The organism is Enterobacter sp. SECR19-1250, from assembly GCF_013391025.1.
Lineage (GTDB): Bacteria > Pseudomonadota > Gammaproteobacteria > Enterobacterales > Enterobacteriaceae > Enterobacter > Enterobacter cloacae.
In genome coordinates this window covers 1-57671 of sequence record NZ_JACASJ010000011.1, presented here as the reverse complement: position 1 = coordinate 57671, position 57671 = coordinate 1, and the positions used below count along the sequence as shown (strand labels likewise).

At 54.6% G+C, this 57671-nt stretch carries 49 protein-coding genes, 1 tRNA gene and 2 pseudogenes (1 of these 52 running past the window's edge); 35 read left to right on the top strand and 17 right to left on the bottom strand.

Annotation, left to right across the window (positions count from 1 at the left end; translation table 11 throughout):
• Together nagA and nagB are read right to left on the bottom strand one after the other, a co-directional pair.
• Nucleotides 1-175, bottom strand: partial view of an N-acetylglucosamine-6-phosphate deacetylase gene (gene nagA / locus HX884_RS04915; RefSeq protein ID WP_013097569.1) — the start only. Its footprint begins 974 nt before the window's first position; the window shows 175 of its 1149 coding nt (coding positions 1-175); it begins with the start codon at nucleotides 173-175; its stop codon lies beyond the left edge, outside the window.
• 55 nt (nucleotides 176-230) lie between these two features.
• Nucleotides 231-1031, bottom strand: a complete 801-nt coding sequence (gene nagB / locus HX884_RS04910) for a glucosamine-6-phosphate deaminase (protein ID WP_013097568.1) — start codon at nucleotides 1029-1031, stop codon at nucleotides 231-233.
• A gap of 329 nt (nucleotides 1032-1360) precedes the next feature.
• Between nagB and nagE the strand changes: the two genes are divergently transcribed.
• The 4 genes and pseudogenes from nagE (at nucleotide 1361) to chiQ (ending at nucleotide 7364) form a co-directional block, all read left to right on the top strand.
• Nucleotides 1361-3310 carry a PTS N-acetyl glucosamine transporter subunit IIABC gene (nagE, locus tag HX884_RS04905; RefSeq protein ID WP_178327785.1) on the top strand — a complete coding sequence of 650 codons (1950 nt, stop codon included), beginning with the start codon at nucleotides 1361-1363 and terminating at the stop codon, nucleotides 3308-3310.
• Nucleotides 3311-3479: 169 nt separating this feature from the next.
• Complete coding sequence (gene glnS, locus HX884_RS04900) at nucleotides 3480-5147, top strand: glutamine--tRNA ligase (protein WP_013097566.1); 1668 nt, start codon at nucleotides 3480-3482, stop codon at nucleotides 5145-5147.
• 445 nt (nucleotides 5148-5592) lie between these two features.
• Nucleotides 5593-6990 (top strand): annotated as a pseudogene (chiP, locus tag HX884_RS04895) (chitoporin).
• A 44-nt stretch (nucleotides 6991-7034) separates the two neighbouring features.
• Nucleotides 7035-7364 (top strand): annotated as a pseudogene (gene chiQ, locus HX884_RS04890) (ChiQ/YbfN family lipoprotein).
• Between the two features lie 106 nt (nucleotides 7365-7470).
• On the opposite strand, the gene fur reads toward chiQ, so the two are convergent.
• From fur to ybfF, 4 genes are all read right to left on the bottom strand, one after another.
• On the bottom strand, nucleotides 7471-7917 hold the full coding sequence (gene fur / locus HX884_RS04885) for a ferric iron uptake transcriptional regulator (RefSeq protein ID WP_010428651.1): 447 nt from the start codon (nucleotides 7915-7917) through the stop codon (nucleotides 7471-7473).
• A 290-nt stretch (nucleotides 7918-8207) separates the two neighbouring features.
• On the bottom strand, nucleotides 8208-8738 hold the full coding sequence (gene fldA, locus HX884_RS04875) for a flavodoxin FldA (RefSeq protein WP_008501067.1): 531 nt from the start codon (nucleotides 8736-8738) through the stop codon (nucleotides 8208-8210).
• 155 nt (nucleotides 8739-8893) lie between these two features.
• Nucleotides 8894-9181, bottom strand: a complete 288-nt coding sequence (gene ybfE / locus HX884_RS04870) for a LexA regulated protein (protein WP_013097563.1) — start codon at nucleotides 9179-9181, stop codon at nucleotides 8894-8896.
• A gap of 128 nt (nucleotides 9182-9309) precedes the next feature.
• Nucleotides 9310-10083, bottom strand: a complete 774-nt coding sequence (ybfF, locus tag HX884_RS04865; protein WP_102751679.1) for an esterase — start codon at nucleotides 10081-10083, stop codon at nucleotides 9310-9312.
• A 183-nt stretch (nucleotides 10084-10266) separates the two neighbouring features.
• Here ybfF and seqA point away from each other — a divergent pair, with 183 nt between their 5' ends.
• Together seqA and pgm are read left to right on the top strand one after the other, a co-directional pair.
• Nucleotides 10267-10815 (top strand): replication initiation negative regulator SeqA, encoded by a 549-nt coding sequence (gene seqA, locus HX884_RS04860; protein WP_023621116.1) that lies wholly within the window; start codon nucleotides 10267-10269, stop codon nucleotides 10813-10815.
• A 24-nt stretch (nucleotides 10816-10839) separates the two neighbouring features.
• Nucleotides 10840-12480 carry a phosphoglucomutase (alpha-D-glucose-1,6-bisphosphate-dependent) gene (gene pgm, locus HX884_RS04855; protein ID WP_178327784.1) on the top strand — a complete coding sequence of 547 codons (1641 nt, stop codon included), beginning with the start codon at nucleotides 10840-10842 and terminating at the stop codon, nucleotides 12478-12480.
• Between the two features lie 103 nt (nucleotides 12481-12583).
• Here pgm and potE read toward each other — a convergent pair whose 3' ends face one another.
• The 9 genes from potE to kdpF all read right to left on the bottom strand — a co-directional run bounded on the left by potE (nucleotide 12584) and on the right by kdpF (nucleotide 24517).
• Entirely contained in the window at nucleotides 12584-13897 is a 1314-nt protein-coding gene (gene potE / locus HX884_RS04850; protein ID WP_013097559.1) for a putrescine-ornithine antiporter, read from the bottom strand.
• The gene (gene speF / locus HX884_RS04845; protein WP_178327783.1) at nucleotides 13894-16092 is read right to left on the bottom strand and encodes an ornithine decarboxylase SpeF; all 2199 of its coding nucleotides are present in this window, start codon (nucleotides 16090-16092) and stop codon (nucleotides 13894-13896) included. The genes potE and speF overlap by 4 nt, the downstream gene beginning before the upstream one ends.
• 256 nt (nucleotides 16093-16348) lie before the next feature.
• The gene (gene speFL, locus HX884_RS04840; RefSeq protein ID WP_003858645.1) at nucleotides 16349-16453 is read right to left on the bottom strand and encodes a leader peptide SpeFL; all 105 of its coding nucleotides are present in this window, start codon (nucleotides 16451-16453) and stop codon (nucleotides 16349-16351) included.
• Between the two features lie 279 nt (nucleotides 16454-16732).
• A complete protein-coding gene (gene kdpE, locus HX884_RS04835; RefSeq protein ID WP_013097557.1) occupies nucleotides 16733-17410 on the bottom strand; it encodes a two-component system response regulator KdpE in 678 nt (225 codons plus the stop codon).
• Complete coding sequence (kdpD, locus tag HX884_RS04830; RefSeq protein WP_013097556.1) at nucleotides 17407-20094, bottom strand: two-component system sensor histidine kinase KdpD; 2688 nt, start codon at nucleotides 20092-20094, stop codon at nucleotides 17407-17409. Before kdpD ends, kdpE begins: the two co-directional genes overlap by 4 nt.
• Nucleotides 20095-20670: a potassium-transporting ATPase subunit KdpC gene (kdpC, locus tag HX884_RS04825; RefSeq protein ID WP_013097555.1), complete on the bottom strand. Its 576-nt coding sequence runs from the start codon at nucleotides 20668-20670 to the stop codon at nucleotides 20095-20097.
• 12 nt (nucleotides 20671-20682) lie between these two features.
• The gene (kdpB, locus tag HX884_RS04820) at nucleotides 20683-22731 is read right to left on the bottom strand and encodes a potassium-transporting ATPase subunit KdpB (protein ID WP_029883015.1); all 2049 of its coding nucleotides are present in this window, start codon (nucleotides 22729-22731) and stop codon (nucleotides 20683-20685) included.
• Between the two features lie 17 nt (nucleotides 22732-22748).
• Nucleotides 22749-24428, bottom strand: coding sequence for a potassium-transporting ATPase subunit KdpA (gene kdpA, locus HX884_RS04815; RefSeq protein WP_178327782.1), 1680 nt, complete (start codon nucleotides 24426-24428; stop codon nucleotides 22749-22751).
• Nucleotides 24428-24517 (bottom strand): K(+)-transporting ATPase subunit F, encoded by a 90-nt coding sequence (kdpF, locus tag HX884_RS27145; protein WP_014069365.1) that lies wholly within the window; start codon nucleotides 24515-24517, stop codon nucleotides 24428-24430. The genes kdpA and kdpF overlap by 1 nt, the downstream gene beginning before the upstream one ends.
• A gap of 310 nt (nucleotides 24518-24827) precedes the next feature.
• On the opposite strand from kdpF, the gene HX884_RS04805 reads away from it, so the two are divergent.
• From HX884_RS04805 to nei, 7 genes are all read left to right on the top strand, one after another.
• Nucleotides 24828-25034 (top strand): YbfA family protein, encoded by a 207-nt coding sequence (locus HX884_RS04805; RefSeq protein WP_013097552.1) that lies wholly within the window; start codon nucleotides 24828-24830, stop codon nucleotides 25032-25034.
• Nucleotides 25035-25269: 235 nt separating this feature from the next.
• Nucleotides 25270-26682, top strand: coding sequence for a deoxyribodipyrimidine photo-lyase (gene phrB, locus HX884_RS04800; RefSeq protein WP_178327781.1), 1413 nt, complete (start codon nucleotides 25270-25272; stop codon nucleotides 26680-26682).
• A 10-nt stretch (nucleotides 26683-26692) separates the two neighbouring features.
• Nucleotides 26693-27436, top strand: a complete 744-nt coding sequence (locus HX884_RS04795) for a type 2 GTP cyclohydrolase I (RefSeq protein ID WP_023621132.1) — start codon at nucleotides 26693-26695, stop codon at nucleotides 27434-27436.
• A 14-nt stretch (nucleotides 27437-27450) separates the two neighbouring features.
• Nucleotides 27451-28107: a 5-oxoprolinase subunit PxpB gene (pxpB, locus tag HX884_RS04790; RefSeq protein WP_023621133.1), complete on the top strand. Its 657-nt coding sequence runs from the start codon at nucleotides 27451-27453 to the stop codon at nucleotides 28105-28107.
• Nucleotides 28101-29033, top strand: a complete 933-nt coding sequence (gene pxpC / locus HX884_RS04785) for a 5-oxoprolinase subunit PxpC (protein ID WP_013097548.1) — start codon at nucleotides 28101-28103, stop codon at nucleotides 29031-29033. The genes pxpB and pxpC overlap by 7 nt, the downstream gene beginning before the upstream one ends.
• Nucleotides 29020-29757 (top strand): 5-oxoprolinase subunit PxpA, encoded by a 738-nt coding sequence (gene pxpA, locus HX884_RS04780; RefSeq protein WP_178327780.1) that lies wholly within the window; start codon nucleotides 29020-29022, stop codon nucleotides 29755-29757. The genes pxpC and pxpA overlap by 14 nt, the downstream gene beginning before the upstream one ends.
• A gap of 19 nt (nucleotides 29758-29776) precedes the next feature.
• On the top strand, nucleotides 29777-30568 hold the full coding sequence (gene nei / locus HX884_RS04775; protein WP_178327779.1) for an endonuclease VIII: 792 nt from the start codon (nucleotides 29777-29779) through the stop codon (nucleotides 30566-30568).
• 99 nt (nucleotides 30569-30667) lie between these two features.
• Here nei and HX884_RS04770 read toward each other — a convergent pair whose 3' ends face one another.
• Nucleotides 30668-31951: a citrate synthase gene (locus HX884_RS04770; protein ID WP_020684964.1), complete on the bottom strand. Its 1284-nt coding sequence runs from the start codon at nucleotides 31949-31951 to the stop codon at nucleotides 30668-30670.
• A gap of 654 nt (nucleotides 31952-32605) precedes the next feature.
• On the opposite strand from HX884_RS04770, the gene sdhC reads away from it, so the two are divergent.
• The 8 genes from sdhC (at nucleotide 32606) to sucD (ending at nucleotide 42235) form a co-directional block, all read left to right on the top strand.
• Entirely contained in the window at nucleotides 32606-32995 is a 390-nt protein-coding gene (sdhC, locus tag HX884_RS04765; RefSeq protein ID WP_010428700.1) for a succinate dehydrogenase cytochrome b556 subunit, read from the top strand.
• Nucleotides 32989-33336: a succinate dehydrogenase membrane anchor subunit gene (gene sdhD, locus HX884_RS04760; RefSeq protein WP_008501088.1), complete on the top strand. Its 348-nt coding sequence runs from the start codon at nucleotides 32989-32991 to the stop codon at nucleotides 33334-33336. Before sdhC ends, sdhD begins: the two co-directional genes overlap by 7 nt.
• Nucleotides 33336-35102 carry a succinate dehydrogenase flavoprotein subunit gene (sdhA, locus tag HX884_RS04755; RefSeq protein ID WP_014831113.1) on the top strand — a complete coding sequence of 589 codons (1767 nt, stop codon included), beginning with the start codon at nucleotides 33336-33338 and terminating at the stop codon, nucleotides 35100-35102. Before sdhD ends, sdhA begins: the two co-directional genes overlap by 1 nt.
• Before the next feature lie 15 nt (nucleotides 35103-35117).
• The gene (gene sdhB / locus HX884_RS04750) at nucleotides 35118-35834 is read left to right on the top strand and encodes a succinate dehydrogenase iron-sulfur subunit SdhB (protein WP_008501090.1); all 717 of its coding nucleotides are present in this window, start codon (nucleotides 35118-35120) and stop codon (nucleotides 35832-35834) included.
• A gap of 227 nt (nucleotides 35835-36061) precedes the next feature.
• A complete protein-coding gene (sucA, locus tag HX884_RS04745; protein ID WP_023622290.1) occupies nucleotides 36062-38869 on the top strand; it encodes a 2-oxoglutarate dehydrogenase E1 component in 2808 nt (935 codons plus the stop codon).
• Between the two features lie 14 nt (nucleotides 38870-38883).
• Nucleotides 38884-40104, top strand: coding sequence for a 2-oxoglutarate dehydrogenase complex dihydrolipoyllysine-residue succinyltransferase (gene odhB, locus HX884_RS04740; protein ID WP_013097540.1), 1221 nt, complete (start codon nucleotides 38884-38886; stop codon nucleotides 40102-40104).
• Nucleotides 40105-40199: 95 nt separating this feature from the next.
• Nucleotides 40200-41366, top strand: coding sequence for an ADP-forming succinate--CoA ligase subunit beta (gene sucC / locus HX884_RS04735; protein WP_006809579.1), 1167 nt, complete (start codon nucleotides 40200-40202; stop codon nucleotides 41364-41366).
• The gene (gene sucD, locus HX884_RS04730; protein ID WP_008501094.1) at nucleotides 41366-42235 is read left to right on the top strand and encodes a succinate--CoA ligase subunit alpha; all 870 of its coding nucleotides are present in this window, start codon (nucleotides 41366-41368) and stop codon (nucleotides 42233-42235) included. The genes sucC and sucD overlap by 1 nt, the downstream gene beginning before the upstream one ends.
• Before the next feature lie 82 nt (nucleotides 42236-42317).
• Here the strand turns inward: sucD and HX884_RS04725 are convergent, their stop codons facing one another.
• A complete protein-coding gene (locus tag HX884_RS04725) occupies nucleotides 42318-43034 on the bottom strand; it encodes a GntR family transcriptional regulator (RefSeq protein ID WP_013097539.1) in 717 nt (238 codons plus the stop codon).
• 171 nt (nucleotides 43035-43205) lie between these two features.
• On the opposite strand from HX884_RS04725, the gene mngA reads away from it, so the two are divergent.
• The 14 genes from mngA (at nucleotide 43206) to HX884_RS04655 (ending at nucleotide 57594) form a co-directional block, all read left to right on the top strand.
• The gene (gene mngA / locus HX884_RS04720) at nucleotides 43206-45122 is read left to right on the top strand and encodes a PTS 2-O-a-mannosyl-D-glycerate transporter subunit IIABC (protein WP_178327778.1); all 1917 of its coding nucleotides are present in this window, start codon (nucleotides 43206-43208) and stop codon (nucleotides 45120-45122) included.
• Between the two features lie 23 nt (nucleotides 45123-45145).
• Nucleotides 45146-47776: a mannosylglycerate hydrolase gene (gene mngB / locus HX884_RS04715; RefSeq protein ID WP_178327777.1), complete on the top strand. Its 2631-nt coding sequence runs from the start codon at nucleotides 45146-45148 to the stop codon at nucleotides 47774-47776.
• A gap of 670 nt (nucleotides 47777-48446) precedes the next feature.
• Nucleotides 48447-50015, top strand: a complete 1569-nt coding sequence (gene cydA / locus HX884_RS04710; protein WP_178327776.1) for a cytochrome ubiquinol oxidase subunit I — start codon at nucleotides 48447-48449, stop codon at nucleotides 50013-50015.
• Between the two features lie 15 nt (nucleotides 50016-50030).
• Nucleotides 50031-51170 carry a cytochrome d ubiquinol oxidase subunit II gene (cydB, locus tag HX884_RS04705; RefSeq protein ID WP_013097535.1) on the top strand — a complete coding sequence of 380 codons (1140 nt, stop codon included), beginning with the start codon at nucleotides 50031-50033 and terminating at the stop codon, nucleotides 51168-51170.
• Between the two features lie 14 nt (nucleotides 51171-51184).
• Complete coding sequence (gene cydX / locus HX884_RS04700; RefSeq protein ID WP_003858598.1) at nucleotides 51185-51298, top strand: cytochrome bd-I oxidase subunit CydX; 114 nt, start codon at nucleotides 51185-51187, stop codon at nucleotides 51296-51298.
• Nucleotides 51298-51588, top strand: coding sequence for a cyd operon protein YbgE (ybgE, locus tag HX884_RS04695; RefSeq protein ID WP_013097534.1), 291 nt, complete (start codon nucleotides 51298-51300; stop codon nucleotides 51586-51588). Before cydX ends, ybgE begins: the two co-directional genes overlap by 1 nt.
• 147 nt (nucleotides 51589-51735) lie before the next feature.
• The gene (ybgC, locus tag HX884_RS04690) at nucleotides 51736-52140 is read left to right on the top strand and encodes a tol-pal system-associated acyl-CoA thioesterase (RefSeq protein WP_003858593.1); all 405 of its coding nucleotides are present in this window, start codon (nucleotides 51736-51738) and stop codon (nucleotides 52138-52140) included.
• Nucleotides 52137-52829, top strand: coding sequence for a Tol-Pal system protein TolQ (gene tolQ, locus HX884_RS04685; RefSeq protein WP_013097532.1), 693 nt, complete (start codon nucleotides 52137-52139; stop codon nucleotides 52827-52829). Before ybgC ends, tolQ begins: the two co-directional genes overlap by 4 nt.
• Before the next feature lie 3 nt (nucleotides 52830-52832).
• Entirely contained in the window at nucleotides 52833-53261 is a 429-nt protein-coding gene (gene tolR / locus HX884_RS04680) for a colicin uptake protein TolR (RefSeq protein ID WP_003858589.1), read from the top strand.
• Nucleotides 53262-53289: 28 nt separating this feature from the next.
• The gene (tolA, locus tag HX884_RS04675) at nucleotides 53290-54570 is read left to right on the top strand and encodes a cell envelope integrity protein TolA (RefSeq protein WP_178327775.1); all 1281 of its coding nucleotides are present in this window, start codon (nucleotides 53290-53292) and stop codon (nucleotides 54568-54570) included.
• Between the two features lie 133 nt (nucleotides 54571-54703).
• The gene (tolB, locus tag HX884_RS04670) at nucleotides 54704-55996 is read left to right on the top strand and encodes a Tol-Pal system beta propeller repeat protein TolB (protein WP_013097529.1); all 1293 of its coding nucleotides are present in this window, start codon (nucleotides 54704-54706) and stop codon (nucleotides 55994-55996) included.
• Nucleotides 55997-56031: 35 nt separating this feature from the next.
• Nucleotides 56032-56553 (top strand): peptidoglycan-associated lipoprotein Pal, encoded by a 522-nt coding sequence (gene pal, locus HX884_RS04665; RefSeq protein WP_006177214.1) that lies wholly within the window; start codon nucleotides 56032-56034, stop codon nucleotides 56551-56553.
• A gap of 9 nt (nucleotides 56554-56562) precedes the next feature.
• Nucleotides 56563-57357 carry a cell division protein CpoB gene (gene cpoB, locus HX884_RS04660; RefSeq protein ID WP_013097528.1) on the top strand — a complete coding sequence of 265 codons (795 nt, stop codon included), beginning with the start codon at nucleotides 56563-56565 and terminating at the stop codon, nucleotides 57355-57357.
• 161 nt (nucleotides 57358-57518) lie between these two features.
• A tRNA-Lys gene (locus HX884_RS04655) sits at nucleotides 57519-57594 on the top strand.
• Nucleotides 57595-57671 lie beyond the last annotated feature (77 nt).

Below are 57671 nucleotides of genomic sequence, written 5' to 3'. Positions count from 1 at the left end.
GTACGTCGATAAAACCGGGGGAGATTACTGCTCCATTGAGTGAGCGCTGTTCAATCTCTGGCGGCAGCTCTGCCAGCGGACAAACACGTTCAATCAGGCCATTGGCGATAACAATCGCATGGTCATCCAGAATTTCATGGCCGGTATAAATCCGACCGTGGGTTAAAGCGTACATAACGACCCCCGGTTAAAAAAAGCGGCCGCCTCTTCATGAAGAGGCGGTTATTCAATTACAGACCTTTGATGTTCTCAGCTTCTAACTCGTTGAAGTATTTCAGCGTCTTCACCTTCAGTTCCATCGTGGACGGTTCGTCACAAACGATGACGGATTTTGGATGCAGCTGCAGGCAGCTGATGGTCCACATGTGGTTTACGTTGCCTTCAACGGCAGCCTGGAGCGCCTGCGCCTTCACGCTGCCCAGGACCAGAATCATCACTTCTTCGGCATCCAGCAGCGTGCCGACACCGACGGTCAGGGCATATTTTGGAACCTGGTTCACATCGCCATCAAAGAAGCGGGAGTTTGCCACGCGCGTGTCATGGGTCAGCGTTTTAATACGGGTACGGGACGCCAGTGACGACGCGGGTTCGTTAAACGCGATATGACCATCGTTACCCACACCGCCCATAAACAGGTGGATTTTACCGTAAGAACGGATTTTTTCTTCATACTGACGGCATTCTGCGTCAATATCAGGCGCGTTTCCATTCAGCAGGTTAATGTTTTCAGCTGGAATATCAACGTGATCAAAGAAATTACGGTGCATGAAGCTATGGTAGCTTTCCGGGTGATCCTTCGGTAAGCCGACATATTCATCCATGTTGAAGGTGACAACGTGTTTGAAGCTAACCTGGCCTGCTTTGTGCATCTCTACCAGTGCTTTATATGCGGTCAGCGGTGTGCCGCCGGTAGGGAGGCCAAGTACGAAAGGACGATCGGCGGTTGGTTTGAAGGCGTTGATACGGTTAACGATATGGCGAGCGGCCCATTTACCGACTTGTTCAGCAGTTGCCAGGGGAATCAGTCTCATTGTTCACCTCAAGAGTTTAAGTAGAAGAGTGGGCGGATGGGTATCGGGACCTGATACTTAAGCGTAACCTGGAACCTTTCAGGCCGGATCAATCCGTCTTGATTTTTCGAATGATAAAATAAGTTTTCGATGTTAGCCAGTGAAAGGGAGGGTGATAAACGATATTTGGTGACAAAAATCACAAAAAGTACGCTTTTAATTTGCGATACGAATTAATTTTTCACACACTCACAATGCCAGTGAATCATCAACTGTATTTCTAGTTCGTGACACAATAAAAAACATAGTTAATGCACGAGCCTTAACAAGGGTCTCGTAGGGGGAATAGGATGAATATTTTAGGTTTTTTCCAGCGCCTCGGTAGGGCTTTGCAGCTCCCTATCGCCGTGCTACCGGTTGCAGCACTGCTGTTGCGATTCGGGCAACCCGATCTTCTTAACGTGCCGTTTATCGCGCAAGCGGGTGGTGCGATATTTGACAACCTGGCGCTGATTTTCGCCATCGGCGTGGCGTCCAGCTGGTCTAAAGACAGCGCGGGTGCCGCGGCGCTGGCAGGGGCAGTCGGTTATTTCATCCTGACCAAAGCGATGGTAACCATCAACCCTGAAATCAACATGGGTGTTCTGGCGGGTATTATTACCGGTCTGGTCGGCGGTGCAGTGTACAACCGTTGGGCGGGTATCAAACTGCCAGATTTCCTGAGCTTCTTTGGCGGAAAACGCTTTGTTCCGATTGCGACAGGCTTTTTCTGTCTGATTCTGGCCGCTATCTTTGGTTATGTCTGGCCACCGGTACAGCATGCCATTCATGCAGGCGGTGAGTGGATCGTGTCTGCGGGCGCAATGGGTGCAGGTATCTTCGGTTTCATCAACCGTCTGCTGATCCCAACCGGCCTGCATCAGGTTCTGAACACCATCGCATGGTTCCAGATTGGTGAGTTCACCAACGCGGCAGGTACCGTATTCCACGGTGATATCAACCGCTTCTACGCGGGTGACGGCACCGCGGGCATGTTCATGTCCGGTTTCTTCCCAATCATGATGTTTGGTCTGCCGGGCGCTGCGCTGGCAATGTATCTGGCCGCGCCAAAAGCGCGTCGCCCAATGGTTGGCGGCATGCTGCTCTCCGTTGCGGTAACGGCGTTCCTGACCGGTGTTACTGAGCCACTGGAATTCCTGTTCATGTTCCTGGCTCCGCTGCTGTACCTCATGCACGCGGTGCTTACCGGTATCAGCCTGTTTGTGGCCACTCTGCTGGGCATTCACGCGGGCTTCTCCTTCTCAGCCGGTGCGATCGACTACGTGTTGATGTACAACCTGCCGGCAGCCAGCAAAAACGTCTGGATGCTGGTTGTGATGGGCCTGGTGTTCTTCGTTGTCTACTTCCTCTTGTTCAGCGCGGTTATTCGTATGTTTAACCTCAAAACGCCGGGTCGCGAAGATACTAAAGATGACGTCGTAACCAGTGAAGCAAACAGCAATACCGAAGAAGGGTTGACCCAGCTGGCAACCAGCTATATCGCCGCGGTAGGCGGTACCGACAACCTGAAAGCCATTGATGCCTGTATCACCCGTCTGCGTCTGACCGTTGGCGACTCTGCGCGCGTAAGCGATGCCATGTGCAAACGCCTGGGCGCGTCTGGTGTGGTGAAACTGAACAAACAAACCATCCAGGTTATTGTGGGTGCGAAAGCCGAATCTATCGGCGATGAAATGAAAAAAGTGGTTGCCCGTGGACCGGTCGCTGCTGCCTCAACGGATAGCGCGCCTGTAGCTGACGCTCCGGTTGCTAAACCGCAGGCTGTACCAAACGCCGCTACTATCGCCGCGCTGGTTTCACCGGTTACGGGTGAGGTGGTCGCGCTTGAGCAGGTACCTGACGAAGCGTTTGCCAGCAAAGCGGTCGGTGACGGTGTTGCGGTGAAACCAACGGAGAAAACCGTTGTGTCTCCTGCGGCGGGCACCATCGTGAAAATCTTCAACACCAACCACGCGTTCTGCCTCGAAACCGAAAAAGGCGCGGAGATCGTGGTTCATATGGGTATTGATACCGTTGCGCTGAACGGCCAGGGCTTTACTCGCCTGGTGGAAGAGGGCGCAGAAGTGGTTGCAGGTCAGCCGATTCTGGAAATGGATCTGGACTTCCTGAACGCCAATGTCCGTTCGATGATAAGCCCGGTGGTATGCAGCAACATCGACGACTTCAGCGGCCTGGTGCTTCAGGCAAAAGGTCAGGTGGTTGCGGGGCAAACGCCACTGTATGAGATTAAAGGCAAGTAATCGCTCCTGAGTAGAGTCATGCCTTAAGCGGCGGGGGAGATCCTCCGCCGCTTTTTTTTGCAGCAAATGCCCCCATTATTTTCTTCCGGGACGTTTTAAGGGTTGTCACTACGTCCGGCTTATAAGATCATATGCCGTTATACGTTGTTTACGCTTTGAGGAATCCACGATGAGTGAGGCAGAAGCCCGCCCGAGTAACTTTATTCGTCAGATCATCGATGAAGATCTGGCCAGTGGTAAGCACACCACGGTGCATACGCGTTTCCCGCCGGAGCCTAATGGCTACCTGCACATTGGTCACGCCAAATCGATCTGCCTGAACTTTGGTATCGCACAGGATTACCAGGGGCAGTGCAACCTGCGTTTCGATGACACCAACCCAGTAAAAGAAGACATCGAATACGTTGAGTCCATTAAGAACGACGTGCAATGGCTGGGCTTCAACTGGTCTGGCGATATCTGCTACTCCTCTGACTATTTCGATCAGCTGTATGCCTATGCCGTTGAGCTGATCAATAAAGGTCTGGCCTATGTTGACGAGCTCTCTGCGGATGAAATCCGTGAATACCGCGGCACGCTGACGGCACCGGGTAAAAACAGCCCGTTCCGCGATCGCAGCGTGGAAGAGAACCTGGCGCTGTTTGAAAAAATGCGTGCTGGTGGCTTCGAGGAAGGTAAAGCGTGCCTGCGTGCCAAAATCGATATGGCATCACCGTTTATCGTGATGCGCGACCCGGTGCTTTACCGCATTAAATTCGCTGAACATCACCAGACCGGTAACAAGTGGTGCATCTACCCGATGTACGACTTCACCCACTGCATCAGCGATGCGCTGGAAGGCATCACCCACTCGCTGTGTACGCTGGAATTCCAGGACAACCGTCGTCTGTACGACTGGGTGCTGGATAACATCACAATTCCGGTGCATCCGCGTCAGTACGAGTTCTCTCGTCTGAATCTGGAATACACCGTGATGTCCAAGCGTAAGCTGAACCTGCTGGTGACCGATAAGCACGTTGAAGGCTGGGACGACCCACGTATGCCGACCATCTCTGGTCTGCGCCGTCGCGGATATACCGCGGCGTCAATCCGTGAGTTCTGCAAACGCATTGGCGTGACCAAGCAGGATAACACCATTGAGATGGCGTCTCTGGAATCCTGCATTCGTGAAGATCTGAACGAAAACGCGCCGCGCGCGATGGCCGTTATCGACCCGGTAAAACTGGTTATCGAAAACTATCCGCAGGGTGCGAGCGAAATGGTCTCGATGCCTAACCATCCGAACAAACCGGAGATGGGCAGCCGTGACGTACCGTTCAGTGGTGAAATCTGGATCGATCGTGCTGACTTCCGCGAAGAAGCGAACAAGCAGTACAAGCGACTGGTGCTCGGTAAAGAGGTGCGTCTGCGTAACGCCTATGTGATCAAGGCTGAGCGCGTAGAAAAAGATGCGGAAGGCAACATCACCACGATCTTCTGCACATACGATGCCGAGACCCTGAGCAAAGATCCAGCGGACGGCCGTAAGGTGAAAGGCGTGATCCACTGGGTCAGTGCATCACACGCGCTGCCGGTAGAGATTCGTCTGTACGATCGTCTGTTCAGCGTGCCTAACCCAGGCGCAGCAGAAGACTTCCTGGCGACCATCAACCCGGAATCGCTGGTCATCAAACAGGGTTACGCTGAGCCATCCCTGAAAGCGGCTGAGGCGGGTAAAGCCTTCCAGTTTGAACGTGAAGGTTACTTCTGCCTGGACAGCCGTCACAGCACCGCTGAAAAACCGGTATTTAACCGTACGGTTGGTCTGCGTGATACCTGGACGAAGATCGGCGAATAATAACGCCGCGCTGGTCAATGAGAAACAAACGCCGCGTAATGCGGCGTTTTTTTATAGAGTGATCATGCCTTTAAAGCAGTAGCTAAATAGCGTTTATAAAAATAACAGGTCAATGTGGTGCTACTTATTTTTTTAAAAAAAGTTTATCCCCTTTCAAAAGTCTGACGCACCGTAAAAATAATATCATTTAACGCGTTACTTATTGAAAATCGGCCTTTTCCCCTGCCAGTACTGGCATCCCGTTAAATGTTACAAAGCACTACCAATTATGTGCTCTTCGTCATAATCCTGAGTTTTAGCCACCGAAAAGCATTGATAATTCGCGTCGCGAAAAATAACCTAAAGACGGTAGTTATTCGAGGGTATTTCCGACTACCCCTGACCATCAGGTCTTTTATATTTTTCGCCGTTTTAGGCGTTTTAATTCGTCAAAGAGGAATAATCTATGCGTACGTTCAGTGGCAAACGTAGTGCGCTGGCGCTGGCTATTGCCGGTGTGACAGCAATGTCAGGCCTGGTGGTGACGCCAGACGCTAAAGCAGCAGGCTTCATCGATGATTCAACCCTCACGGGCGGTATTTATTACTGGCAGCGTGAACGTGACCGTAAAGATGTCACGGAAGATAAATATAAAACGAACCTTTCTCACTCTACCTGGAACGCCAATCTGGATTTCCAGTCTGGTTACGCTGCCGATATGTTCGGTCTGGATATTGCCGCCTTCACGGCAATTGAAATGGCGGAAAATGGTGACAGCGGCCACCCGAACGAAATAGCCTTCTCCTCCAGTAATAAAGCGTATAAAGAAGACTGGTCCGGAGATAAAAGCGGTATCAGCCTGTATAAAGCTGCCGCGAAATTTAAATACGGCCCGGTATGAGCGCGCGGTGGTTATATTCAGCCAACCGGTCAAACCCTGTTAGCACCGCACTGGAGCTTTATGCCAGGTACCTATCAGGGGGCAGAAGCGGGCGCCAATTTTGATTACGGTGACGCGGGTGCGTTAAGCTTCTCGTATATGTGGACCAACGAGTATAAAGCGCCATGGCATATCGAAATGGACAAGTTCTACCAGAACGATAAAAAGACCAAAGTGGATTATCTTCACTCGCTGGGCGCGAAGTACGACTTTAAAAATGATTTAGTGCTTGAAGCGGCATTTGGTCAGGCGGAAGGTTATATCGATCAGTATTTTGCTAAGGCCAGTTATAAATTTGACATCGCGGGTAGCCCGCTGAGTACCAGCTACCAGTTCTACGGTACGCGAGATAAAGTCAGTGATGGTGGCGTGAATGATATTTATGACGGCACGGCGTGGTTGCAGGCGCTGACCTTCGGCTACAAAGTCGGTCAGGTAGATTTGCGTCTTGAAGGAACGTGGGTAAAAGCGGAAGGGCAGCAGGGCTACTTCCTGCAGCGTATGACCCCAACCTATGCATCTTCAAACGGTCGTCTGGATATCTGGTGGGATAACCGTTCCGACTTCAACGCCGATGGCGAAAAAGCAGTCTTCTTCGGCGCAATGTATGATCTGAAAAACTGGAACCTGCCAGGCTGGGCGGTGGGGGCATCTTACGCCTACGCATGGGATGCGAAGCCTGCTGATATGGCAACGCCAGACGCATACTACGATCCAAACTATCGTCTCAAAGAATCCGCTTACAGCCTTGATGCGATCTACACCCTGCAGGATGGTCGCGCCAAAGGGACCATGTTCAAACTTCACTTTACACAATACGACAACCACTCCGATATCCCGAGCTACGCGGGCGGTTACGGCAACATCTTCCAGGATGAACGCGACGTGAAATTCATGGTTATCGCACCGTTCACCATCTTCTGATGACTCGTCCGGCGGGGTAATTCCCGCCGGACCGGAGACTACATATGAAAAAGATTGTAATCGTCGCGTTGCTGGCATCGGGACTGGTGGCTTGTGCGTAGAATCAGGCCCCGAAAGAGGACTCCCGTCTGAAAGAAGCCTACAGCGCGTGTATCAATACGGCGGAAGGTTCGCCGGAGAAGATCGAAGCCTGTCAGAGCGTGCTGAATGTGCTGAAAAAAGAGAAAGCGCATGAACAGTTCGCAACCCAGGAGAATATTCGTGTAATGGATTATCAGGCCTGTATCCAGGCGCGTAAAACCGGTAACGATCAGGAAGTCGCGAAGCGTTGCGATCAGATCTGGAAAGAGATTCGCAGCAACAACAGCCATTAACCCGCTGTTATCATGCCCGGTAGCGCTGCGCTGCCGGGCTTTTTTTTGCCAGACCGCAGGCAAAAAAAAAGCCAACCTTGCGGCTGGCTCAGAGTATGAAACGTGTTTATTTCGCGTCGTGCGCGTGATCGTCTTCGCGGCAATCGCCTTCAGCACAGTGACCATACAGGTACAGGCTGTGGTTCGTCAGGCGGATACCGTGACGTGCGGCGATTTCACGCTGGCGAGATTCAATGGAATCATCGCTGAATTCAATGACCTTGCCGCAATCCAGGCAGATCAGGTGATCGTGGTGATGCTGTTGAGTCAGTTCGAATACAGATTTACCGCCTTCGAAATTATGACGGGTGACAATGCCCGCGTCATCAAACTGGTTCAGCACACGATAGACGGTTGCCAGCCCAATCTCTTCGCCCATGTCGATAAGACGCTTATAAAGGTCTTCCGCACTGACATGGTGATTGTCTGGACCCTGAAGCACTTCAAGGATTTTTAACCGAGGAAGCGTAACTTTCAGGCCAGCCTTCTTTAATGCGGTATTGTTGTCAGTCATGCGGAATCTGTCCTGTTGCTAAACGATTCACTTCTGTAGGAAGTGACAGAAATTGCACCCGGGATAATGCGTCTCATTATAGAACTGCCATGGCTAAATGAAAACTGCAAGTCTCAGGTAAAGTATGCTTATAAAAACGTGGTATCACCAACAAACTTGCATTGTGAAAGCCACGTTTTATCAGGGGGTCATTGTACAGGTCTGGGCGAAAAAGTTAAAAGATTGTAGCAATTAATTTAATCGGTTTGACCTGGTTTATGGGCGCAACCACCGTTGCGCCGCAAGAATCATCAGGCGTTGAGAATATCGTCCAGGTGCAGCTCTTCACGGATCTGCTTAACCCATTTTTCAACGCGCTCGGCGGTCAGTTCTGGCTGACGATCTTCGTCAATCGCCAGACCCACGAAGTGATCGTCGTCTGCCAGACCTTTAGACGCTTCGAAGTGATAACCAGCGGTAGGCCAGTGACCTACAATAACGGCACCGTTTGGCTCAATAATGTCGCGGATGGTGCCCAGCGCATCACAGAAGTACTCTGCATAGTCTTCCTGGTCGCCGCAGCCAAACAGGGCAACCAGCTTGCCGTTGAAATCCACCTCTTCCAGCGTTGGGAAGAAATCATCCCAGTCACACTGGGCTTCACCGTAATACCAGGTCGGAATACCCAGCAGCAGGATGTCATAGCCTTCGAGATCTTCTTTGCTGCTCTTGGCGATGTCGTGCACATCGGCAACGTCTTTACCGAGCTGTTTCTGAATGTTTTTTGCGATATTTTCGGTATTGCCGGTATCACTGCCGAAGAAAATGCCGATAATTGCCATGAGTAAAATAACCTCTTGATACTTAATGGTATGGTGGCGCAATTTGTCCACGGATAAAGGCAATAATAGCAGAACAGGCAACCCTGCGGAAACAGCTATCGCGCAGGACTGCACTCTGTGCTACATGAAAAGGGTAATAAAGGGATTTTTCGGACTTATGCCTTACTGCGCATGGTCTCGAGTTGGGTGAGTAACATCTCTTCGATTAGTTCGCTGCGGCTGATATTACGCGCGTCAGCCAGTTCGTTTAGCGCATCGACAGCGTCGGCGTTGAGCTTCAGTTCGACACGCTTAAGCCCACGATTTTTATCGCGTTTAAGCTGGTTGCGTTTATTAATACGCAGCTGTTCGTCGCGCGAAAGCGGATTCGTTTTTGGTCGTCCCGGTCGACGCTCATTCGCGAACAGATCTAGTGTCGTACGGTCCGTTTGTTCTTTGGCCATGATTCTGAGACTTCGGGGGAAACACGCCGCCCTGCTAATGCCTGGGCGATAAGCGCGCCATCATACATCACCAAAAACGGCACGCCAACGACTGGAAGCCCGCAGCCTTCCAGTCGCTCTCTTTTTAATCAATTTGCCGTATCAGTCAGATAGCGGCGAATGGCGCGTAAGACGGCGTCTGGTTTTTCCGCATGAACCCAATGTCCGGCGCCAGCTATGACATGAGCGCGTGCCTGCGGGAATTGCGCCAGCAGGGTATCGCGACAGGCGTCGGTAACGTAGGGCGAATTGCCGCCACGAATGAAGAGGGTAGGGTGCGGCCATGCCGGAACGGTTTCCCAACCAACGATGTTATCGTACTGCTCCCACAGCACCGGCACGTTGAACCGCCACTGGCCGTCAACGAACGATTTCAGCAGAAACTGGATAACCCCTTCTTCATCCAGATGCTCACGCATAACGACAGCTGCCTGTTGGCGCGTCGAGACGCCAGCGTTGGTCACCGCGTTGATGGCGGCGAAAATCTCATCATGGCGACGCACGTGGTAATCCACCGGGGCGACATCTATGACCACCAGGCCACTTATTCTTTCTGGTGCCAGAGCCGTCAGTGCCATGACCGCTTTGCCGCCCATTGAATGCCCGATCAACGTCACTTTCTCGAGAGTGTTGGCATCCAGCGTATCCAGCAGATCCTGCGCCATGGCCGCATAGGTCATCTCTTCTGAACGCCCGGAAAGGCCATGATTTCGCATATCCACTTGCAAAATATCGTGATCGGTAACCAGATCGCGTGCCAGCACGCCCAGGTTATCCAGGCTGCCAAACAGCCCGTGAACCAGTACGATGGGAGGATTCGTGTTCGGCGATTGTGCAGATTGCGCTCGGGTATTCAATTTCATGGCAAAGTTCTTTTTTTAGGTGTGACAGGTTAGGGTATTATGTTGACCATTCTGCCGCCCGGCTGCAAGGTTCCAGTTTAATCTGACTTTTGCCGCCAACCTGGTTTGACGCTATCCGCTGTTGGGATTTGACTTTATAATCTCAACGACTTGTATTCAGATAAGATATCGCACTGGATTAAGATGAAAACAATCGAAGTTGATGACGAACTCTATCAGTTTATTGCCAGCCAAACGCGGCATATCGGGGAGAGCGCGTCCGACATTTTACGGCGCATGCTTAAAATTTCCGCCGCCTCACCGTCTGCTACCCCAGCCACTAAAGATGTCGTGTCTCAGCCGAGTGTTGTTGCACAAGCAAAACCTGCCGCCGTGCAGGTGAAAGACAAAGTACGTGCGATGCGCGAGCTGCTGCTGTCTGATGAATATGCAGAGCAGAAAAAAGCGGTCAACCGCTTCATGCTGGTGCTGTCTACACTTTATTCACTGGATAACAAGGCGTTTGCTGAAGCGACTGAGTCGCTGCACGGTCGCACGCGCGTCTATTTCGCGGGCGACGAGCAGACGCTGCTGCAAAATGGCAACCAGACCAAACCTAAACATGTCCCTGGCACACCGTACTGGGTCATCACCAATACCAATACGGGCCGCAAGTGCAGCATGGTTGAACACATCATGCAGTCCATGCAGTTCCCGGCGGAATTGATTGAAAAGGTTTGCGGTACAATTTAACCCTTGCATCAGAAGGACCCGGTAATGGCAAATCACAGCCGTGCAGGCCAACCTGCACAACAAAGCGATTTGATTAACGTCGCTCAGCTGACCGCGCAGTATTATGTGCTGAAACCGGTCGTGGGCAACGCAGAACACGCAGTGAAGTTTGGGACATCAGGCCATCGCGGTAGCGCGGCACGCCATAGCTTTAACGAACCGCACATTCTGGCCATTGCTCAGGCCATCGCGGAAGAGCGCGCCAAAAACGGTGTTACCGGTCCGTGCTACGTGGGGAAAGATACTCACGCCCTGTCTGAACCGGCATTCATTTCCGTGCTGGAAGTTCTGGCGGCGAACGGCGTTGATGTAATTGTGCAGGAAAATAACGGTTTCACCCCAACGCCTGCCGTCTCTAACGCTATCCTTGTGCACAACAAAAAAGGTGGCCCACAGGCTGACGGTATCGTTATCACGCCTTCTCACAACCCGCCGGAAGACGGTGGTATCAAATACAACCCACCTAACGGTGGCCCGGCAGATACCAACGTCACCAAAGTGGTGGAAGACCGCGCCAACGCCTTAATGGCCGATGGTCTGAAAGACGTTAAGCGTATTTCTCTGGATGCGGCCATGGCGTCCGGCCACGTGAAAGAGCAGGATCTGGTGCAGCCGTTCGTGGAAGGGCTGGCGGATATCGTCGATATGGCGGCTATCCAGAAAGCCGGCCTGAAGCTGGGTGTGGATCCGCTGGGCGGCTCCGGTATTGAATACTGGAAACGCATTGCAGAGCATTACAAGCTGGATCTGACCATCGTTAACGATCACGTCGATCAGACCTTCCGCTTTATGCACCTTGATAAAGACGGCGCGATCCGTATGGACTGCTCCTCCGAGTGCGCGATGGCGGGCCTGCTGGCACTGCGTGACAAATTCGATCTGGCCTTCGCCAACGACCCGGATTATGACCGCCACGGTATCGTTACCCCGGCCGGGCTGATGAACCCAAACCACTACCTGGCTGTGGCAATCAACTACCTGTTCCAGCATCGTCCACAGTGGGGCAAAGAGGTGGCTGTGGGTAAAACGCTGGTTTCTTCAGCCATGATCGACCGCGTGGTCGACGCGCTGGGTCGCAAGCTGGTGGAAGTGCCGGTGGGCTTTAAATGGTTTGTTGACGGTCTGCATGACGGCAGCTTCGGCTTTGGTGGTGAAGAGAGCGCGGGTGCATCCTTCCTGCGTTTCGACGGCACACCATGGTCAACCGACAAAGATGGTATCATCATGTGTCTGCTGGCGGCGGAGATCACCGCGGTCACCGGCAAGAACCCGCAGGAACACTACGACGAGCTGGCGGCGCGCTTTGGTGCACCGAGCTACAACCGTATCCAGGCAAGCGCGACCTCCGCACAGAAAGCTGCCCTGTCTAAACTCTCTCCGGAGATGGTCAGTGCCAGCACGCTGGCCGGTGATCCCATCACGGCCCGTTTGACGGCAGCGCCGGGTAACGGTGCCTCTATCGGGGGGCTGAAGGTGATGACCGAAAATGGCTGGTTCGCCGCGCGTCCATCCGGTACGGAAGATGCGTACAAAATCTATTGTGAAAGCTTCCTCGGCGCTGAGCATCGCCAGCAGATTGAGAAAGAAGCGGTAGAGATTGTCAGCGAAGTGCTGAAAAACGCGTAAGTGGTGTTTGGTGCGGGCTGATGCCCTCACCCCGGCCCTCTCCCACAGGGAGAGGGTGAAAACACGAAAAACGGCAACCCCTGGGTTGCCGTTTTGCTTTTACCTAACTATGTTTATTCTTCAATTCAAACCGCGGTGAGACCAGCCCGTACAGCGTCCAGCCCATAAAGGTCACCATCGCACCATAAAGCATCGCCTCCTGGCCGGATGAGTAGAGCGCATAGAAGCTGTAAATCGCCCCAATCAGCGCCACAATATTGGCCGCCCGTGCTTTACGGGGATCGACTTTCGCCACCTTCTGAATGATCACCAGCGCCGCCATCGACAGAATATATGGAATGATATTTGTCACCACCGCCAGGTTGACCAGCACGTTGAACTGGCTGTTCAGGGATGGGCTAATGGTCATCAGCGATAACCCGCTCTGGAAGATGACAATCGCCAGCATGCCCTGCACCGGCGCATCGGCTTTGGTCACGCGGGAGAAGATTTTCGGGAAGTAACCTTCGTCAGCCGAAGATTTAAACACCTGCGCGATGGTGAACTGCCAGCCGAGGAGTGAACCGCAACAGGACATGACCATCAGCCCCATGATCACTTTCCCGACTTCCGGGGTGAACATCTGCGCGAAGGCCAGCCCAAACGGTGCGGTGGAGTTCGCCAAATCCATGTTCGGTACGATACCGGCAATAACATTAGTGGAGACGATATAGATCACCGCCGCGCCCAGCGTTCCGCCAAGAACGGCAATCGGGACGTTCTTTTCCGGGTTCTCTACCACTTCCGCGTTTGCGCAGGCGGATTCCAGACCGAGGAAGGCCCACAGCGTCATGGCGATAGAGGACCCCACAGCGGAAAAGAACGGCACATGGTGCGGGTTCCAGGAGTTCGCGTACAGGGTCGGACTGAACCAGAACCAGCCGATGATGCACAGCCCCACAACCGGGATAATCACGCCCCAGACGGTGATGCTACTCAGCTGGCCGGTGATGCGCGCGCCGCCAAAGTTGGCCACGGTGCAGATCCACAGTACGCCGATGGTCGCCAGCCCAATTTGCACCGGGCTGAGCGTGGCACCAAACAGCTCCGTACCGTAACCCACGGCGGAGATGGCAATCGCCACGTTGGCGATCAGCAGCGACACGCCATAGGTGTAGTTAGCCATAAAGTTGCCAGATTTGCCGAAGGCGTATTCGGCGTAGCCGCCCATCCCGCCTGACTTGCGGCTGAACATTCCGCATTTGGCAAATGCCCATGCCAGCGCCATGGAGCCGACCGCGGTTACCAGCCAGGAGATAATCGAAATAGTACCCACCTCGGCAAGTTTGGTGGGCAGCATAATAATCCCTGACCCCATCATGTTGACCATGGTGAGGATGGTCAGCTGCACCACGCCCATCTTGTTGGACTTACTCATAATTTTTCTCCTTTCAGCAGCGCGGGCTGAGCGGCGGGTTGTTTGATGACGTTACAGCGAACCTGTTTGCGTCCATCGCACTCTTCAACGTACACACCCTGTAGTTCCGGTGCGAAGCCCGGTAAAAGGTTGATACCCTCTTCCAGCGCGGCAAAGTAGCGCAGGACGGAGCCTCCCCAGACTTCACCCGGAACCACGCACAGCACGCCTGGTGGGTAAGGCAGGGCGCCTTCGGCGGCAATGCGGCCTTCCGCATCACGCAGCGAGACCAGTTCAACCTCACCACGCAGATACGCATAGTTTGCGTCCTGCGGGTTCATCATCACGCGAGGGAAGTGAGACTTGCGGAACATCTCTTTTTGCAGCTGTTTCACGTTATGGCGGGCGTACAGTTCATGCATCTCCTGGCATATCTGGCGCAGGGTATAACCGGCGTAGCGTTCCGGGTATTGCTTACAGATAGACGGAAGCACCTCTTTTAATGGCGCATCGGTCTGAAGCAGTTTTTCGAAACGCACCAGCTGTGCCACCAGCTGCTGCAGCTTGCCCATATCTTCTGCAGGGGTCAGCAGGAACAGGATCGAGTTGAGATCGCATTTCTCCGGCACGATGCTGTTTTCACGCAGGAAGTTAGCCAGGATGGTGGCGGGCACGCCGAAATCCTCATACTCGCCGGTACGGGCGTTGATGCCCGGCGTGGTCAACAGCAGTTTGCACGGGTCGATAAAGTATTGATGCTCGGCATACCCTTCAAAAGCGTGCCAGTTTTCACCCGGCACAAAGTGGAAGAAGCGCAGGTCGGTGGCAATTTCAGCCGTGTCCCAGCTTTCCCACGGACGGCCATCTACCAGCTCCGGCACGAACGGGCGAATAAACTGGCAGTTCTCCAGGATCAGCTTGCGTGCTTCAATGCCGGTAACCACGCAGTCCATCCACATATTGCGGCCACTCTGCCCCTCGTGCATGCGGGCGTTGATATCCAGTGCGGCAAACAGGGGGTAGAACGGGCTGGTGGAGGCGTGCATCATAAAGGCGTTATTCAGGCGCTTGTGCGGGACATAGCGCGGTTGGCCTTTAATATGGCGGTCTTTCTTGTGAATTTGCGAGGTCTGCGAAAAACCCGCCTGCTGTTTATGGACTGACTGCGTAACCAGAATCCCCGGATCGTTTTCGTTCAGCTCCAGCAGCAGCGGAGAGCAGTCGGCCATCATCGGAATAAATTGTTCGTAGCCCACCCAGGCAGAATCAAACAGGATGTAGTCGCACAGGTGACCAATTTTATCGACGACCTGCCGGGCGTTATAAATGGTGCCATCGTAAGTGCCCAGTTGGATCACCGCCAGACGGAACGGACGTTCGTCACGCGCGCGACCCGGCGCCACTTCCGATACCAGCTCGCGCAGGTAGCTCTCCTCAAAACAGTGGGCATCAATCCCACCAATAAAGCCGTACGGGTTGCGTGCAGTTTCCAGATAGACCGGCGTGGCACCCGCCTGAAGCAGGGCTCCGTGGTGGTTGGATTTATGGTTATTACGATCGAACAGCACCAGGTCGCCGGGGGTGAGCAGGGCGTTTAGCACCACTTTGTTGGATGATGAGGTACCGTTCAGCACAAAGTAGGTTTTATCCGCATTAAACACTTTCGCCGCGTGTTGCTGGGCAATGAACGGCGCGCCTTCATGAATCAGCAGATCCCCCATGGCCACGTCGGCGTTGCACAGATCGGAGCGGAAAAGCGTTTCGCCGAAGAAATCGACAAATTGATTACCGGCAGGATGACGGCGGAAAAATTGCCCACCCTGATGCCCCGGACAATCGAATGCGCTGTTGCCCTGATTCACGTAGTCGACCAGTGCGCGGAAAAACGGGGGGCGTAGCTGGGTTTCGTACTTCTGCGCGGCCGCTTCCAGTTGTCGTCCGTAAAAGTCGTTACTGGTCTCTGAACACTCAAACACACCGTGGATGCGCGATAAATATTCAGCCGGAATGAACTCTTCTTTATGTGTCGCAATAAATACGGGAATACCAAACCCGGTAGCTTCTATTTCTTCCAGGGTGCCACTGGAAATATCGCTCACGGCCAGAACAATGGCGGCGACGTCAATATAATCAGAGGTGCTGACATCTACCAGTTCACGGTGAGTGGTAAAGCAATCAGGGCATGCACGGCTGGCTGCAATTTTTAAACTTTTCATCTTTCTCTCTTTATTTAAGGCAATATTCGTTCCTCGATTTCTCGCTAGAAAGAAATCGATAATGTCCGGAAAAAAAAGCAAAGTGTGGCCGCTGATAAAAAATCAGTAAGTTGCTTTTTAATGAATGAGATTCAGTCCGCCCGGCTGCGGATAAGTCTGAATTAAATTGAATGAACGCACGCCTTCACAGGCAACGGCCTGTAAAATAGAGTTTTTTCAGGTTAACCTGCAAGCGGGTGCGCCAGAAGTCGAAGGACTACCGGGCATTAAAGAGATGGAAGTCAAAGCAGTTTCGGTGGGCAAACATCATGATATGTGTTGTCCGCCTTATATGGGGCATCAAGCGATTATTGTTTTCCATGTTTCATTTTCCTTTCAGTAATTGAAAGCATGGTCATTTTATCCAGGAAAAAGCGATTAACTGTGAATCAGATCACCCTTAACCGATCAAATCAGAAATAATTATTCGTTTTCGATGAATATCGCAGATCAAAACACTGGTTTGTTGACGGTGCGTTAACGGGTTGTGTTGTTTCTGTTTTGAATGAGCGAAAATAAGCCAAAATTATCGCTTATGGCTTATTTAAACGGAATTATGTGGGTGGGTTTGTTTTTATTGGAAATAAAATTGAATAGTTATTCAAAGCATAAACCGATAACCGATACCGGTTTCAGTTAATAAATGGCGAGGACGTGCGGGGTCGGTTTCAAGTTTCTGGCGCAGGTGGCCCATATATATGCGTAAATAGTGACTATGTTCCACGGCGTTGGGTCCCCACACCTGAGCCAGCAGCTGACGTTGGGTCAGCACCTTACCGTGGTTGTTGAGCAAAACCGCAAGCAGGCGGAACTCTATCGGCGTGAGATGGATCTCCTCTTCACCGCGCACAATACGTCGCGAAGCGAGATCAACGTGCACATCACCGAAAGTGTACGTCGGGTCGGCAGGCGTGGCGGCACCGTGGCGACGCAGCGCCACACGAAGGCGAGCCTGTAACTCACCAATCCCAAAAGGCTTAATAAGATAGTCGTCCGCCCCGGCATCCAGCGCGGCGATTTTATCCGACTCTTCGGTGCGTGCGGAGAGCACCAGAATGGGCATCTGGCTCCACTGGCGCACCTCGCGAATAAAATCGATACCGTCGCCATCCGGCAAACCGAGATCGAGGATCACCAGGTCCGGCTTGCGGGTAGCGGCTTCAATCAACCCGCGCTGGAGCGTACCGGCATCATGAACGCGCAGACCGTCACCTTCCAGCGCAGCGCGCAGAAACCGGCTAATGGCGAGTTCATCTTCTACAATCAGGACGTTGATCACAAATCCTCTGGTAATTCATCAAGTTCTGGCGGGGTGTCCAGAGGAAGTGTAACACAAAAACGTGCACCTCCTTCCGGGCGGTTCTCCGCCGAAATGGTGCCGCCATGGACGTCAATAATGGCCTGGCAGATCGCCAGACCCAGCCCAACCCCCGGAATGGCAGACTCTTTATTGCCCCGTGAGAATTTTTCGAATATCGCTTTTTCCTGCCCGGCAGGAATACCGGGCCCGGTGTCCCAGACGTCGAGCCGCAGGGTGTGATCTTCCACCGAAGCATTCACCCCAATTTGCGCGTGTGCTCCGGCATATTTACCCGCATTTTCCAGCAGATTAATTAACACCCGCTCAAACAGCGGGCCATCAACGTGAATTAATGTCAGGGGATCGGGCATGTTCAGGGCGATATGCCGTCCGCCGAGACCGGGCTCCAGCATTTTCAGCGCGCTTCCTACCACTTCCTCAAGCGTGAGCCACTCTTTTTTGAGGTTGAACCCGCCAGACTGTATCCGCGCCATATCGAGCAGGTTATTCACCAGCCGCGTGGTGTTCAGCACGTGCTGGCGGATCTCGCTGGCCTGCAGGGCGTGTTTTGAACCTTCCGCCGCCAGATCCAGGGTCAGAATTTCCGACTGGCCAAACAGCACGGTGAGAGGCGTGCGAAGATCGTGTGAGAGCGCCGCCAGCAGCGAGTTGCGAATGCTTTCGCGCTCGCTTGCCAGCCGGGCCTGTTCTTCGCTGGCCGTCAGCGCCAGCCGCTCCAGGGCGCTGGCAACCAGCAACGTAAAGGTCTCGAGCAGCCTCTGCTGCTCGGGGATCATCAGCTGGCGCAGATTAGAAGGCTCGACGATGACCAGCCCCTGATTTTTATCCGCGCTGCGCAGCGGCAGGATCTGATACGGCACGCCGGGGAGGGTGTCTGTCCCTGCGCCTGCCGGTAACCCTTTATCGAAGCTCCAGCGTGCAATGGCCTCATCCCACGGCGTCATGCCCGTGGCCGACGTCAGCGGGCGCAGCTTACCGTGCTCATCCGGGAGTAAAATCAGATTGCTGGCATTAAATGTCGAGCGGATAAACTGCTCGCTGGTCTGGACGATATCCAGCGGCGTGCGGCCTACCGCCAGCGATTTAGACATCTCGTATAAATGTCGGGTGCGCTGTTCGCGATAGCGGGCGATACGCGCCTGATAGCGAACGCCTGCCGTCAGATTCCCGATCACCAGCCCGACGGTGAGCATGACGGCAAACGTGAGGACGTACTGTACATCTGAGACGGCAAGCGTTCCGCGCGGGTCGATAAAGAAGAGATCGAAGCTGATGACGTTAATCACTGTCGCCAGGACTGACGGCCAGCGCCCGTAAAAGAGCGCCACCACCACCACGCCGAGCAGGTAGATCATCACCAGGTTGGCGGCATCAAACGCAATCAGCCACTGGCTGGCAATGAAGGTAATCAGGGCGCAAAGCACGACGGCGATAAGGCAACCGCGAAGCTGGATGCGCCATTTATCGGTGAACGTGCGGCTGTCTGGCGCACGGTTGGGTAACGGCGTGGGTTTGTCATCCAGCGCCACGACCACCAGATCCAGGTCGGGCGCACGCCGGGCCAGTTTGTCGGCAAACGATTCGCGGCTAAACCAGCGCCGGTGCTGGCGACGGCCAATGACAATTTTGCCCAGGTTGTGCTCACGCGCGTAGCGCAGAATGGCTTTATCTTCCTGCGGATCGGAGAGGGTCGCGGTTTCCGCCCCCAGCTCCTGCGCCAGGCGCAGCGAACTCAGGATCGCGCGACGCTGGTTTTCTGGCAGGGCGTGAAGCTGCGGCGTTTCGACATACACCGCGTGCCAGACGCTGCCAAATTTCGCAGCCAGCCGGGCGGCGGTACGGACAAGCTTTTCATTGCCGCTACCGTGACCAATGCACAGCAGGATGGCATCCCGCGTATGCCAGACGCGTTCCTGTCCTTGCAGATCGCGCCAGGCACGCATCTGGTCATCCACGCGATCGGCGGTGCGGCGCAGGGCCAGTTCGCGCAGGGCGATCAGGTTGCCTTTACGAAAGAAGTGTTCGATGGCGCGTTCGGCCTGGCCTGCAATATAGACTTTCCCTTCATGCAGGCGCTGGCGCAGATCGTCTGGCGGCAGATCCACCAGCACCACTTCATCAGCGGAGTCAAAGAACGGATCCGGCACCGTTTCGCGCACCTGAATGCCGGTCACGCCGCTGACCACGTCGTTCAGGCTTTCAAGATGCTGAACATTCACCGTGGTGAAGACGTCAATCCCGGCTTCAAGTAGCTCTTCTACGTCCTGCCAGCGTTTGGGGTGACGCGAGCCTGGCGCATTGCTGTGCGCCAGTTCGTCCATCAGAATAAGGGCGGGGCGGCGGGCGAGGGCGGCGTCGAGATCAAACTCCGTCACCAGCCTGCCACGATGGCTGATACGGCGAGGAGGCTGCGTGGCCAGCCCCTTTAACAACGCCGCGGTCTCTTTACGGCCGTGGGTTTCCACCACGCCGATCAGAATATCGAGCCCCTGAGCCCGAAGCCGCTGAGCTTCTGTCAGCATGGCGAAGGTTTTCCCGACGCCCGCGCAGGCACCGAAGAAAATTTTCAGCTTGCCGCGATGGGCTTCAGCTGTCTGTTCCAGCAGCCTGTCAGGATCCGGGCGCAAGGGCTCGTCGGTCATTTAGTTATTCCTTAGCGCGTCCAGCGCCAGATTCAGCTCAACAATATTCACTACCGGCATGCCAATGAAACTGACCAGCGGCTTTTGCGTGTGCGCTGCCACCAGCTGACTGACCTGCTCGACGCTCAGATGACGGGCCGCGGCGACGCGCGGTATTTGCCATGCCACCGCTTCAGGCGTCAGGCTGTAGTCCAGCCCACTGGCGGAGGCAGTCACCAGTTCCACTGGAATCTCCCGGCTGGCCTGCGGGTTGGCACTGCGCAGGGCCGCCACACGCTCAGCGATGGCTTTGTCCAATTCAGGATTACTGCCCGCCAGGTTGCTCCCGCCGGATGCCATCGGATTATACGGGCTATCGGCGGTAGCGGAAGGGCGTCCCTGAAAGTACCGGGCGTCCGTAAAGTTTTGACCAATCAGGCGGGAGCCGCGGTTTTCACCCTGCTGTATGATCAGCGAGCCATTGGCCTGATCCTTGAACCACCACTGGCCCAGCGCGGTGGTCAGCAGCGGGTAAAGCCCACCGGTAATGAGAGACAGCAGAATAAACAGAAGTATAGCGGGACGTAACATCGTCATTTGATTCACCTTTTAAACCAGCCCGAACAGCGTTAACAGCAGGTCGATAGCTTTAATCCCGATAAAGGGCACCAGCAGCCCGCCCAGCCCGTAAATCCACAGGTTACGGCGCAGCATGGCAGCAGCCGTCAGCGGTTTATAGCTCACCCCTTTCAGCGCCAGCGGGATCAGGAAGACAATAATCAGGGCGTTGAAAATCACCGCACTGAGAATGGCCGAAGACGGGGAGTGCAGATGCATCACGTTCAGCGCGTTTAGCTGCGGATAGGTGGCCGCGAACGCTGCGGGAATAATGGCGAAATACTTCGCCACGTCATTGGCGATACTGAACGTGGTTAATGACCCGCGTGTCATCAGCATCTGTTTACCGATATGCACCACTTCAATCAGCTTGGTCGGGTTAGAGTCAAGGTCGACCATGTTGCCCGCCTCTTTTGCTGCCTGGGTACCGGAGTTCATCGCCACCGCCACGTCGGCCTGTGCGAGGGCAGGGGCGTCGTTGGTGCCGTCACCGGTCATCGCGACCAGACGACCTTCCGCCTGGTACTGACGGATCAACGCCAGCTTGGCTTCCGGTGTGGCTTCCGAGAGGAAATCATCCACGCCCGCTTCTGCGGCAATCGCGGCGGCAGTCAGCCGGTTATCCCCGGTGATCATCACCGTTTTAATCCCCATTTTACGCAACTGGGCGAAACGCTCTTTAATGCCGCCTTTGACGATGTCCTTCAGCGCAATCACCCCCAGCACATTCGCCCCTTCGGCTACGACCAGCGGTGTGGCCCCCTGGCGGGCAACGCTCTCAACCAGATTGTCCACTTCCGGTGGAAAATGGCCGTTGTTGGCTTCAATGTGGCGACGAATGGCATCAACGGAACCTTTACGGATCATGCGCTCCTGAATGTTGATACCGCTCATTCGGGTTTGTGCCGTAAAAGGGACAAAAGTGGCGTGCAGGCTCTGCACATCACGCTGGCGCAGATTAAAGCGCTGTTTCGCCAGAATGACGATGCTGCGGCCTTCCGGCGTTTCATCGGCAAGAGACGAGAGCTGGGCGGCATCGGCCAGCGTTTTTTCATCCACGCCCGGGGCAGGTAAAAACTCGGAGGCCTGGCGGTTGCCGAGGGTGATGGTCCCGGTTTTATCCAGCAGCAGCACATCCACGTCACCGGCGGCCTCTACGGCGCGTCCGCTGGTGGCGATAACGTTCGCGCCCAGCATGCGGCTCATACCCGCCACGCCAATAGCGGAGAGCAGGCCGCCGATGGTGGTCGGGATCAGGCAGACCAGCAGCGCCACCAGCACGGTGATGCTGACCGCGGTGCCCGCGTAGCTGGAGAAGGGCCACAGCGTGGCGGTAGCCAACAGGAAGACGATGGTCAGCGCCACCAGCAGAATGGTGAGGGCAATTTCGTTGGGTGTTTTACGACGCTGCGCGCCCTCAACCATGGCGATCATCCGGTCGAGGAAGGTTTCACCCGGGTTGACGCTGCACTGGATCACCAGCCAGTCGGAGAGAATACGCGTCCCGCCCGTGACCGAGGCGAAGTCACCGCCAGATTCACGAATGACCGGCGCGGATTCCCCGGTAATAGCGCTCTCGTCTACCGAGGCGCCCCCTTCTATGACTTCGCCATCACAGGGGATGATGTCACCGGCTTCCACCAGCACCACATCGCCTTTACGCAGCTCATCTGCCGGCACGTGGTCCATCTGCGCGCCGTATTTTGGCTCACGTAATTTACGTGCGAAGGCGGTCTTTTTTACCCCTTTCAGGCTGTTGGCCTGCGCTTTACTGCGGCCTTCCGCCAGCGCCTCGGCAAAGTTGGCAAACAGCACGGTAAACCACAGCCACAGGCTGATGGCTCCGGTGAACATCGCGTTGCCCGGGAGGTGACCTGTTCCCATGGCAATCGCCAGGACGGTAGTCAGCACGCTGCCTGCCCAGACGATAAACATCACCGGGTTGTGCCACTGTACGCGCGGGCTCAGCTTTTTCACCGCATCCATGAGGGCCTGACGAACTAACGACGGTTCGAACAGGGCCAGTTGTTTACGACTCATGACAATTCTCCGCAAAATCAGCGTAAAGAGAGGGTTTCCGCGACCGGGCCTAACGCGAGGGCGGGGATAAAGGTCAGGGCGCCTACCAGCAACACGGTGCCGGTCAGCAGGCCAATAAACAGCGCACCGTGTGTCGGTAATGTACCGGTGGTGGTCGGTTGGATTTTTTTATTCACCAGCGATCCGGCGATGGCCATCACCGGCACAATCACGCCGAAGCGGCCGACAAACATGCAGAAAGCCAGCAGACAGTTCCAGAAAGGCGAATTGGCGCTTAAGCCTGCAAAGGCGCTGCCGTTGTTGTTCGCCGCAGACGAGACGGCGTAGAGCACTTCACTAAAACCATGGATACCCGGGTTAAAGATGCCGCTGCGGCCGGCTTCGGTCATCAGTGCCAGCGCGGTACCGAGCAGCACGAGGGCAGGCGTCACCAGAATGGCCAGCGCGGTTAATTTCATTTCCCGGACGTCGATTTTTTTGCCCAGGTATTCCGGGGTACGGCCAATCATCAGACCGGCGATAAACACCGCCAGCAGCACAAACAGCAGCATGCCGTAAAGACCAGAGCCCACGCCGCCAAACACCACTTCGCCAATCTGCATCAGCCACATTGGGATCATGCCACCCAGCGCCGTAAAGGAGTCATGCATGGCGTTAACCGCCCCGCACGAGGCTGCGGTGGTAACCACGGCAAACAAACTGCTGGACAGGATGCCAAAGCGACTCTCTTTCCCTTCCATGTTGATCGCGCTGTCAGCGCCCAGCGTCAGTAAATGCGGATTACCTTTCCATTCCGCCCACATCACCAGCGCGACGCAGACCACGAAGATCAGAGACATGGTCCACAGAAGGGTGCGTCCCTGACGGCGGTCGTTGACAACATCGCCAAAGGCAAAACAGAGCGCGGCGGGGATCAGGAAGATCGCCAGCATTTCGACAAAGTTGGTCAGCGCTGTTGGGTTTTCAAACGGATGCGACGAGTTGGCGTTGAAGAAGCCACCGCCGTTAGTCCCGAGCATCTTAATGGCTTCCTGCGAGGCCACCGGCCCCATAGGCAAAAGCTGTTTTGCCCCTTCCAGAGAGGTATACGGCGCGTAAGGCAGCAGGTTTTGCAGGGTACCTTGCTGAATAAAGAACAGCGCGATAATGAGGGCAGCAGGGAGCAGTATCCACAGCGTGATGCGTGTCAGATCGACCCATGCGTTGCCCAGCGTGCTGATATTTTGACGCGCAAAGGCACGCGTGAGCGCGAAGATCACCGCAATACCGGTGGCAGCAGAGAGGAAGTTTTGCACGGTTAACCCGGCCATCTGGCTAAAGTAGCTCAGCGTGGTTTCCCCGGCATAGGACTGCCAGTTGGTGTTAGTGACAAAGCTGACTGCCGTGTTCAGCGCCAGATGCCAGGACAGACCCGGCAACTGCTGCGGGTTGAGCGGTAAGCTCCCCTGCAGCATCAGCATGGCGAAAAGGGCGACAAGGCCGACAATATTCAGCAGCAGGATCGCCAGCAGATACTGACGCCAGTTCATTTCCCCCTCCCGAATGCCCAGGACGCGCCAGATCCCTTTTTCAACGCGACCTGCCACCGGCAGCGCCACGTTGTTAATCATCCTTGCCAGCACTGTTCCCAGCGGTCTTGCCAGCAGGAACAACACCCCTAAAAAACTGGCAATAAGCAAAAACGCCTGAGCAGCCATCAGAATGCCTCCGCATTAATCAGGGCATAAACCAGATAACCCAATAACAGGAATACCAGCACGATGCCGGCAATAAGGCCTGCACTCACAATCCACCTCCGGGTGACATTTGTATTTGTGCTAACGGTAGGATTTATGGCGCAAAGATTTCGCAAAAATCAGGACGAGGGGTGTAAAAAAAGTATAAAAATGGCAAAGCCCACAATTTAACTATTGATAAGTAAATCGTTAACTTTTTTTGTAACTTAATTACGGTGTGAATGTAAATTTTGGCTAAACGGCTAAAAATAAGTGGTCGGATGAGTAGTAAAATTACAAACAAAGCGATATTATTTTAGCCAGGTCACAGTTTTTGAATTTTCCGGAGTCAGTTTCCGGCCAACTACAGGGGAGAAAAATATGGATCTTTATAAAGAGTATCCGGCTCATATCGTGTTCATGCGTCGCGCTTTCGCCGTAGTGGCTGGCGTGCTGGCCCTGCCGGTGATGTTGTTCTGGAAAGATCGCGCACGTTTTTACAGCTATCTGCACCGCGTCTGGGCAAAAACCAGCGAGAAGCCGGTATGGATGGATCAGGCCGAAAAAGCGACCTGTGATTTCTACTAATAAAAAGACTACACACAGCAATAAACAAACCGCCTACAGCAATGTGGCGGTTTTTTTGTCCCTCCGGATTCGCGGTTCGTTGGGTGGTTTTCAGGCATATCTTCTTATTCTGAGTCATCAACAGCCACTACCTTATTTCATCCTGTCTACACTTCATGGCAAAGTAGTTCAATGCGTGCCTTTTTCGTTTTACGGCATGCCCTTACGGACATAATGGACAATTGCCTGGAGTTTTATGCCCACCCATCTGGTTTGGTTTCGCGCGGATCTGCGCCTGCATGACAACATCGCCCTGGCGGCGGCCTGTCGCTCTGAACACGCCCGCGTGCTGGCGCTGTTTATCGCTACCCCAGGACAGTGGCAGCAGCATGATATGGCCCCCCGACAAGCCGCTTATCTCTGTTCGCATCTGAATGCCCTGCAACGTTCGCTGGCGGAAAAAGGCATTCCGTTGATTTACAAAGAGGTCAGCGATTTTACCGCTCAGCTCAGCGCGATACAGGAGGTATGTCAGCAGAACGACGTCACGCATCTTTTTTACAACTACCAGTACGAATTCAATGAACAGCAGCGCGATCGCGAGCTTGAGCGCATCCTCGGGGATGTAGAGTGTCAGGGATTTGATGACAGCGTCATGCTGGCGCCGGGCAGTGTGATGACCGGCAGTCGCGAGATGTATAAGGTCTTTACGCCGTTTAAAAATGTATTTATCGAACGGCTGAAAGAGGCGTTGCCGGAGTGTGTTGCCGCGCCGTCCGCACGAGGGGAGTGTGTAAACGACCTGCCTGAACTGACGTTTGACTATCCGCAACAGGCGTATGACCACTCTTTATTCCCGGCTGATGAAAAAGCGGCAATCGCGCAGCTGCGCCAGTTCTGCAAAACGGGGGCGGCCGCTTACGAGGCACGCCGGGATTTCCCCGCCATTGAAGGTACCAGCCGGTTGTCAGCCTGTTTAGCGCTGGGCGTGCTTTCTCCGCGCCAGTGTTTACACCGTCTTCTGGCAGAGCAGCCCCTGGCGCTGGAGGGGGGCGCTGGTTCGGTATGGCTTAACGAGCTTATCTGGCGCGAATTCTACCGTCATCTGATGACGTATCACCCTGAATTATGTAAACATCGTCCTTTCATTCGCTGGACCGAAAATGTGCAGTGGCAGCAAAACGAGACGCTGCTGCAGGCCTGGCAAAAGGGTGAAACCGGCTACCCGATTGTGGACGCCGCGATGCGCCAGCTGAATGAAACCGGATGGATGCATAACCGCCTGCGGATGATTACCGCCAGCTTCCTGGTGAAAGATCTGCTTATCGACTGGCGTGTCGGGGAGCGGTATTTTATTTCTCAGCTGATCGATGGCGATCTCGCGGCGAATAACGGCGGCTGGCAATGGGCGGCCTCGACCGGAACCGATGCGGCACCTTACTTCCGGATTTTTAATCCCACCACGCAGGGACAAAAATTTGATGCGGACGGGACGTTTATCCGCCACTGGTTGCCTGCGCTGAAAGCGGTTCCCGCTAAGGCGATCCACGACCCGTGGGCATGGGCGGACAAACAGGGCGTAACGCTCGATTATCCTCGTCCGATTGTTGAACATAAACAGGCGCGCGTCGCCACGCTGGCGGCGTACGAAGCGGCCCGCAAAGCGTAAGAGAGTCATGATGAAAAATACCGAACTAGAAAGTCTGATCAACGAAAAACTGAACAGCAGTGCCTTCAGCGACTACGGCCCGAACGGGTTACAGGTTGAAGGGCGCGACACGGTGCAAAAAATTATCACCGGTGTGACCGCCAGTCAGGCGTTGCTGGATGAAGCCGTGCGTCAGGAGGCCGATGCGGTCATCGTCCATCACGGCTATTTCTGGAAGAACGAATCACCGATCGTTCGCGGCATGAAGCGCAACCGACTGAAAACGTTGCTGGCGAATGATATCAACCTCTATGGCTATCACCTGCCGCTGGACGCTCATCCCGAGCTTGGCAACAACGTCCAGCTCGCGCAGCTGTTAGGGATCACCGTGATGGGTGAAATTGAGCCGCTGGTACCGTGGGGCGAGCTGTCGATGCCGGTACCGGGTCTTGAGCTGGCCTCCTGGATTGAAGCACGTCTGGGCCGCCGCCCGCTGTGGAGCGGCGATACCGGCCCGGATACGGTGAAGCGTGTCGCCTGGTGCACCGGTGGCGGTCAGGGCTTTATCGATAGCGCCGCGCGTTTTGGTGTTGATGCCTTTATTACCGGGGAAGTCTCCGAGCAGACCATCCATTCAGCCCGTGAACAGGGGCTGCATTTTTACGCGGCAGGTCACCACGCCACCGAGCGCGGCGGCATTCGCGCCCTGAGCGAATGGCTGACCGAAAATACCGATCTGGATGTCACCTTTATTGATATCCCTAACCCGGCCTGATGAGAGGTACCTGAGTGCAGCGAGCGCGTTGTTATCTTCTGGGGGAAACGGCGGTGGTGCTGGAGCTGGAGCCGCCCGTCACCCTTGCTACCCAAAAGCGTATCTGGCGGTTAACGCAGCGTCTGGTGGATGTGCCGGAGGTGGTTGAAGCGATCCCGGGGATGAATAACATCACCGTGGTGCTGCGTAATCCGCATACGCTGGCACTGGATGCCATTGAACGTTTACAGCGCTGGTGGGAGGAGAGCGAAGCGCTGGAGCCGGAATCCCGCACGATTGAGATCCCGGTGGTGTATGGGGGCACAGGGGGACCCGATCTTGGCGTGGTGGCTGAACACAGTGGGCTAACCGAAAAACAGGTCGTTGAGCTGCACGCCTCCGTTGATTATGTGGTCTGGTTTTTGGGATTCCAGCCGGGCTTCCCGTATCTGGGCGGACTCCCTTCGGCACTGCATACGCCACGTCGCGCTGAGCCGCGTCTGAGCGTGCCGGCGGGTACCGTCGCGATTGGCGGCGAACAGACGGGCATTTATCCGCTGGCGTCGCCGGGGGGCTGGCAGCTTATCGGACACACGTCGATGCCACTATTTGAACCGGGCCAGGACTCGCCGGTCCTCCTGCGTCCTGGCGACACCCTTCGCTTTATTCCGCAGAAGGAGGGGGTATGTTAACGCTTATTCGCGCCGGGCTTTACACCTCTGTTCAGGATGCGGGTCGCTTTGGCATGCGCCAGTCTGGCGTGAGCTACTGTGGTGCGCTGGACAGGCCAGCACTGGAGATTGCCAACGTGCTGGTGGGCAATCCCGGCAATACGGCTGCGCTCGAAATTACGCTGGGGCAGTGTGTCATTGAATTTAGTCAGGAGACCTGGTTTGCGTTAACCGGCGCCGGGTGCGATGCCACGCTTGATGGCAAAGCGGTCTGGACCGGCTGGCGACTGCGGGCAAAAGCCGGACAACGTTTAACGCTTAAGCGACCTCAGCATGGGGTTCGCAGTTATCTTGCCGTTGCCGGTGGGATTGACGTGCCGGAGGTGCTGGGCTCATCCAGTACCGATCAGAAAGCCGGAATTGGCGGTCACGAAGGACGTTTGTTGCGCGATGGCGATCGTCTGGCGATAAAACCGTCAACGCGGCACTTTTCAACCGCGCAGGGTGTAAAACAGCTCCTGTGGGGAAACCAGATCCGCGCCCTGCCGGGGCCGGAGTATCAGGAATTTGATGAGGTGTCTCAGGAGTCTTTCTGGCGCTCGCCGTGGAAGATCAGCCCGCAGAGTAACCGCATGGGGTATCGTCTTCAGGGGCAGCCGCTGACCCGTACGACGGACCGCGAGCTGCTTTCACACGGTCTGTTGCCCGGCGTCATTCAGGTACCGGGTAACGGTCAACCGATTGTGTTGATGAACGATGCACAGACCACGGGCGGTTACCCGCGCATCGCCTGCATTATTGAGGCCGATCGCTACCATCTGGCGCAAATCCCTCTCGGACAGCCGATTCACTTCGTGCAATGCTCCCTGGAGGAGGCGCTGAAGGCGCGGCAGGACCAGCAGCGTTATCTGGAACAACTGGCGTGGAGGCTTGATGGTAAAGATTGATTTAAACGCCGATCTGGGCGAGGGCGGCAGCGCCGACGCTGAACTGATGACCCTGGTCACCTCGGTGAATATCGCCTGCGGTTTTCATGCGGGTGATGCCCAAACGATGCTGGCGAGCGTGCGCAACGCCATCAAAAATGGTGTTGCGATAGGGGCGCATCCGAGCTTCCCTGACCGGGAGAATTTTGGCCGCACGGCGATGGATCTCCCGCCCGAGACGGTCTACGCCCAGACGCTTTACCAGATTGGCGCGCTCGAGGCGATTGTGCGTTCGCAGCAGGGCGCGCTGCGCCACGTGAAGCCGCACGGCATGCTCTATAATCAGGCGGCGAACGACCCCGCGCTGGCAGAGGCCATCGCCCGGGCGGTGTTCGATTGCAACCCACAACTGATCCTGGTTGGCCTGGCGGGGAGCGAGCTGATTCGCGCCGGTCAGCGTCTGGGGTTAACCACCCGCCAGGAAGTGTTTGCCGACCGAGGCTATCAGCCCGACGGAACCCTGGTTCCCCGTTCCCGGCCCAACGCGCTGATCACCGATGAGTCTCTGGCGCTGGCGCAGACCCTTCAGATGGTGCGCGAGGGAACAGTAACAACGGTCGAGGGTACAACGGCCAGCGTTCAGGCTGACACAGTATGCTTACACGGTGATGGCGAGCACGCGCTGCAGTTTGCCCGCTGCTTACGGGCGGCGTTTGCAGAGCAGGGGATCCTCGTCAGCGCCTGAAAATCATAAGGATAAAGAGATGCCAGAAGGCCCGGAGATCCGCCGCGCTGCGGATAGCCTCGAGGCGGCGATAAAAGGCAAACCCCTGACGGACGTCTGGTTTGCTTTTCCTCAACTGAAGCCGTTTGAAGCACCGCTGGTGGGACAAACGGTGACCCACATCGAAACACGGGGAAAGGCGTTACTCACGCATTTCTCCCATAACCTTACGTTATACAGCCACAACCAGCTTTATGGCGTCTGGCGGGTGGTTAACGCCAACGAGCAGCCGCAAACCACCCGTGTGCTGCGCGTCAGGCTGCAAACCGCGGATAAAGCGATTTTGCTGTATAGCGCGTCTGATATCGAAATGTTAACGCCGGAGCAACTGCTTACGCACCCGTTCTTACAGCGGGTCGGGCCGGACGTGCTGGATATGCGTCTGACGGCGAACGATGTCAAAGCCCGCCTGTTATCCCCTAAATTCCGCAACCGGCAATTTTCCGGGCTACTGCTCGATCAGGCGTTCCTGGCCGGATTAGGCAATTACCTTCGCGTCGAAATTCTCTGGGAGGTCGGGCTGGCACCGCAGCACAAAGCGTCGCAGTTGAGGGATGATCAGCTGGAAAGGCTCTCTCACGCGCTGCTGGATATTCCGCGGCTATCGTACAACACCCGCGGCGTGGTAGATGACAACAAGCATCACGGGGCGCTGTTCCGCTTTAAGGTGTTTCATCGGGCGGGGAAGAGGTGCGAGCGGTGCGGTGGGGTGATTGAGAAGACAACGCTCTCTTCACAACCGTTTTACTGGTGTCCCGGGTGCCTGAGGTAAAAAGTAAAACGGTAACCCTCAGGTTACCGTTTTAAATGTTTTCACCCTCTCCCGGTGGGAGAGGGGCGGGGTGAGGGCATCAGGCCGCACCCACGTCTTTTAGCGCTTAAGATCAGACTTAAAATCACGCTGCTCGTAGCCGGTATACAGCTGACGAGGACGGGCGATTTTCATGCCTTCGCTGTGCATTTCGTTCCAGTGCGCAATCCAGCCCACGGTACGCGCCATGGCGAAGATCACGGTGAACATGGATGACGGAATGCCCATCGCTTTCAGAATAATGCCAGAGTAGAAGTCTACGTTCGGGTAGAGTTTCTTCTCGATGAAGTACGGGTCGTTCAGCGCGATGTGTTCCAGCTCCATCGCCACTTCCAGCAGATCGTCTTTGGTGCCCAGCTCTTTCAGCACTTCGTGGCAGGTTTCACGCATCACGGTTGCACGTGGGTCGTAGTTTTTGTACACACGGTGACCGAAGCCCATCAGACGGAAGGAGTCATTCTTGTCTTTCGCGCGGCGCACGAATTCAGGAATGTGCTCAACGGTGCTGATCTCTTCCAGCATCTTCAGTGCAGCTTCGTTCGCACCGCCGTGCGCCGGTCCCCACAGGGAGGCGATGCCCGCAGCGATACAGGCGAACGGGTTCGCACCTGAAGAGCCTGCGGTACGGACGGTGGAGGTAGAGGCGTTCTGTTCGTGGTCAGCGTGCAGGATCAGAATACGGTCCATCGCGCGTTCCAGCACCGGGTTCACTTCGTACTCTTCGCACGGCGTGGAGAACATCATGCGCAGGAAGTTACCGGCATAGGAGAGGTCGTTACGTGGATACACGAACGGCTGACCGATGGAGTATTTGTAGCACATCGCTGCCATGGTTGGCATTTTGGACAGCAGGCGGAACGCGGCGATATCGCGGTGGCGTGGGTTATTCACGTCAAGGGAGTCGTGGTAGAACGCCGCCAGCGCACCGGTAATCCCGCACATCACCGCCATCGGGTGAGAGTCACGACGGAACGCATGGAACAGACGGGTAATCTGCTCATGGATCATGGTGTGACGGGTGACGGTGGTTTTGAATTCATCATACTGAGCCTGCGTCGGCTTTTCGCCGTTCAGCAGGATGTAGCACACTTCCAGATAGTTGGATTCGGTGGCTAACTGATCGATGGGGAAGCCGCGATGGAGCAGGATACCTTCGTCACCGTCAATGTAGGTGATTTTGGATTCGCAAGATGCGGTAGAGGTAAATCCAGGGTCAAAGGTGAACATTCCTTTGGAACCCAGCGTACGGATATCAATAACATCCTGACCGAGCGTGCCTTTTAGCACATCCAGTTCAATAGCATCACCACCGTTGAGGGTGAGTTTTGCCTTTGTATCAGCCATTTACGGTCTCCTTAGCGCCTTATGCTTAAGACTGCGCTTTACCGGATTTGCTTTCAGCTGTTAATCACCGTTACCAGATTGTTATTTGGCTTACCGCTCAGCTCACGAGGACAAACCAGGGTACAGAGCTATGGCGCCTTGCAGGTAAACGAATGAAATATCAGTGAAACAACAGCAAATCAGCGTTTTTGCAGTCCGAATTTTTCAAACCTGTATATCACTAATAACTGTCCTGATAACTTCGGTCAATACCATCACACTGTTACATAACTATTTGTCAGGTGAAAGAGAGACCTCATAACTTTTGCGCATTATATGCCTTTTCTGATGACGTTTGTAACAATATTGTTTAACATTTGTCAAATCAGATGATTAAAAATTAAAAAGATGTTGTTATCGTGACCCTGATCACTGTTCCAGAGAAAACCCGACAAACTGTATGTAGGTTAATTGTAATGATTTTGTGAACGGCCTATACTGCCGCCAGGTCTCCGGAACACCCTGCAATCCCGAGCCACCCAGCGTTGTAACGTGTCGTTTTAGCATTTGGAAGCAATGTTTTGCATGACGCGCAGTTATAGAAAAGGAACGCTGTCTGACCCGCATCGCAGTCCGGAGGAAGGAAACAATAAGAACAGCATGTGGGCGTAATTCATGATAAGAAATGTGAAAAAACAAAGACCTGTCAATCTGGATCTCAAAACGATCCGGTTCCCCGTAACAGCAATAGCGTCCATTCTGCACCGTGTATCGGGTGTGATTACGTTTGTGGCGGTAGGCATTCTGCTGTGGTTACTGGGCACCAGCCTCTCTTCTCCTGAAGGATTCCTCCAGGCCTCTGCCATCATGAACAGCTTCTTCGTGAAATTCATCATGTGGGGCATTCTGACCGCACTGGCGTACCACGTTGTGGTGGGTGTTCGCCATATGCTGATGGACTTTGGTTACCTGGAAGAGACTTTCGAAGCCGGGAAACGTTCCGCTAACATTTCATTTGTGATTACAGTCGTGCTTTCACTTCTCGCAGGAGTTCTCGTATGGTAAGCAACGCCTCCGCATTAGGACGCAACGGCGTACATGACTTCATTCTGGTCCGTGCTACCGCCATCGTTCTCACCCTCTACATCATCTATATGATCGGTTTCTTCGCGACCAGCGGCACGCTGACGTGGGAAATCTGGAGTGGGTTCTTCGGATCTGCCTTCACCAAAGTGTTCACCCTGCTGGCGCTGTTCTCCATTCTTATTCATGCCTGGATTGGCATGTGGCAGGTGTTGACCGATTACGTTAAACCGCTGGCGATTCGCCTTCCTCTGCAGTTGGCCATTGTCGTTGCACTGGTGGTTTACGTTATTTATGGATTCGTTGTGGTGTGGGGTGTGTAATGAAACTGCCAGTCAGAGAATTTGATGCTGTTGTGATTGGTGCGGGTGGCGCAGGTATGCGCGCCGCGCTGCAAATTTCCCAGAGCGGCCAGACCTGTGCGCTGCTCTCTAAAGTATTCCCGACCCGTTCCCACACGGTATCTGCGCAGGGCGGTATTACCGTTGCGCTGGGTAACTCCCATGAAGATAACTGGGAATGGCACATGTACGACACGGTAAAAGGGTCCGACTACATCGGCGACCAGGATGCCATCGAATATATGTGTAAGACTGGCCCGGAAGCGATTCTGGAGCTGGATCATATGGGTCTGCCGTTCTCCCGTCTGGAAAATGGCACCATCTATCAACGTCCGTTTGGCGGCCAGTCGAAAAACTTCGGCGGCGAGCAGGCGGCACGTACCGCGGCAGCGGCTGACCGTACCGGTCACGCGCTGCTGCATACTCTGTATCAGCAGAACCTGAAAAACCACACTACCATCTTCTCCGAGTGGTATGCGCTGGATCTGGTGAAAAATGCCGATGGCGCGATTGTCGGTTGTACCGCGCTGTGCATCGAAACCGGTGAAGTGGTCTACTTCAAAGCGCGCGCAACCGTGCTGGCGACCGGCGGTGCAGGGCGTATTTACCAGTCCACCACTAACGCCCACATCAATACCGGTGACGGCGTTGGGATGGCTATCCGCGCTGGCGTGCCGGTGCAGGATATGGAGATGTGGCAGTTCCACCCAACCGGTATCGCCGGTGCGGGTGTTCTGGTGACAGAAGGCTGCCGTGGTGAAGGCGGTTACCTGCTGAACAAACACGGCGAACGTTTCATGGAACGTTATGCCCCGAATGCGAAAGACCTGGCGGGTCGTGACGTGGTGGCGCGTTCCATCATGATCGAAATCCGTGAAGGTCGCGGCTGTGATGGCCCATGGGGTCCACACGCCAAGCTGAAACTCGACCACCTGGGTAAAGAGGTACTGGAATCCCGTCTGCCGGGTATTCTGGAACTGTCCCGTACCTTCGCCCACGTCGACCCGGTGAAAGAGCCAATTCCGGTTATCCCTACCTGCCACTACATGATGGGCGGTATTCCGACCAAAGTGACCGGTCAGGCATTGACCGTGAACGAGCAGGGCGAAGATGTGGTCATCCCAGGCCTGTTCGCGGTAGGCGAAATTGCCTGTGTGTCCGTACACGGTGCCAACCGTCTGGGCGGCAACTCCCTGCTGGACCTGGTGGTGTTTGGCCGTGCGGTGGGCCTGCATCTTCAGGAATCGATCGCCGAGCAGGGCGCGCTGCGTGACGCCACTGACGACGAAATTGATGCATCGCTTGAGCGTCTGAACCGCTGGAACGGTAACCGTAACGGTGAAGATCCGGTGGAAATCCGCAAAGCGCTGCAGGAATGTATGCAGCACAACTTCTCGGTATTCCGTGAAGGTGACGCGATGGCGAAAGGTCTTGAGCAACTGAAAGCGATCCGCGAGCGCCTGAAAAACGCCCGTCTGGATGATACTTCCAGCGAGTTCAACACCCAGCGCGTTGAGTGTCTTGAGCTGGATAACCTGATGGAAACCGCGTTCGCAACCGCGATGTCGGCCAACTTCCGTACCGAAAGCCGTGGCGCGCATAGCCGCTTCGACTTCCCGGATCGTGACGATGAAAACTGGCTGTGCCATTCCCTGTATCTGCCAGAGTCGGAAACCATGACGCGCCGTCAGGTGAACATGGAACCGAAACTGCGTCCGGCGTTCCCGCCGAAGATTCGTACTTACTAATGCGGAGACAGGACAATGAAACTCGAATTCTCAGTTTATCGTTATAACCCGGATGTAGATGACGCTCCGCGCATGCAGGATTACACGCTGGAAGCGGAAGAAGGTCGTGACATGATGCTGCTGGATGCGTTAATCCAGCTGAAAGAAAAAGATCCGACACTGTCGTTCCGTCGCTCCTGCCGTGAAGGGGTGTGTGGCTCTGACGGCGTCAACATGAACGGCAAAAATGGTCTGGCCTGCATCACGCCAATTTCCGCGTTGCAGCGCCCGGGCCAGAAAATTGTTATCCGTCCTCTGCCAGGCCTGCCGGTCGTGCGTGATTTGGTGGTAGACATGGGGCAATTCTATGCACAATATGAGAAGATTAAACCTTACTTATTGAATAATGGGCAAAATCCACCCGCTCGTGAGCATTTACAGTCTCCCGAGCAGCGTGAAAAACTCGACGGCTTGTATGAGTGTATTCTCTGTGCATGTTGTTCAACGTCGTGCCCGTCGTTCTGGTGGAACCCGGACAAGTTCATCGGCCCGGCCGGTCTGCTGGCTGCCTATCGCTTCCTGATCGATAGCCGCGACACCGAAACCGATAGTCGTCTGGAAGGTTTAAGTGACGCTTTCAGCGTATTCCGCTGCCATAGCATCATGAACTGCGTCAGTGTGTGTCCGAAGGGGCTGAACCCGACGCGCGCCATCGGCCATATTAAGTCGATGCTGCTGCAGCGCAGTGCGTAAGTAAGTAGTGAGAGGGGGCGCTGTTCCCCCTCACCCTAACCTTCTCCCAAAGGGAGACGGGATAGATTGCAGAAACCTTTAAAAACTGCCCTGAAGTCTAGACAGTTTCTAAAGGTTCCTTCGCGGGCCAAATGAAAAGAGCTCGCAGGTGAACCCCGGCACGTACACGCGGTGTGCGTGGTAGTTTCTACGGCGAAAGTAAGCATAAAAATGCTTAAGGGATCACGATGCAGAACGGCGCAATGAAAGCCTGGCTGGACTCTTCTTACCTCTCTGGTGCCAACCAGAGCTGGATAGAACAGCTCTATGAAGACTTCTTAACCGATCCTGACTCAGTGGACGCAAACTGGCGTTCCATGTTCCAGCAGTTGCCTGGCACGGGAGTCAAACCGGATCAATTCCATTCCAAAACACGTGATTATTTCCGTCGTCTGGCGAAGGATGCCTCACGTTACTCTTCTGCGATTTCCGACCCTGACACCAACGCGAAGCAGGTTAAAGTCCTGCAGCTTATTAACGCTTATCGCTTCCGCGGTCACCAGCATGCGAATCTCGATCCGCTGGGACTGTGGAAACAAGACCGTGTGGCGGATCTCGATCCGGCGTATCACGATCTGACCGAGGCCGATTTCCAGGAAAGCTTTAACGTAGGTTCTTTTGCCATCGGTAAAGACACGATGAAGCTGGGCGATCTGATCGACGCCCTCAAGCAAACCTACTGCGGCTCCATCGGCGCGGAATACATGCATATCACTTCTACCGAAGAGAAACGCTGGATCCAGCAGCGTATCGAATCCGTAGCGGGCCACGCGACCTTCTCGGCTGACGAGAAAAAACGCTTCCTGAACGAACTGACCGCAGCGGAAGGGCTTGAGCGCTATCTGGGCGCGAAGTTCCCGGGCGCAAAACGCTTCTCGCTGGAAGGCGGCGATGCGTTAGTGCCAATGCTGAAAGAGCTGATTCGTCATGCAGGCAAGAGCGGTACCCGTGAAGTGGTACTGGGCATGGCGCACCGTGGTCGTCTGAACGTGCTGGTCAACGTGCTGGGTAAAAAACCGCAGGACCTGTTCGACGAATTCGCGGGCAAACATAAAGAACATCTCGGCACCGGTGACGTGAAGTACCACATGGGCTTCTCGTCTGATATCGAAACCGAAGGCGGTCTGGTTCACCTGGCGCTGGCGTTTAACCCGTCGCACCTGGAGATCGTCAGCCCGGTAGTTATCGGTTCCGTGCGTGCGCGTCTGGATCGTCTGGACGAGCCAAGCAGCAACAAAGTGCTGCCAATCACCATTCACGGTGATGCGGCGGTCACAGGGCAGGGCGTGGTTCAGGAAACCCTGAACATGTCCAAAGCGCGTGGTTATGAAGTGGGCGGTACCGTTCGTATCGTCATCAACAACCAGGTGGGCTTCACAACGTCTAACCCACTGGATGCGCGTTCAACCCCTTACTGCACCGACATCGGCAAGATGGTACAGGCGCCAATCTTCCACGTGAACGCGGATGACCCGGAAGCGGTCGCCTTCGTGACCCGTCTGGCGCTGGACTTCCGTAACACCTTCAAACGCGATGTGTTCATCGACCTGTTCTGCTACCGCCGTCACGGCCACAACGAAGCCGACGAGCCAAGTGCAACCCAGCCGTTGATGTACCAGAAAATCAAAAAACACCCGACGCCGCGCAAAATCTACGCTGACAAGCTGGAAAGCGAAAAAGTGGCGACGCTGGAAGATGCGACCGAAATGGTCAACCTCTACCGCGACGCGCTGGATGCGGGTGAGTGCGTGGTGAAAGAGCTGCGTCCGATGAACATGCACTCCTTTACCTGGTCGCCGTACCTCAACCACGAGTGGGATGAGAGCTACCCGAACAAGGTCGAGATGAAGCGCCTGCAGGAGCTGGCTAAACGCATCAGCACCGTGCCAGACGCCATCGAGATGCAGTCTCGCGTGGCAAAAATTTATGCTGACCGTCAGTCTATGGCGGCAGGTGAGAAGCTGTTCGACTGGGGCGGTGCAGAAACGCTGGCTTACGCGACGCTGGTTGACGAAGGTATTCCTGTTCGTCTGTCCGGTGAAGATGCGGGCCGTGGCACCTTCTTCCACCGCCACGCGGTAGTTCACAACCAGTCTAACGGTTCAACCTACACCCCGCTGCAGCACGTGCACAACGGTCAGGGCCAGTTCAAGGTCTGGGACTCCGTGCTCTCTGAAGAAGCGGTGCTGGCCTTCGAATACGGTTACGCTACCGCAGAGCCGCGTACGCTGACCATCTGGGAAGCGCAGTTCGGTGACTTCGCCAACGGTGCTCAGGTGGTTATCGACCAGTTCATCTCTTCTGGCGAACAGAAATGGGGCCGTATGTGTGGCCTGGTGATGCTCCTGCCACATGGTTATGAAGGCCAGGGTCCTGAGCACTCCTCCGCGCGCCTGGAACGTTATCTGCAGCTCTGCGCTGAGCAGAACATGCAAGTTTGCGTACCGTCCACCCCGGCTCAGGTTTACCACATGCTGCGTCGTCAGGCGCTGCGCGGTATGCGCCGTCCGCTGGTGGTCATGTCACCAAAATCCCTGCTGCGTCACCCACTGGCGGTGTCCAGCCTGGATGAGCTGGCGAATGGCACCTTCCTGCCTGCCATCGGTGAGATTGATGAACTGGATCCGCAGGCTGTGAAGCGTGTGGTGATGTGTTCTGGTAAGGTTTATTACGACCTGCTGGAACAGCGCCGTAAGAACGATCAGAAAGATGTCGCCATCGTGCGTATCGAACAGCTTTATCCATTCCCGCACCAGGCGGTGCAGGAAGCGCTGAAACCGTACGCTCACGTGCATGATTTTGTCTGGTGCCAGGAAGAGCCGCTCAACCAGGGCGCATGGTACTGCAGCCAGCATCATTTCCGTGAAGTGATTCCATTTGGGTCTGCCCTGCGTTATGCAGGTCGCCCGGCCTCCGCCTCTCCGGCGGTAGGGTATATGTCCGTTCACCAGAAGCAGCAACAAGATCTGGTCAATGACGCGCTGAACGTCGATTAATTAAAGGATACATAATGAGTAGTGTAGATATTCTTGTTCCCGACCTGCCTGAATCTGTAGCAGATGCGACCGTCGCTACCTGGCATAAAAAACCAGGCGATGCCGTTAAGCGCGATGAAGTGCTGGTAGAAATCGAAACTGACAAAGTGGTACTGGAAGTACCGGCTTCGGCGGATGGCGTTCTGGACGCGGTGCTGGAAGACGAAGGCACCACCGTAACCTCTCGCCAGATCCTGGGTCGCCTGCGTGAAGGCAACAGCGCGGGCAAAGAGTCCAGCGCGAAGTCTGAAGAGAAAGCCTCTACGCCGGCTCAGCGCCAGCAGGCTTCTCTGGAAGAACAGACCAACGACGCGCTCAGCCCGGCGATCCGTCGCCTGCTGGCTGAACACAGCCTTGACCCGGCAGCCATCAAAGGTACCGGTGTAGGCGGTCGTCTGACCCGTGAAGACATCGACAAACACCTGGCGAAAGCGCCTGCTCAGGCAGAAGCGAAAGCCCCTGTGGCAGCGCCAGCAGCACAGCCTGCTCTGGGTGCGCGCAGTGAAAAACGCGTGCCAATGACTCGCCTGCGTAAGCGTGTGGCAGAGCGTCTGCTGGAAGCGAAAAACTCCACCGCGATGCTGACCACCTTCAACGAAGTGAACATGAAGCCAATCATGGACCTGCGTAAGCAGTACGGTGACGCGTTTGAAAAACGTCACGGTATCCGTCTGGGCTTTATGTCCTTCTACGTGAAAGCGGTTGTTGAAGCACTGAAACGCTACCCGGAAGTGAACGCGTCCATCGATGGTGATGACGTGGTTTACCACAACTATTTCGACGTCAGCATGGCGGTGTCTACGCCACGTGGTCTGGTGACTCCGGTTCTGCGTGATGTGGATACCCTGGGTATGGCCGACATCGAGAAAAATATTAAAGAGCTGGCCGTGAAAGGCCGCGACGGCAAGCTGACCGTAGACGACCTGACCGGCGGTAACTTCACCATTACCAACGGCGGCGTATTTGGCTCGCTGATGTCTACCCCGATCATCAACCCGCCGCAGAGCGCGATCCTGGGTATGCACGCCATTAAAGATCGTCCGATGGCGGTAGACGGTAAAGTGGAGATCCTGCCAATGATGTATCTGGCGCTCTCTTACGATCACCGTCTGATCGACGGCCGCGAGTCCGTGGGCTTCCTGGTAGCGATTAAAGAGCTGCTGGAAGATCCAACGCGTCTGCTGCTGGACGTCTAGTCCCTTTTAGCATCACCTGCCCTGTAGGCCGGATACGCCTTGCACCGGCCTGCAGGTTTGAAGATAACGATTACCCTGAAGGATGGATAGAACACATGAACTTACATGAATATCAGGCCAAACAGCTGTTTGCCCGGTATGGCTTACCGGCTCCGGTGGGTTATGCCTGTACTACCCCGCGTGAAGCAGAAGAAGCCGCATCTAAAATCGGTTCCGGCCCGTGGGTAGTTAAATGTCAGGTTCACGCTGGTGGCCGTGGTAAAGCGGGCGGTGTGAAGGTTGTTAAGAGCAAAGAAGAAATTCGTGCATTTGCTGAACATTGGCTCGGCAAGCGTCTGGTCACTTACCAGACAGATGCGAACGGCCAGCCAGTCAACCAGATCCTGGTTGAAGCGGCAACCGACATCGCGAAAGAGCTGTATCTGGGCGCGGTGGTAGACCGTAGCTCGCGTCGCGTGGTGTTCATGGCGTCTACCGAAGGCGGCGTGGAAATCGAAAAAGTGGCAGAAGAGACGCCACACCTGATCCATAAAGTGGCTATCGATCCACTGGCAGGTCCAATGCCTTACCAGGGCCGTGAGCTGGCGTTCAAACTGGGTCTGGAAGGCAAACTGGTTCAGCAGTTCACCAAGATCTTCATGGGTCTGGCGACCATCTTCCTGGAGCGCGATCTGGCGCTGATCGAGATCAACCCGCTGGTGATCACCACTCAGGGCGATCTGATCTGCCTCGATGGCAAACTGGGTGCTGACGGCAATGCCCTGTTCCGCCAGCCGGATCTGCGCGAAATGCGTGACCAGTCTCAGGAAGACCCGCGTGAAGCACAGGCTGCTCAGTGGGAACTGAACTACGTGGCGCTGGATGGCAACATCGGCTGCATGGTTAACGGTGCGGGCCTGGCGATGGGCACCATGGACATCGTTAAGCTGCACGGCGGCGAGCCAGCGAACTTCCTCGACGTAGGCGGTGGCGCAACCAAAGAGCGCGTAACCGAAGCGTTCAAAATCATTCTCTCTGACGACAACGTGAAAGCCGTTCTGGTGAACATCTTCGGCGGTATCGTACGTTGCGACCTGATCGCAGACGGCATCATCGGCGCGGTAGAAGAAGTGGGCGTTAACGTTCCGGTTGTTGTGCGTCTTGAAGGTAACAACGCTGAACTCGGCGCGAAAAAACTGGCTGACAGCGGCCTGAATATTATTGCAGCGAAAAGTCTGACGGATGCAGCTCAGCAGGTTGTTGCCGCAGTGGAGGGGAAATAATGTCAGTTTTAATCAATAAAGATACCAAGGTTATCTGCCAGGGCTTCACCGGTAGCCAGGGGACTTTCCACTCCGAGCAGGCGATTGCCTACGGTACGCAGATGGTTGGCGGTGTAACACCAGGTAAAGGTGGCACCACACACCTGGGCCTGCCGGTGTTCAACACCGTGCGTGAAGCCGTAGAAGCGACGGGCGCAACCGCGACCGTTATCTACGTTCCGGCACCGTTCTGCAAAGACTCCATTCTGGAAGCGATCGACGCAGGCATCAAACTGATCATCACCATCACTGAAGGTATCCCGACGCTGGATATGCTGACCGTGAAAGTGAAGCTGGACGAAGCGGGCGTGCGCATGATCGGCCCGAACTGCCCAGGCGTGATCACCCCAGGCGAATGCAAAATCGGCATCATGCCAGGTCACATTCACAAGCCGGGCAAAGTGGGTATCGTTTCCCGTTCCGGTACGCTGACCTATGAAGCGGTTAAGCAGACCACCGACTACGGCTTCGGCCAGTCCACCTGTGTGGGCATCGGCGGTGACCCAATCCCAGGCTCTAACTTCATCGACATCCTGAAGCTATTCCAGGAAGATCCACAGACCGAAGCGATCGTCATGATCGGTGAGATCGGTGGTAGCGCGGAAGAAGAAGCGGCTGCTTACATCAAAGAACACGTAACCAAGCCAGTAGTCGGTTACATCGCGGGTGTGACGGCGCCGAAAGGTAAGCGTATGGGTCACGCAGGCGCGATTATCGCCGGTGGTAAAGGTACGGCTGATGAGAAATTCGCAGCGCTGGAAGCCGCAGGCGTGAAGACCGTTCGCAGCCTGGCGGATATCGGCGAAGCACTGAAATCCATCATTAAGTAAGTCCTCTCTGCGCCCTGAAAGGGGCGCGTTGAAATAAAAAATGTCCGTTTCGACATGGTTGGCCGCTGTAAAGCGGCCTTTTTTATTGCCTGCGTTTCGCCACGAGGGTGAATTTGTAATCGTCGGTATTGAACACGTTGCGGCTGTATTCGAAAACCCGGCCATCTTTCAGGAAACCGCGGGAGACTTTTTCCAGGATCGGTTTTGCCGGATCGAGCGCCAGCGCGGCAATCGCCTCTTCTGAGGGCATGACCGGCACCAGCTCCTGTTCACTGCGATCGATGACCAGCTTTTTGATCTGTTCAACGTAGTGGTATTTCGACTTTTCCATCACTTCCCAGGTGAGGTCGGGGAACATCGCCAGCGGCATCCAGGTTTCTTCCAGGTTTACCGGCTTCTGCTTGATGAAGCGTACGCGCTTGACGTGCCAGACCTTATCATCCTCGCCAATTGCCAGCGTAGCAGCGAGTCTTGTATCGGCTTTTACCACTTCAAAAATTTTAACGTCGCTGTGCGTATCAACGTTGCGATCCGCCAGTTTTTCGTAAAAGCCGGTGAGCTGGTAAATGTCGTAATTGACCCGCTCCTCTTTCACATATGAACCACTGCCCTGGATGCTTTCGATGATCTGTTCGTCGGCAAGCAGTTTCAGGGCCTGCCGGACGGTGACGCGGCTGACGCTAAACGCCTCCTGAAGGCTGGATTCCGTTGGTAGCGCGTCACCCGGTTTTAATTCTCCGGCGTTAATTTTTTCGCGGAAGACATCCGCTATCTGCCGGTATCGCGGTTTATTGCCCATTTTATCGCGCCTGATTAATACCTTTTCTGAGAATTATGCATTCAACTAATGATTTGTAAATAATACAACTTAAATATAAATGTTGATGTTAGTGAAAATGATCACATAAATGTATTATCCGCTCTGCCACAATCCTTCGCAGACTATAACGATGCAACTGTGAGGATCTCTATGAACCTGACGACCCTGACCGATCCGCGTGCTGTCTGCGTTCAGGCGCAGTTTACCCGCCGTGATGAGGCAATACGTCAGCTCGCGATGCGGCTGGAGGCGCTGGGCAAAATCACTGACGCCGAGGCTTTTCTGGTGGACGTTTTTCAACGGGAATCGCTTGGCCCAACCGCGCTGGGTGAGGGGCTGGCTGTCCCCCATGGCAAATCGGCCACGGTAAAAGAGGCGGCTTTTGCCGTCGCAACGCTGTGCGAACCGCTGGAATGGGAAGGGGTGGACGGGCCGGAAGAGGTCACGCTCATTTTCCTGCTCGCGATCCCTCCGGCGGAAGCCGGATCAACGCATATTGAGGTGTTAACGGCGCTCACGTCTCGCCTGGCGGATGACGATCTCAGGGCCCGCGTAATGGCGGCGACCACGGCAGAAGGTGTGCTGACCGCGCTGGACGCCGCACCCGGGGAGCAGGCCGACGCCATCCAGGAGAGTGCCCCGACTATTGTCTGCGTTACCGCCTGCCCGGCCGGGATTGCCCACACCTATATGGCGGCGGAGTACCTGGAAAAAGCGGGACGCAGGATGGGCGTCAACGTGGTGGTGGAAAAGCAGGGGGCGAACGGCATTGAGGGGCGCCTCACCTCGCAGCAACTGCAGGAGGCCAGAGCATGTATCTTTGCCGCAGAAGTGGCGATCAAAGAGAGTGAACGCTTTGCGGGGATCCCCACCGTTTCCGTACCCGTTGCGGAACCACTACGTCATGCTGAAGCGTTAATAGAACGCGCGCTGGCGTTAAAGCCTGCCGACGCTGCGCGGCATGCGCCCGTCGATACTGAAACAAAAAAGAGTGTCAAAACCGAGCTCAAGCAGGCGCTCCTGAGCGGCATCTCCTTTGCGGTGCCGTTGATTGTTGCTGGCGGTACGGTGCTGGCCGTGTCGGTATTGCTGGCGCAAATTCTGGGGCTGCAGCACTTGTTCGATCAGGAAAATTCGTGGCTGTGGATGTACCGCAAGCTTGGCGGCGGCATGCTTGGCATGCTGATGGTTCCCGTTCTGGCGGCGTATACCGCTTATTCACTGGCGGATAAACCGGCGCTGACGCCGGGTTTCGCTGCCGGTCTGGCTGCCAATATGATTGGTTCCGGTTTTCTGGGGGCCATCGCAGGCGGGCTGATTGCGGGCTACCTGATGCGCTGGGTGAAAAATCACATTCACCTCAGTAGCCGCTTCAACGGCTTCTTAACCTTTTATCTTTATCCGGTTATTGGCGTGCTGGGCGCAGGCAGCCTGATGCTGTTTGTGATCGGCGAACCGGTGGCCTGGATAAACAACGCGCTCACCGCCTGGCTCAATGGTCTTTCTGGCGCGAATGCGCTGCTCCTGGGCGCGATCCTTGGCTTTATGTGTTCGTTCGATTTGGGCGGGCCGGTTAACAAAGCCTCCTACGCGTTCTGCCTCGGGGCGATGGCCAACGGGGTGTATGGCCCCTATGCGATTTTCGCCTCCGTCAAGATGGTCTCGGCCTTTACCGTGACGGCGTCAACGATGCTGGCGCCGAGATTGTTTAAACCGTTTGAAATTGAAACCGGCAAATCAACGTGGCTGCTTGGCCTCGCGGGCATTACCGAAGGGGCGATACCGATGGCGATTGAAGATCCCCTCCGCGTCATTGGCTCATTTGTGCTGGGCTCCATGGTGACAGGGGCGATTGTTGGCGCGATGGGGATCGGCCTGTCCACGCCGGGCGCAGGCATTTTCTCGCTCTTTTTACTTCATGATGCAGGGCTGAGCGGTGTGGTTGCAGCGGCAGGCTGGTTTGGTGCGGCGCTGGTGGGGACCGCTATCTCCACATTTATTCTGCTGCTCTGGCGACGTCAGGCGGTCAAAACGGGCAAATACATCACTGAAGACGCCATACCGTAAAACGCACAACACAGGAAACGAAGATGAAAGCTGTATCTCGCGTTCATATCACGCCGCATATGCACTGGGACCGTGAGTGGTACTTCACCACCGAAGAGTCGCGTATTCTTCTGGTCAATAATATGGAAGAGATCCTGACCCGTCTGGAGCAGGACGAGGCCTATAAATATTACGTTCTCGACGGACAGACGGCAGTGCTGGAGGATTACTTTGCCGTCAAGCCCGAAAACCGCTCGCGGGTGAAGGCGCTTGTCGAGCGCGGAAAATTGATTATCGGCCCGTGGTATACCCAGACCGATACCACGATCGTCAGCGGCGAGTCGATTGTCCGCAACCTGATGTACGGTATTCGCGACTGTATGGCGTTCGGCGAGCCGATGATGATCGGTTATCTGCCGGATTCGTTTGGGATGTCAGGCCAGCTTCCGCATATTTATAACGGGTTTGGCATTACCCGCACGATGTTCTGGCGCGGCTGTTCTGAACGACACGGTACCGATAAAACCGAATTTCTCTGGCAGAGCCAGGACGGCAGTGAAGTGACGGCACAGGTGCTGCCGTTGGGCTATGCGATTGGTAAGTACTTACCTGAGGATGAGGCCGGGCTACGAAAACGGCTCGACAGTTATTTCGAGGTCCTGGAAAACGCCTCTGTCACCAAAGAGATTTTGCTGCCCAACGGCCACGACCAGATGCCGCTGCAGCAGAACCTTTTTGCGGTGATGGAGAAGCTTCGTGAAATCTATCCGCAACGTCAGTTTGTGATGAGCCGCTTCGAGGAGGTGTTTGACCATATTGAGGCGCGGCGCGATGAACTGGCGACGCTGAAAGGGGAGTTTATCGACGGGAAATACATGCGCGTGCACCGGACAATCGGCTCCACGCGCATGGATATTAAAATCGCCCATGCGCGTATCGAGAATAAAATCGTCAACGTGCTTGAGCCGCTGGCGACGCTTGCCTGGACTCTCGGTTTCGACTATCACCACGGTCTGCTGGAGAAAATGTGGAAAGAGATCCTCAAGAATCACGCCCATGACAGCATCGGCTGCTGCTGCAGCGACAAGGTGCATCGCGAGATTGTCTCCCGCTTTGAGCTGGCGGAGGACATGGCAGACAACCTGGTGCGCTTCTATATGCGCAAGATTGTCGACAACATGCCGCAATCCGACGCCGATAAGCTGGTGATGTTCAACCTGATGCCCTGGCCGCGTGAAGAGGTGATGAACACCACGATTCGGCTGCGCGCCAGCCAGTTTCGTCTGCGTGATGAGAAAGGCAACGAGATCCCGTATTTCATTCGCAGCGCGCGCGAGCTCGACCCTGGTCTCATTGACCGGCAGATTGTCCATTACGGTAACTACGAACCGTTTATGGAGTTTGATATCCAGCTCAGCCAGATCCTGCCATCGATGGGCTACCGTACGCTGTTTATTGAACCGCACGTAGCCGGAAAGGTGCTCTCTCCGGCGCAAAACACCGGTGCCTTACTGGAAAACGCCTTCTGGCAGATTGATATAAACGACGACGGTACGCTGCGTCTGCGCGACAAAGAAACCGGCCTGATTTACGACCGGGTACTGGAGATTGAAGAGAGTTCGGATGATGGCGATGAGTACGACTACTCGCCTTCACGGGAAGAGTGGAGGCTCACTTCGGCACAGGGCGAGCATCAGGTTGACGTCATACACGAAGCCTGGCAGAGCAGGGCGGTGATCCGCCACCGTATTGCTGTACCGGCAAACCTCTCTGAACGCGCTGCACGTCAGCGAAAGGGTTCTCTTGAGGTGGCATTTGACATTACGCTCAGCCACAACAGCAGACGTATTGATGTGGCGGTGCGTCTGGATAACCAGGCGGATGACCACCGCGTTCGGGTGCTGATCCCCACACCGTTTACGACTCAGCACGTGCTCGCGGATACGCAGTTTGGCACCATTACTCGCCCCGTGCAGGACGCTGCGATGCAACGCTGGCAGGAAGAGGGCTGGAAAGAAGCGCCCGTTCCTGTCTGGAATTTGCTCAACTATGCCGTGCTGCAGGAAAAGCGAAACGGGCTTGCGCTGTTTACAGAAGGACTACGTGAATTTGAAGTGGTGGGCGATACCAAAAAAGCCTTTGCGCTGACTCTGCTGCGCGGCGTGGGGTTACTCGGAAAAGAAGATTTGCTGTTGCGCCCTGGCAGACCTTCGGGGATCAAGATGCCCGTCCCGGATTCCCAGATGCGTGGTCCGTTAACCTGCCGTTTTAGCCTGTTCAGTTTCAGTGGCACCCCTGAAAGCTCGGGCGTCACGCAGCAGGCTAAGGCGTGGTTAACGCCGGTGCAGTGCTATAACAAGATCCCCTGGGATGCGATGAAATTAAACCGTGCGTCGTTCACCACGCCGGAAAGTTACAGTCTGCTGGCGCTTTCCCCGACGGGATGCGTGCTCAGCGCGCTCAAAAAAGCGGAAGATCGGGATGAACTTATTCTTCGCCTGTTCAACCCTTCGGAGTCCAGCGTCTGCGAGACGACGTTATCCGTTAACCCGGCGTTGAAACGGTGCGGCGAAACGGACCTGAATGAACGGTTACTGGATGATCGTAAAGAGCAGGGGATTACCGGCACGTTCAGACCGGGGCAGTCACGAACCTTTAGCATTCTTCTTGCCTGAAAAACGAAAAAAGGCTGCCAGGTGCAGCCTTTTTTCATTAAATAGTCACGCTACGGTGTTAACTTATAGAGCGCGAAAAGTAAATTAAATGTAATTTCGAAGGGTTGCAGTCAAACTCTGGAAAAATAACCTGGCCCGACTACGCTTTAAAGATTGCCCCGCGTCGAAAAGGTGTTTTTCTTTTGCGTTAATTAAAATCACTTCTGTTTATATTTTTTCCCTTCTTCGATAACCAATCACAGCTTTGTATGCACATATCGTTAACATGGTTTTTACCATTCTTACCGCGTTTAAACATAGTTAACATCGGTCGTTGTTTTTGATTTAAATCAAAGTTTAATCCTTGGAAAAAGGTGCTTAAAAGCGCTAAATTGTCCCCGATCAAAATGGTCGAAAAGTGGTAATTTTGCTATAAATTGATCGCCGTCGAAAAACGTAAATATGATTCAATAAAAACCTGTTTATTGTAAGGGTTTTGCAGCGTATTATATTTGCGGGACCAATTTGAGTTTTTTATTAACGTATTTGTAACCTTTCATCACTGCTTTTTCATTCTGTAGAGAATAGGCAACGAAGAAGGGGAGCAGATAACTTTGTATTGGGGCATGCGTGTGGATCCTTTTCCTGGGGTTCACTCTCGGAGTCTTCATGCGATGAGCAAGGAGTCATAATGTTAGACGTAGTCGAACTGTCGCGCTTACAGTTTGCCTTGACCGCGATGTACCACTTCCTGTTTGTGCCGCTGACGCTCGGTATGGCGTTCCTGCTGGCCATCATGGAAACGGTATACGTTCTGTCCGGCAAACAGATTTATAAAGATATGACCAAGTTCTGGGGCAAGTTGTTTGGTATCAACTTCGCTCTGGGCGTGGCTACCGGTTTGACCATGGAGTTCCAGTTCGGGACCAACTGGTCATATTATTCCCACTATGTAGGGGATATCTTCGGTGCGCCGCTGGCCATTGAAGGTCTGATGGCCTTCTTCCTCGAATCCACCTTTGTAGGTCTGTTCTTCTTCGGCTGGGACCGTCTGGGCAAAGTCCAGCATATGGCGGTGACCTGGCTGGTGGCATTAGGGTCTAACCTGTCCGCGCTGTGGATCCTGGTGGCAAACGGCTGGATGCAGAACCCGATTGCGTCTGATTTCAACTTCGAAACCATGCGTATGGAGATGGTCAGCTTTGCCGAGCTGGTCCTGAACCCGGTTGCTCAGGTTAAATTCGTCCACACCGTGGCCTCTGGCTATGTGTGCGGCGCGATGTTCATTCTGGGCATCAGCTCCTACTATATGCTGCGTGGTCGTGACTTCGCCTTCGCTAAACGTTCCTTTGCTATCGCTGCAAGCTTCGGTATGGCTGCCATCCTCTCCGTTATCGTGCTGGGTGATGAATCCGGTTATGAAATGGGTGACGTACAGAAAACCAAGCTCGCCGCAATCGAAGCTGAATGGGAAACCCAACCGGCCCCGGCTGCCTTTACCCTGTTCGGTATTCCGGACCAGGACGCCCAGGAAAACCGCTTCGCCATTCAAATTCCTTATGCGCTGGGTATCATCGCTACCCGTTCTGTTGACAAACAGGTGACGGGTCTGAAAGAGCTGATGGAGCAGCACGAAGGCCGTATCCGTAACGGTATGAAAGCCTACGCTCTGCTGGAACAGCTGCGTGCCGGTTCTACCGACCAGGCCGTTCGTGACCAGTTCAACGACGTGAAGAAAGATCTGGGCTACGGTCTGCTGCTGAAACGCTATACCCCGAACGTCTCCGACGCGACGGAAGCGCAGATCCAGATGGCAACCAAAGACTCTATTCCACGCGTAGCGCCACTCTACTTTGCATTCCGTATCATGGTAGGCTGCGGCATCATCATGCTGCTGATCATTGCGGCGTCCTTCTGGTCTGTGATTCGTAACCGCATCGGCGAGAAAAAATGGCTGCTGCGTACGGCGCTGTATGCTATCCCGCTGCCGTGGATCGCAATTGAGTCCGGCTGGTTTGTTGCGGAGTATGGACGTCAGCCATGGGCGATTGGTGAGGTGCTGCCAACGGCGGTGGCCAACTCCTCGCTGACAGCAGGCGATCTGATCTTCTCAATACTGCTGATCTGTGGTCTCTACACCCTGTTCCTGGTGGCTGAACTGTTCCTGATGTTCAAGTTCGCGCGCCTTGGCCCAAGCAGCCTGAAAACCGGTCGCTATCACTACGAGCAGTCCGGTGTGACTACTCAGCCGGCACGCTAAGACAGGAGTCATCAAATGATCGATTATGAAGTATTGCGTTTTATCTGGTGGCTGTTGATCGGTGTTCTGCTGATCGGTTTTGCTGTCACGGATGGTTTCGACATGGGGGTGGGGATGCTCACCCGTTTCCTCGGTCGTAATGACACCGAGCGTCGAATCATGATCAACTCCATCGCCCCGCACTGGGACGGTAACCAGGTGTGGCTGATCACCGCTGGCGGCGCGCTGTTTGCTGCCTGGCCGATGGTTTACGCGGCTGCGTTCTCCGGTTTCTACGTGGCGATGATTCTGGTTCTGGCGTCTTTGTTCTTCCGTCCGGTCGGTTTCGACTACCGTTCCAAGATTGAAGACACCCGCTGGCGTAACATGTGGGACTGGGGCATCTTCATTGGTAGCTTCGTTCCACCGCTGGTGATTGGTGTGGCATTCGGTAACCTGCTGCAGGGTGTACCGTTCCACATGGACGAGTACATGCGTCTTTACTACACCGGTAACTTCTTCCAGCTGCTGAATCCGTTTGGTCTGCTGGCAGGCGTAGTCAGTGTGGCGATGATCATCACCCAGGGCGCAACCTATCTGCAGATGCGTACTGTTGGTGAGCTGCATCTGCGTTCTCGTGCAACGGCTCAGGTTGCTGCCCTGATCACACTGGTCTGCTTCGCGCTGGCAGGTGTTTGGGTGGTCTACGGTATTGATGGTTACGTGGTGACGTCTGCGATTAACCACGTCGCGCCGTCTAACCCGCTGACCAAAGAAGTGGCGCGTGAGGCCGGTGCATGGCTGGTGAACTTCAACGCGATGCCTGTGCTGTGGGCTATTCCGGCGTTGGGTGTGTTGCTGCCGCTGCTGACGGTTCTGACGTCTCGTCTGGAAAAAGGCGCTCTGGCGTTCGTGTTCTCATCACTGACGCTGGCGTGCATCATCCTGACTGCAGGTATCGCTATGTTCCCATTCGTGATGCCATCCAGCACCATGCTGAATGCTAGCCTGACCATGTGGGATGCAACCTCCAGCCATATGACGCTGAACTTAATGACTTATGTTGCTTGCGTGTTCGTTCCGATTGTTCTGGCCTACACCATCTGGTGTTACTGGAAAATGTTCGGTCGTATCACTAAAGAACATATCGAAAGCAACACCCACTCTATGTACTAAGTAAGGAGCTGAATATGTGGTATTTCGCATGGATTTTAGGGACGCTTCTTGCCTGTGCTTTTGGTGTCATCACTGCCCTGGCGCTTGAGCACGTTGAAGCGACCAAAGCAGGTGAAGAAAAACACTAATGAAGATTATCGCAACGTTATATGCGGTAATGGATAAGCGCCCGTTACGGGCGCTTTCTTTAGTGATGGCATTACTGCTGGCAGGGTGTATCTTCTGGGACCCTTCGCGTTTTGCAGCGAAGACCAGCGAGCTTGAGATCTGGCACGGCTTTCTCATTATGTGGGCGGTGTGCGCAGGTGTGATCCACGGCGTAGGCTTTCGTCCGAAAGCGATTCACTGGCAGGGCATTTTCTGCCCGCTTATTGCCGATATCGTGCTGCTTGCTGGATTGATTTTCTTCTTCTTCTGAATAAGAAATGTCCGTTAACCATATGGGCTTACCCGAGCCCATAAAAATTTACTCTCCGTTTACTTTCTCCCATTCCAAACCATCATTCCCGCGCGTATAGTAGCGAAGTTTAAAGCATAAAATTTTGTTGCATTACCGGGATGTAAAGTGAATACAACGCTGTTTCGATGGCCGGTTCGTGTCTATTACGAAGATACCGATGCCGGTGGTGTGGTTTACCACGCCAGCTACGTTGCTTTTTATGAACGGGCACGCACAGAGATGCTGCGCCATCATCACTTTAGTCAACAGGTACTGTTGGCTGAGCGAGTTGCCTTTGTGGTACGCAAGATGACGCTTGAGTATTTTGCGCCTGCCAGACTCGACGATATGCTCGAAGTCCAAACTGAAATTACATCAATGCGCGGAACCTCGCTGGTTTTCACGCAGCGGATAGTCAATGCAGAGAACACCGTACTGAACTCAGCTGAAGTACTGATTGTCTGTGTTGATCCAACCATAATGAAGCCTCGTGCGCTTCCTAAGTCTATTGTCGCGGAGTTTAAGCAGTGACTGACATGAATATCCTTGATTTGTTCCTGAAGGCAAGCCTTCTGGTTAAACTTATCATGCTGATTTTGATTGGTTTTTCAATCGCATCCTGGGCCATCATCATCCAGAGAACGCGTATTCTCAATGCGGCTGGCCGTGAAGCGGAAGCGTTTGAAGATAAGTTCTGGTCGGGTATCGAACTGTCCCGTCTGTATCAGGAAAGTCAGGGTCGTCGCGATAGTCTCGCTGGCTCCGAACAAATTTTCTACAGCGGATTCAAAGAGTTTGCCCGTCTGCATCGCGCGAACAGCCATGCACCTGAAGCGGTGGTGGAAGGGGCCTCGCGTGCGATGCGTATCTCCATGAACCGCGAGCTGGAAAATCTTGAAACGCACATTCCTTTCCTGGGAACGGTGGGGTCCATCAGCCCGTATATCGGCCTGTTTGGTACGGTGTGGGGGATCATGCATGCCTTTATCGCGCTGGGCGCAGTGAAGCAGGCGACGTTGCAGATGGTTGCACCGGGTATTGCAGAAGCACTGATTGCAACCGCTATCGGTCTGTTTGCGGCAATCCCGGCGGTGATGGCTTACAACCGTCTGAACCAGCGCGTGAATAAACTGGAACTGAACTACGACAACTTCATGGAAGAGTTCACCGCGATTCTGCACCGTCAGGCGTTTACCAGCACCGAGAGCAACAAGGGGTAAACCATGGCCAGATCGCGTGGACGAGGTCGTCGCGAGCTCAAGTCCGAAATCAATATCGTTCCGCTGCTGGACGTACTGCTGGTGTTGCTGCTGATCTTTATGGCGACAGCGCCCATCATTACCCAGAGCGTGGAAGTTGATCTGCCGGATGCGACAGAATCACAGGCGGTAAGCACCAATGACGATCCTCCGGTCATCATTGAGGTTTCCGGCGTAGGGCAATACAGCGTCGTGGTAGAGAAAGATCGTATGGATCAACTACCGCCGGAGCAGGTGATTGCTGAAGCGCAACGACGCCTGGAGTCAAATCCGAAAACGGTCTTCTTAATCGGTGGTGCGAAAGACGTGCCTTACGATGAAATTATTAAAGCGCTGAACTTGCTACATAGTGCGGGTGTTAAGTCTGTCGGCTTAATGACTCAGCCTATTTGATCATCCGCGTAGTTTTTGGGAACCGATAGTGTCAAAGGCAACCGAACAGAACGACAAGCTTAAGCGAGCGATAATCGTCTCCGCAGTGCTGCATGTGATCCTTTTTGCAGGGCTGATCTGGAGTTCGTTCGACGAGCATATTGATGCATCAGGCGGCGGTGGCGGTTCTTCTATCGACGCCGTCATGGTGGATCCCGGTGCGGTCGTGCAGAACTATAACCGTCAGCAACAGCAGCAGGCGAGTGCAAAACGGGCTGAAGAGCAGCGAGAAAAACAGGCGCAACAGCAAGCGGAGGAACTGCGTGAAAAGCAGGCCGCCGAGCAGGAACGTCTGAAGCAGCTTGAGAAAGAACGTTTGCAGGCGCAGGAAGCCGCGAAAGAGCAGGCACAACAGCAGAAGCAAGCCGAAGAGGCCGCGAAGAAAGCCCAGGAACAGCAAAAGCAGGCGGAAGAGGCGGCAGCGAAAGCCGCAGCGGATGCCAAAGCACAGGCTGATGCCCAGGTGAAATTAGCGGCAGAAGCGGCGAAGAAAGCCGCTGCCGACGCCCAGAAGAAAGCGGAAGCGGAAGCCGCGAAGAAAGCCGCCGCTGATGCTCAGAAGAAAGCGGAAGCGGAAGCCGCGAAAAAAGCCGCTGCTGATGCTCAGAAGAAAGCGGAAGCCGAAGCCGCGAAAAAAGCGGCTCAGGAAGCCGAGAAGAAAGCGGCTGCCGAGGCTGCGAAGAAAGCCGCTGCTGCCGAGAAAGCTGCCGCAGAAAAAGCCGCCGCTGCTGAAAAAGCGGCTGCGGAGAAGAAAGCTGCCGCCGAGAAAGCGGCTGCCGACAAAAAAGCTGCAGCTGAGAAGGCTGCTGCCGATAAAAAAGCGGCTGCTGAAAAAGCTGCAGCGAAAAAGGCTGCTGCAGAGAAAGCCGCTGCCGCTGCGGGCGTTGACGATCTGCTGGGCGATCTCAGTTCCGGTAAGAATGCGCCGAAAACAGGCGGTGGGGCGAAAGGAAACAACGCAGCACCGACAGGAAGTGGTAACACTAAGAGTAACGGTGCGACAGGGGCTGAAATCAATGGCTATGCTGCGCAGATTAAATCCGCTATCGAAAGCCGATTCTATGATGCGTCTTCCTATACCGGTAAAACGTGTACGCTGCGTATAAAACTGGCGCCGGACGGCATGCTTCTTGATATTAAGTCTGAAGGTGGGGATCCCGCTTTGTGTACTGCAGCTCAGGCTGCAGCACGTCAGGCGAAGATGCCTAAACCACCGTCTCAGGCAGTCTACGAAGTCTTTAAAAATGCACCGCTGGACTTCAAACCTTAAGTTACATTTTCCCCGTGCAAACGGGGAAAAATAGACCAGGTTTAGTCACAGGGTTTAGTAGTTTTGTCTATTTGGGTTTGTTAACATTCTGCTAAATTATCGTGGGTAAGGTTACCCAGATAAGGGAGATATGATGAAGCAGGCATTACGTGTAGCATTTAGTTTCTTAATGCTGTGGGCAGCTGTACTGCACGCAGAAGTACGTATCGAGATCACCCAGGGGGTGGACTCGGCACGCCCAATCGGTGTAGTTCCATTCCAGTGGGCTGGCCCTGGTGCGGCGCCTGAAGATGCCGGCGGCATCGTGGCAGCTGACCTGCGTAACAGCGGTAAATTCAACCCGTTAGATCGTTCTCGTCTGCCTCAGCAGCCGGGTAGCGCGCAGGAAGTTCAGCCTGCCGCGTGGTCTGCACTGGGCATTGATGCCGTGGTTGTGGGTCAGGTTACCCCTAACCCGGACGGCTCTTACAACGTGGCCTGGCAGCTGGTGGATACCGGCGGTGCACCGGGTACCGTTCTGGCTCAGAACTCTTACAAGGTCACTAAACAGTACCTGCGCTATGCGGCTCACGCTGCCAGCGATGCGGTATTCGAAAAACTGACCGGTATTAAAGGTGCGTTCCGTACCCGTATCGCCTATGTGGTACAGACCAACGGCGGCCAGTTCCCGTATGAGCTGCGCGTCTCTGACTACGACGGTTACAACCAGTTCCTGGTGAAACGCTCTTCTCAGCCGCTGATGTCTCCAGCCTGGTCTCCGGACGGGTCTAAACTGGCTTACGTGACCTTCGAAAGCGGTCGTTCTGCGCTGGTTATTCAGACGCTGGCTAACGGTGCTGTTCGTCAGGTGGCGTCGTTCCCACGTCACAACGGTGCGCCTTCGTTCTCGCCGGACGGCTCTAAGCTGGCCTTTGCGCTGTCCAAAACCGGTAGCCTGAACCTGTACGTGATGGACATTGGTTCTGGTCAGATCCGTCAGGTGACGGATGGTCGCAGCAACAACACGGAACCATCATGGTTCCCGGACAGCCAGAACCTGGCGTTTACCTCTGACCAGGCAGGCCGTCCACAAATCTATAAAGTGAACATCAACGGCGGGGCTCCGCAGCGTATCACCTGGGAAGGCTCTCAGAACCAGAACGCAGATGTGAGCAGCGACGGTAAATTTATGGTAATGGTCAGCTCCAACGGTGGGCAGCAGCACATTGCCAAACAAGATCTGGTAGCGGGTGGCGTCCAAGTTCTGTCGTCAACGTTCCTGGATGAAACGCCAAGTCTGGCACCTAACGGCACTATGGTAATCTACAGCTCTTCTCAGGGGATGGGATCTGTGCTGAATCTGGTTTCTACAGATGGGCGTTTCAAAGCGCGTATTCCGGCAACTGATGGACAGGTAAAATCCCCTGCCTGGTCGCCGTATCTGTAAATAATAATTAATTGATTACTAAAGGAATCATAGAAATGCAACTGAACAAAGTGCTGAAGGGGCTGATGATCGCTCTGCCTGTAATGGCAATCGCAGCGTGTTCTTCTAACAAGAACGCCAGCAATGACCAGAGCGGCGAAGGCATGATGGGTGCCGGCACCGGTATGGACGCGAACGGCAATGGCAACATGTCCTCTGAAGAGCAAGCGCGTCTTCAGATGCAGCAGCTGCAGCAGAACAACATCGTTTACTTCGATCTGGATAAATACGACATCCGTTCTGACTTCGCTGCGATGCTGGATGCTCACGCTAACTTCCTGCGTAGCAACCCGTCTTACAAAGTCACCGTAGAAGGTCACGCGGACGAACGTGGTACTCCAGAGTACAACATCTCCCTGGGTGAACGTCGTGCTAACGCTGTTAAAATGTACCTGCAGGGTAAAGGCGTTTCTGCTGACCAGATCTCCATCGTTTCTTACGGTAAAGAAAAACCTGCAGTACTGGGTCATGACGAAGCGGCGTACGCCAAAAACCGTCGTGCCGTACTGGTTTACTAAGAGAATTGCATGAGCAGTAACTTCAGACATCATCTGTTGAGTCTGTCGTTACTGGTTGGAATAGCGGCCCCCTGGGCCGCTTTTGCTCAGGCACCAATCAGTAGTGTCGGCTCAGGCTCGGTGGAAGACCGGGTCACTCAACTCGAGCGTATCTCTAACGCTCACAGTCAGCTTTTAACCCAACTCCAGCAACAACTTTCCGATAACCAAACTGATATCGACTCCCTCCGTGGTCAGATTCAGGAGAGCCAGTATCAGCTTAACCAGGTTGTGGAACGTCAAAAGCAGATCTTGCTGCAGATTGATAGCCTGAGCAGCGGGGGGGCAGCAGCGCAACCAGCAGCGGGCGATCAAAGCGGAGCGGCCACAGACGCGCCAGCGCCTTCAGCCGATGCCTCTGCTGCGACAGGGGCGCCTGTGCAGAGCGGTGACGCGAATACGGATTACAACGCGGCCATTGCACTGGTACAGGATAAATCGCGCCAGGATGATGCTATCGTTGCGTTTCAGAACTTCGTTAAGAAGTACCCGGATTCCACTTACCAGCCAAACGCAAATTACTGGCTGGGTCAGTTGAATTACAACAAGGGTAAAAAAGACGATGCGGCGTTTTATTTCGCTTCTGTGGTGAAAAATTACCCGAAATCGCCAAAAGCGCCTGATGCGATGTTTAAGGTCGGCGTGATCATGCAGGACAAAGGTGACACTGCGAAAGCCAAAGCGGTTTATCAGCAGGTGGTTGCAAAATTCCCGGGCACGGAAGGGGCCAAACAGGCGCAAAAACGTCTGAGTTCGATGGGATGATTATCGCATGACCAGAAATCGCGTTATTTCTGGTCGTGCAGCATGATTACTAAGCAGTTAAGTGATCTTCATCGAAATTTTTGTTGCGCAGAATTCTTAAATCAGTAATATATGCCGCCGTTGCCACGGGATATCAAACAACGTGAAAGCAGCGTAAAAGTGGGTCGTTAGCTCAGTTGGTAGAGCAGTTGACTTTTAATCAATTGGTCGCAGGTTCGAATCCTGCACGACCCACCACTTCGAAGAAAAATCCCGCAAGGGGTCGTTAGCTCAGTTGGTAGAGCAGTTGACTTTTAATCAATTGGTCGCAGGTT

Excerpts from the sequence above, each read along its gene's own strand:
- nagB (WP_013097568.1), bottom strand. The coding sequence starts at position 1,031 with ATGAGACTGATTCCCCTGGCAACTGCTGAACAAGTCGGTAAATGGGCC.
- nagE (WP_178327785.1), top strand. The coding sequence starts at position 1,361 with ATGAATATTTTAGGTTTTTTCCAGCGCCTCGGTAGGGCTTTGCAGCTC.
- glnS (WP_013097566.1), top strand. The coding sequence starts at position 3,480 with ATGAGTGAGGCAGAAGCCCGCCCGAGTAACTTTATTCGTCAGATCATC.
- fur (WP_010428651.1), bottom strand. The coding sequence starts at position 7,917 with ATGACTGACAACAATACCGCATTAAAGAAGGCTGGCCTGAAAGTTACG.
- fldA (WP_008501067.1), bottom strand. The coding sequence starts at position 8,738 with ATGGCAATTATCGGCATTTTCTTCGGCAGTGATACCGGCAATACCGAA.
- ybfE (WP_013097563.1), bottom strand. The coding sequence starts at position 9,181 with ATGGCCAAAGAACAAACGGACCGTACGACACTAGATCTGTTCGCGAAT.
- ybfF (WP_102751679.1), bottom strand. The coding sequence starts at position 10,083 with ATGAAATTGAATACCCGAGCGCAATCTGCACAATCGCCGAACACGAAT.
- seqA (WP_023621116.1), top strand. The coding sequence starts at position 10,267 with ATGAAAACAATCGAAGTTGATGACGAACTCTATCAGTTTATTGCCAGC.
- pgm (WP_178327784.1), top strand. The coding sequence starts at position 10,840 with ATGGCAAATCACAGCCGTGCAGGCCAACCTGCACAACAAAGCGATTTG.
- potE (WP_013097559.1), bottom strand. The coding sequence starts at position 13,897 with ATGAGTAAGTCCAACAAGATGGGCGTGGTGCAGCTGACCATCCTCACC.
- speF (WP_178327783.1), bottom strand. The coding sequence starts at position 16,092 with ATGAAAAGTTTAAAAATTGCAGCCAGCCGTGCATGCCCTGATTGCTTT.
- speFL (WP_003858645.1), bottom strand. The coding sequence starts at position 16,453 with ATGGAAAACAATAATCGCTTGATGCCCCATATAAGGCGGACAACACAT.
- kdpD (WP_013097556.1), bottom strand. The coding sequence starts at position 20,094 with ATGACCGACGAGCCCTTGCGCCCGGATCCTGACAGGCTGCTGGAACAG.
- kdpC (WP_013097555.1), bottom strand. The coding sequence starts at position 20,670 with ATGACGATGTTACGTCCCGCTATACTTCTGTTTATTCTGCTGTCTCTC.
- kdpB (WP_029883015.1), bottom strand. The coding sequence starts at position 22,731 with ATGAGTCGTAAACAACTGGCCCTGTTCGAACCGTCGTTAGTTCGTCAG.
- kdpA (WP_178327782.1), bottom strand. The coding sequence starts at position 24,428 with ATGGCTGCTCAGGCGTTTTTGCTTATTGCCAGTTTTTTAGGGGTGTTG.
- HX884_RS04805 (WP_013097552.1), top strand. The coding sequence starts at position 24,828 with ATGGATCTTTATAAAGAGTATCCGGCTCATATCGTGTTCATGCGTCGC.
- phrB (WP_178327781.1), top strand. The coding sequence starts at position 25,270 with ATGCCCACCCATCTGGTTTGGTTTCGCGCGGATCTGCGCCTGCATGAC.
- HX884_RS04795 (WP_023621132.1), top strand. The coding sequence starts at position 26,693 with ATGAAAAATACCGAACTAGAAAGTCTGATCAACGAAAAACTGAACAGC.
- pxpC (WP_013097548.1), top strand. The coding sequence starts at position 28,101 with ATGTTAACGCTTATTCGCGCCGGGCTTTACACCTCTGTTCAGGATGCG.
- pxpA (WP_178327780.1), top strand. The coding sequence starts at position 29,020 with ATGGTAAAGATTGATTTAAACGCCGATCTGGGCGAGGGCGGCAGCGCC.
- nei (WP_178327779.1), top strand. The coding sequence starts at position 29,777 with ATGCCAGAAGGCCCGGAGATCCGCCGCGCTGCGGATAGCCTCGAGGCG.
- HX884_RS04770 (WP_020684964.1), bottom strand. The coding sequence starts at position 31,951 with ATGGCTGATACAAAGGCAAAACTCACCCTCAACGGTGGTGATGCTATT.
- sdhC (WP_010428700.1), top strand. The coding sequence starts at position 32,606 with ATGATAAGAAATGTGAAAAAACAAAGACCTGTCAATCTGGATCTCAAA.
- sdhD (WP_008501088.1), top strand. The coding sequence starts at position 32,989 with ATGGTAAGCAACGCCTCCGCATTAGGACGCAACGGCGTACATGACTTC.
- sdhA (WP_014831113.1), top strand. The coding sequence starts at position 33,336 with ATGAAACTGCCAGTCAGAGAATTTGATGCTGTTGTGATTGGTGCGGGT.
- sdhB (WP_008501090.1), top strand. The coding sequence starts at position 35,118 with ATGAAACTCGAATTCTCAGTTTATCGTTATAACCCGGATGTAGATGAC.
- sucA (WP_023622290.1), top strand. The coding sequence starts at position 36,062 with ATGCAGAACGGCGCAATGAAAGCCTGGCTGGACTCTTCTTACCTCTCT.
- odhB (WP_013097540.1), top strand. The coding sequence starts at position 38,884 with ATGAGTAGTGTAGATATTCTTGTTCCCGACCTGCCTGAATCTGTAGCA.
- sucC (WP_006809579.1), top strand. The coding sequence starts at position 40,200 with ATGAACTTACATGAATATCAGGCCAAACAGCTGTTTGCCCGGTATGGC.
- sucD (WP_008501094.1), top strand. The coding sequence starts at position 41,366 with ATGTCAGTTTTAATCAATAAAGATACCAAGGTTATCTGCCAGGGCTTC.
- HX884_RS04725 (WP_013097539.1), bottom strand. The coding sequence starts at position 43,034 with ATGGGCAATAAACCGCGATACCGGCAGATAGCGGATGTCTTCCGCGAA.
- mngA (WP_178327778.1), top strand. The coding sequence starts at position 43,206 with ATGAACCTGACGACCCTGACCGATCCGCGTGCTGTCTGCGTTCAGGCG.
- mngB (WP_178327777.1), top strand. The coding sequence starts at position 45,146 with ATGAAAGCTGTATCTCGCGTTCATATCACGCCGCATATGCACTGGGAC.
- cydA (WP_178327776.1), top strand. The coding sequence starts at position 48,447 with ATGTTAGACGTAGTCGAACTGTCGCGCTTACAGTTTGCCTTGACCGCG.
- cydB (WP_013097535.1), top strand. The coding sequence starts at position 50,031 with ATGATCGATTATGAAGTATTGCGTTTTATCTGGTGGCTGTTGATCGGT.
- cydX (WP_003858598.1), top strand. The coding sequence starts at position 51,185 with ATGTGGTATTTCGCATGGATTTTAGGGACGCTTCTTGCCTGTGCTTTT.
- ybgE (WP_013097534.1), top strand. The coding sequence starts at position 51,298 with ATGAAGATTATCGCAACGTTATATGCGGTAATGGATAAGCGCCCGTTA.
- tolR (WP_003858589.1), top strand. The coding sequence starts at position 52,833 with ATGGCCAGATCGCGTGGACGAGGTCGTCGCGAGCTCAAGTCCGAAATC.
- tolB (WP_013097529.1), top strand. The coding sequence starts at position 54,704 with ATGAAGCAGGCATTACGTGTAGCATTTAGTTTCTTAATGCTGTGGGCA.
- pal (WP_006177214.1), top strand. The coding sequence starts at position 56,032 with ATGCAACTGAACAAAGTGCTGAAGGGGCTGATGATCGCTCTGCCTGTA.
- cpoB (WP_013097528.1), top strand. The coding sequence starts at position 56,563 with ATGAGCAGTAACTTCAGACATCATCTGTTGAGTCTGTCGTTACTGGTT.